Annotated in this window: 53 protein-coding genes and 4 tRNA genes (1 of these 57 running past the window's edge); 41 read left to right on the top strand and 16 right to left on the bottom strand. The window is 72.3% G+C overall.

Annotated elements, in window-relative coordinates; genetic code table 11:
* From ASD62_RS08185 to ASD62_RS08130, 12 genes are all read left to right on the top strand, one after another.
* Positions 1–316, top strand: the 3' portion of a protein-coding gene (locus ASD62_RS08185; protein ID WP_056915534.1) for an NADH-quinone oxidoreductase subunit C. 215 nt of this gene lie to the left of the window's left edge; only the last 316 of its 531 coding nucleotides appear in the window; the start codon falls outside the window, past its left edge; its stop codon occupies positions 314–316.
* Positions 313–1,278 carry an NADH-quinone oxidoreductase subunit NuoH gene (gene nuoH / locus ASD62_RS08180; RefSeq protein WP_056917250.1) on the top strand — a complete coding sequence of 322 codons (966 nt, stop codon included), beginning with the start codon at positions 313–315 and terminating at the stop codon, positions 1,276–1,278. Before ASD62_RS08185 ends, nuoH begins: the two co-directional genes overlap by 4 nt.
* Positions 1,275–1,904, top strand: coding sequence for an NADH-quinone oxidoreductase subunit I (locus tag ASD62_RS08175; protein ID WP_056915533.1), 630 nt, complete (start codon positions 1,275–1,277; stop codon positions 1,902–1,904). Before nuoH ends, ASD62_RS08175 begins: the two co-directional genes overlap by 4 nt.
* Positions 1,901–2,425, top strand: coding sequence for an NADH-quinone oxidoreductase subunit J (locus ASD62_RS08170; RefSeq protein WP_056915532.1), 525 nt, complete (start codon positions 1,901–1,903; stop codon positions 2,423–2,425). The genes ASD62_RS08175 and ASD62_RS08170 overlap by 4 nt, the downstream gene beginning before the upstream one ends.
* Positions 2,422–2,721 carry an NADH-quinone oxidoreductase subunit NuoK gene (gene nuoK / locus ASD62_RS08165; RefSeq protein ID WP_056915531.1) on the top strand — a complete coding sequence of 100 codons (300 nt, stop codon included), beginning with the start codon at positions 2,422–2,424 and terminating at the stop codon, positions 2,719–2,721. The genes ASD62_RS08170 and nuoK overlap by 4 nt, the downstream gene beginning before the upstream one ends.
* Positions 2,718–4,622 carry an NADH-quinone oxidoreductase subunit L gene (locus tag ASD62_RS08160; protein ID WP_056915530.1) on the top strand — a complete coding sequence of 635 codons (1,905 nt, stop codon included), beginning with the start codon at positions 2,718–2,720 and terminating at the stop codon, positions 4,620–4,622. The genes nuoK and ASD62_RS08160 overlap by 4 nt, the downstream gene beginning before the upstream one ends.
* Positions 4,619–6,091 (top strand): NuoM family protein, encoded by a 1,473-nt coding sequence (locus ASD62_RS08155; RefSeq protein ID WP_056915529.1) that lies wholly within the window; start codon positions 4,619–4,621, stop codon positions 6,089–6,091. Before ASD62_RS08160 ends, ASD62_RS08155 begins: the two co-directional genes overlap by 4 nt.
* Positions 6,088–7,656 (top strand): proton-conducting transporter membrane subunit, encoded by a 1,569-nt coding sequence (locus ASD62_RS08150; RefSeq protein ID WP_056915528.1) that lies wholly within the window; start codon positions 6,088–6,090, stop codon positions 7,654–7,656. The genes ASD62_RS08155 and ASD62_RS08150 overlap by 4 nt, the downstream gene beginning before the upstream one ends.
* A gap of 39 nt (positions 7,657–7,695) precedes the next feature.
* Positions 7,696–8,571 carry a zinc metalloprotease HtpX gene (gene htpX, locus ASD62_RS08145; protein ID WP_056915527.1) on the top strand — a complete coding sequence of 292 codons (876 nt, stop codon included), beginning with the start codon at positions 7,696–7,698 and terminating at the stop codon, positions 8,569–8,571.
* A 246-nt stretch (positions 8,572–8,817) separates the two neighbouring features.
* On the top strand, positions 8,818–9,021 hold the full coding sequence (locus tag ASD62_RS08140) for a cold-shock protein (protein ID WP_056915526.1): 204 nt from the start codon (positions 8,818–8,820) through the stop codon (positions 9,019–9,021).
* 94 nt (positions 9,022–9,115) lie between these two features.
* Positions 9,116–11,590: an aminopeptidase N gene (pepN, locus tag ASD62_RS08135; RefSeq protein WP_056915525.1), complete on the top strand. Its 2,475-nt coding sequence runs from the start codon at positions 9,116–9,118 to the stop codon at positions 11,588–11,590.
* Between the two features lie 184 nt (positions 11,591–11,774).
* Positions 11,775–12,725, top strand: a complete 951-nt coding sequence (locus ASD62_RS08130; RefSeq protein WP_235529343.1) for a serine/threonine-protein kinase — start codon at positions 11,775–11,777, stop codon at positions 12,723–12,725.
* Positions 12,726–12,827: 102 nt separating this feature from the next.
* Here the strand turns inward: ASD62_RS08130 and ASD62_RS08125 are convergent, their stop codons facing one another.
* Positions 12,828–13,328 (bottom strand): YajQ family cyclic di-GMP-binding protein, encoded by a 501-nt coding sequence (locus tag ASD62_RS08125; RefSeq protein WP_056915524.1) that lies wholly within the window; start codon positions 13,326–13,328, stop codon positions 12,828–12,830.
* A gap of 91 nt (positions 13,329–13,419) precedes the next feature.
* Here ASD62_RS08125 and ASD62_RS08120 point away from each other — a divergent pair.
* Positions 13,420–13,500 (top strand) — tRNA-Tyr (locus ASD62_RS08120).
* Between the two features lie 123 nt (positions 13,501–13,623).
* Here ASD62_RS08120 and ASD62_RS08115 read toward each other — a convergent pair.
* Positions 13,624–15,123, bottom strand: a complete 1,500-nt coding sequence (locus ASD62_RS08115) for an MFS transporter (protein ID WP_056915523.1) — start codon at positions 15,121–15,123, stop codon at positions 13,624–13,626.
* A 116-nt stretch (positions 15,124–15,239) separates the two neighbouring features.
* Between ASD62_RS08115 and ASD62_RS08110 the strand changes: the two genes are divergently transcribed.
* From ASD62_RS08110 to ASD62_RS08100, 3 genes are all read left to right on the top strand, one after another.
* Positions 15,240–15,824: a TetR/AcrR family transcriptional regulator gene (locus ASD62_RS08110; RefSeq protein WP_200956863.1), complete on the top strand. Its 585-nt coding sequence runs from the start codon at positions 15,240–15,242 to the stop codon at positions 15,822–15,824.
* A gap of 289 nt (positions 15,825–16,113) precedes the next feature.
* Entirely contained in the window at positions 16,114–17,202 is a 1,089-nt protein-coding gene (locus ASD62_RS08105) for a hypothetical protein (protein WP_056915522.1), read from the top strand.
* Between the two features lie 92 nt (positions 17,203–17,294).
* Positions 17,295–18,356, top strand: a complete 1,062-nt coding sequence (locus tag ASD62_RS08100) for an NAD(P)H-binding protein (RefSeq protein ID WP_162254757.1) — start codon at positions 17,295–17,297, stop codon at positions 18,354–18,356.
* A gap of 201 nt (positions 18,357–18,557) precedes the next feature.
* Here ASD62_RS08100 and ASD62_RS08095 read toward each other — a convergent pair whose 3' ends face one another.
* On the bottom strand, positions 18,558–19,022 hold the full coding sequence (locus ASD62_RS08095; protein WP_056915520.1) for an SRPBCC family protein: 465 nt from the start codon (positions 19,020–19,022) through the stop codon (positions 18,558–18,560).
* A gap of 63 nt (positions 19,023–19,085) precedes the next feature.
* Here ASD62_RS08095 and ASD62_RS08090 point away from each other — a divergent pair, with 63 nt between their 5' ends.
* Positions 19,086–20,336 (top strand): D-arabinono-1,4-lactone oxidase, encoded by a 1,251-nt coding sequence (locus ASD62_RS08090; protein WP_056915519.1) that lies wholly within the window; start codon positions 19,086–19,088, stop codon positions 20,334–20,336.
* A 52-nt stretch (positions 20,337–20,388) separates the two neighbouring features.
* The gene (locus tag ASD62_RS08085; protein WP_056915518.1) at positions 20,389–21,012 is read left to right on the top strand and encodes a TetR/AcrR family transcriptional regulator; all 624 of its coding nucleotides are present in this window, start codon (positions 20,389–20,391) and stop codon (positions 21,010–21,012) included.
* 96 nt (positions 21,013–21,108) lie between these two features.
* Here the strand turns inward: ASD62_RS08085 and ASD62_RS08080 are convergent, their stop codons facing one another.
* From ASD62_RS08080 to ASD62_RS08035, 10 genes are all read right to left on the bottom strand, one after another.
* Positions 21,109–21,963 carry a 3-hydroxyacyl-CoA dehydrogenase family protein gene (locus tag ASD62_RS08080; protein ID WP_082580628.1) on the bottom strand — a complete coding sequence of 285 codons (855 nt, stop codon included), beginning with the start codon at positions 21,961–21,963 and terminating at the stop codon, positions 21,109–21,111.
* Position 21,964: 1 nt separating this feature from the next.
* Positions 21,965–23,143 carry an acetyl-CoA C-acyltransferase gene (locus tag ASD62_RS08075; protein ID WP_056915517.1) on the bottom strand — a complete coding sequence of 393 codons (1,179 nt, stop codon included), beginning with the start codon at positions 23,141–23,143 and terminating at the stop codon, positions 21,965–21,967.
* A gap of 66 nt (positions 23,144–23,209) precedes the next feature.
* Positions 23,210–24,310 (bottom strand): 1,2-phenylacetyl-CoA epoxidase subunit PaaE, encoded by a 1,101-nt coding sequence (paaE, locus tag ASD62_RS08070; RefSeq protein WP_082580627.1) that lies wholly within the window; start codon positions 24,308–24,310, stop codon positions 23,210–23,212.
* 1 nt (position 24,311) lies between these two features.
* Positions 24,312–24,815, bottom strand: a complete 504-nt coding sequence (paaD, locus tag ASD62_RS08065) for a 1,2-phenylacetyl-CoA epoxidase subunit PaaD (protein ID WP_369796264.1) — start codon at positions 24,813–24,815, stop codon at positions 24,312–24,314.
* A complete protein-coding gene (gene paaC / locus ASD62_RS08060) occupies positions 24,812–25,795 on the bottom strand; it encodes a 1,2-phenylacetyl-CoA epoxidase subunit PaaC (RefSeq protein ID WP_082580626.1) in 984 nt (327 codons plus the stop codon). The genes paaD and paaC overlap by 4 nt, the downstream gene beginning before the upstream one ends.
* 7 nt (positions 25,796–25,802) lie before the next feature.
* Positions 25,803–26,096, bottom strand: a complete 294-nt coding sequence (gene paaB / locus ASD62_RS08055) for a 1,2-phenylacetyl-CoA epoxidase subunit PaaB (protein ID WP_056915515.1) — start codon at positions 26,094–26,096, stop codon at positions 25,803–25,805.
* Positions 26,093–27,055, bottom strand: coding sequence for a 1,2-phenylacetyl-CoA epoxidase subunit PaaA (gene paaA, locus ASD62_RS08050; RefSeq protein ID WP_056915514.1), 963 nt, complete (start codon positions 27,053–27,055; stop codon positions 26,093–26,095). The genes paaB and paaA overlap by 4 nt, the downstream gene beginning before the upstream one ends.
* Before the next feature lie 236 nt (positions 27,056–27,291).
* Positions 27,292–28,710, bottom strand: coding sequence for a tryptophan-rich sensory protein (locus ASD62_RS08045; RefSeq protein WP_056915513.1), 1,419 nt, complete (start codon positions 28,708–28,710; stop codon positions 27,292–27,294).
* Between the two features lie 3 nt (positions 28,711–28,713).
* Positions 28,714–29,436 carry a CPBP family intramembrane glutamic endopeptidase gene (locus ASD62_RS08040; protein ID WP_056915512.1) on the bottom strand — a complete coding sequence of 241 codons (723 nt, stop codon included), beginning with the start codon at positions 29,434–29,436 and terminating at the stop codon, positions 28,714–28,716.
* Positions 29,433–30,845, bottom strand: a complete 1,413-nt coding sequence (locus ASD62_RS08035; protein ID WP_056915511.1) for a deoxyribodipyrimidine photo-lyase — start codon at positions 30,843–30,845, stop codon at positions 29,433–29,435. Before ASD62_RS08035 ends, ASD62_RS08040 begins: the two co-directional genes overlap by 4 nt.
* Before the next feature lie 211 nt (positions 30,846–31,056).
* Between ASD62_RS08035 and ASD62_RS08030 the strand changes: the two genes are divergently transcribed.
* The 17 genes from ASD62_RS08030 to ASD62_RS07950 all read left to right on the top strand — a co-directional run bounded on the left by ASD62_RS08030 (position 31,057) and on the right by ASD62_RS07950 (position 49,596).
* A complete protein-coding gene (locus ASD62_RS08030; RefSeq protein ID WP_056915510.1) occupies positions 31,057–36,570 on the top strand; it encodes a carboxyl transferase domain-containing protein in 5,514 nt (1,837 codons plus the stop codon).
* Positions 36,571–36,572: 2 nt separating this feature from the next.
* A complete protein-coding gene (locus ASD62_RS08025; protein WP_235530663.1) occupies positions 36,573–37,181 on the top strand; it encodes an NTP transferase domain-containing protein in 609 nt (202 codons plus the stop codon).
* A gap of 132 nt (positions 37,182–37,313) precedes the next feature.
* Complete coding sequence (locus ASD62_RS08020; RefSeq protein ID WP_056915509.1) at positions 37,314–38,207, top strand: MoxR family ATPase; 894 nt, start codon at positions 37,314–37,316, stop codon at positions 38,205–38,207.
* The gene (locus tag ASD62_RS08015; protein ID WP_056915508.1) at positions 38,204–39,325 is read left to right on the top strand and encodes a VWA domain-containing protein; all 1,122 of its coding nucleotides are present in this window, start codon (positions 38,204–38,206) and stop codon (positions 39,323–39,325) included. Before ASD62_RS08020 ends, ASD62_RS08015 begins: the two co-directional genes overlap by 4 nt.
* Positions 39,318–40,520 (top strand): XdhC/CoxI family protein, encoded by a 1,203-nt coding sequence (locus tag ASD62_RS08010; protein WP_056915507.1) that lies wholly within the window; start codon positions 39,318–39,320, stop codon positions 40,518–40,520. The genes ASD62_RS08015 and ASD62_RS08010 overlap by 8 nt, the downstream gene beginning before the upstream one ends.
* An 88-nt stretch (positions 40,521–40,608) precedes the next feature.
* A complete protein-coding gene (locus tag ASD62_RS08005) occupies positions 40,609–41,091 on the top strand; it encodes a (2Fe-2S)-binding protein (protein WP_056915506.1) in 483 nt (160 codons plus the stop codon).
* On the top strand, positions 41,088–43,580 hold the full coding sequence (locus ASD62_RS08000; protein WP_056915505.1) for a xanthine dehydrogenase family protein molybdopterin-binding subunit: 2,493 nt from the start codon (positions 41,088–41,090) through the stop codon (positions 43,578–43,580). Before ASD62_RS08005 ends, ASD62_RS08000 begins: the two co-directional genes overlap by 4 nt.
* Positions 43,577–44,431 carry a xanthine dehydrogenase family protein subunit M gene (locus ASD62_RS07995; RefSeq protein ID WP_056915504.1) on the top strand — a complete coding sequence of 285 codons (855 nt, stop codon included), beginning with the start codon at positions 43,577–43,579 and terminating at the stop codon, positions 44,429–44,431. The genes ASD62_RS08000 and ASD62_RS07995 overlap by 4 nt, the downstream gene beginning before the upstream one ends.
* A 4-nt stretch (positions 44,432–44,435) precedes the next feature.
* Positions 44,436–45,155, top strand: a complete 720-nt coding sequence (locus tag ASD62_RS07990; RefSeq protein ID WP_056915503.1) for an SRPBCC family protein — start codon at positions 44,436–44,438, stop codon at positions 45,153–45,155.
* A gap of 108 nt (positions 45,156–45,263) precedes the next feature.
* Entirely contained in the window at positions 45,264–45,722 is a 459-nt protein-coding gene (gene aroQ / locus ASD62_RS07985; protein ID WP_056915502.1) for a type II 3-dehydroquinate dehydratase, read from the top strand.
* 24 nt (positions 45,723–45,746) lie between these two features.
* Positions 45,747–46,952 (top strand): acyl-CoA dehydrogenase family protein, encoded by a 1,206-nt coding sequence (locus tag ASD62_RS07980; RefSeq protein WP_056915501.1) that lies wholly within the window; start codon positions 45,747–45,749, stop codon positions 46,950–46,952.
* A gap of 113 nt (positions 46,953–47,065) precedes the next feature.
* Positions 47,066–47,138, top strand: a tRNA-Thr gene (locus ASD62_RS07975).
* 33 nt (positions 47,139–47,171) lie between these two features.
* A tRNA-Met gene (locus tag ASD62_RS07970) sits at positions 47,172–47,245 on the top strand.
* 121 nt (positions 47,246–47,366) lie between these two features.
* Complete coding sequence (gene rpmG, locus ASD62_RS07965) at positions 47,367–47,537, top strand: 50S ribosomal protein L33 (RefSeq protein ID WP_056915500.1); 171 nt, start codon at positions 47,367–47,369, stop codon at positions 47,535–47,537.
* Between the two features lie 100 nt (positions 47,538–47,637).
* The gene (locus tag ASD62_RS07960; RefSeq protein ID WP_056915499.1) at positions 47,638–48,084 is read left to right on the top strand and encodes a MaoC family dehydratase N-terminal domain-containing protein; all 447 of its coding nucleotides are present in this window, start codon (positions 47,638–47,640) and stop codon (positions 48,082–48,084) included.
* Positions 48,085–48,086: 2 nt separating this feature from the next.
* The gene (locus tag ASD62_RS07955; protein WP_056915498.1) at positions 48,087–48,509 is read left to right on the top strand and encodes a MaoC family dehydratase; all 423 of its coding nucleotides are present in this window, start codon (positions 48,087–48,089) and stop codon (positions 48,507–48,509) included.
* A gap of 10 nt (positions 48,510–48,519) precedes the next feature.
* Complete coding sequence (locus ASD62_RS07950) at positions 48,520–49,596, top strand: UDP-N-acetylmuramate dehydrogenase (protein WP_056915497.1); 1,077 nt, start codon at positions 48,520–48,522, stop codon at positions 49,594–49,596.
* Between the two features lie 63 nt (positions 49,597–49,659).
* Here the strand turns inward: ASD62_RS07950 and ASD62_RS07945 are convergent, their stop codons facing one another.
* From ASD62_RS07945 to ASD62_RS07935, 3 genes are all read right to left on the bottom strand, one after another.
* Positions 49,660–50,688 (bottom strand): adenosine deaminase, encoded by a 1,029-nt coding sequence (locus ASD62_RS07945; RefSeq protein WP_056915496.1) that lies wholly within the window; start codon positions 50,686–50,688, stop codon positions 49,660–49,662.
* 82 nt (positions 50,689–50,770) lie between these two features.
* On the bottom strand, positions 50,771–51,268 hold the full coding sequence (locus ASD62_RS07940) for a DUF5709 domain-containing protein (protein ID WP_056915495.1): 498 nt from the start codon (positions 51,266–51,268) through the stop codon (positions 50,771–50,773).
* 99 nt (positions 51,269–51,367) lie between these two features.
* The gene (locus tag ASD62_RS07935) at positions 51,368–52,678 is read right to left on the bottom strand and encodes an aminotransferase class I/II-fold pyridoxal phosphate-dependent enzyme (protein ID WP_056915494.1); all 1,311 of its coding nucleotides are present in this window, start codon (positions 52,676–52,678) and stop codon (positions 51,368–51,370) included.
* Between the two features lie 298 nt (positions 52,679–52,976).
* Here ASD62_RS07935 and ASD62_RS07930 point away from each other — a divergent pair.
* From ASD62_RS07930 to ASD62_RS07900, 6 genes are all read left to right on the top strand, one after another.
* Positions 52,977–53,049, top strand: a tRNA-Trp gene (locus tag ASD62_RS07930).
* Between the two features lie 67 nt (positions 53,050–53,116).
* On the top strand, positions 53,117–53,377 hold the full coding sequence (secE, locus tag ASD62_RS07925) for a preprotein translocase subunit SecE (protein WP_162246885.1): 261 nt from the start codon (positions 53,117–53,119) through the stop codon (positions 53,375–53,377).
* A gap of 66 nt (positions 53,378–53,443) precedes the next feature.
* The gene (gene nusG, locus ASD62_RS07920) at positions 53,444–54,283 is read left to right on the top strand and encodes a transcription termination/antitermination protein NusG (protein WP_082580625.1); all 840 of its coding nucleotides are present in this window, start codon (positions 53,444–53,446) and stop codon (positions 54,281–54,283) included.
* Positions 54,284–54,375: 92 nt separating this feature from the next.
* Complete coding sequence (gene rplK / locus ASD62_RS07915; protein WP_056915491.1) at positions 54,376–54,813, top strand: 50S ribosomal protein L11; 438 nt, start codon at positions 54,376–54,378, stop codon at positions 54,811–54,813.
* A 124-nt stretch (positions 54,814–54,937) separates the two neighbouring features.
* Positions 54,938–55,657: a 50S ribosomal protein L1 gene (gene rplA, locus ASD62_RS07910; protein WP_056915490.1), complete on the top strand. Its 720-nt coding sequence runs from the start codon at positions 54,938–54,940 to the stop codon at positions 55,655–55,657.
* Positions 55,658–55,798: 141 nt separating this feature from the next.
* Positions 55,799–56,563: a hypothetical protein gene (locus tag ASD62_RS07900; RefSeq protein WP_157581400.1), complete on the top strand. Its 765-nt coding sequence runs from the start codon at positions 55,799–55,801 to the stop codon at positions 56,561–56,563.
* The last annotated feature ends 4 nt before the right edge of the window (positions 56,564–56,567 follow it).

The raw sequence follows: 56,567 nt of genomic DNA, 5'->3' as shown, positions 1-56,567 counted from the left end.
CGTGCCCGATGGTGGGACGCTCGCCAGCATCACCCCGGTCTTCCGCGGCGCAGCGTGGCACGAACGCGAGACGCACGAGATGTTCGGGCTCGGGTTCGACGGGTTCGACGACGGCACCGGGCAGGACCTGCGGCCGCTGCTCCTCCCCGACGGGTTCGAGGGGACCCCGCTGCGCAAGTCGTTCGTCCTGGCCGCCCGTGCCTCGAAGGCCTGGCCCGGCGCCAAGGAGCCCGGCGAGAGCGAGCACACCAAGCCCACCGGGCGCCGCCGTGTGTCCGCCCCCGGTGTGCCCGATGCCGAGTGGGGTCCGCGGTGACCGCGCTCGAGGCCCTCGAGGTCGTGCTCCGCTCGGTCGCCGTGCTCGCGGCCTTCCTGGTGCTGCCCCTGCTCGTCGGGCAGACCGAGCACAAGGTGATGGCCCACATGCAGGGACGCCTAGGACCCATGTATGCCGGTGGGTTCCACGGGTGGGCCCAGCTCGTCGCCGACGGGGTCAAGTTCGTGCAGAAGGAGGACATCACCCCGGCCGCTGCCGACAAGGGCGTCTTCCGGTTCGCCCCGGCCGTCGCGCTCATCCCGTACCTCGTGGCCATGGCCGTCATCCCGCTGTCGCCCGACGTCGTGGCGGCTGACGCCCCCGCCTCCGCGGTGCTCGTCCTCGCGGTGACGGCCGTCGGGATCCTCGGCACCCTCATGGCGGGTTGGGCCAGCGCCAACAAGTACTCCCTGCTCGGGGCGATGCGGGCGGCCGCCCAGCTGCTGTCCTACGAGCTGCCGCTGGTGCTGTCCGTGGCGTCGGTCTGCCTCGCGGCCGGGTCGCTGTCCCTCTCCGGCATCGCCGCCGCCTGGTCCCCGTGGTGGCTGCTGTGGCAGCTCCCCGGTGCGGTCGTCTTCCTCGTCGCCGCCGTCGCAGAGCTCCAGCGGCCCCCGTTCGACATGCCGGTCGCCGACAGCGAGATCGTCTTCGGCGCCTACACCGAGTACACCGGACTGCGGTTCGCGTTCTTCCTGCTGAGCGAGTACGCCGGCATTGTCGTCATGTCGCTGCTGTTCGCCGTGCTCTTCCTCGGCGGCTGGCAGGGGCCGTTCAGCGACCAGCTCGGCTGGGTCTGGACGATGCTGAAGGGGTTCGTCATCGCGGTGGTCGTCATCTGGCTGAGGGTGTCCTGGCCGCGACTGCGCGAGGACCAGCTCCAGCGCCTCGCCTGGCTCGTCCTCGTGCCGCTCGCCCTCGCGCAGCTGGCCCTCACCGGTGTCTGGGTGGTGGCGAGCGCATGACCGAGCCGACGACACCCAGCACGACACCGAGCACGACACCGGAGCCCACGAAGCGCAGCAGTGGGGGCGCCATACCGGGGATCCTCAAGGGGCTGGCCACGACGGCACGCACCCTGGCGAAGCCGTCGCACACGGCCGAGTACCCGGACGTGTCGCCGCACCTGCCCCCGCGCAGCCGGGGCGTCATCGCCCTGCTCGAGGAGAACTGCACCTCGTGCATGCTCTGCGCCCGCGAGTGCCCGGACTGGTGCATCTACATCGACTCGCACAAGGAGACGATCCCCGCGACCACCCCGGGTGGACGCGACCGCCAGCGCAACGTCCTCGACCGGTTCGCCATCGACTTCAGCCTCTGCATGTACTGCGGCATCTGCATCGAGGTGTGCCCGTTCGACGCGCTGCACTGGAGCCCCGAGTTCGAGTACTCCGAGCTCGACATCCGCGACCTGCTGCACGAGAAGGACCGGCTCGGGCAGTGGATGCCCACGGTCCCGCCACCGCCCGCGCTCGACGAGCACTCCGCCGAACCGGCCGAGATCGCCGCGACCAACAAGCCGGCCCGCCCCGTCCGCACCCCCGCGGCCCGTCCGACGCGGGTGACTCCCCAGCCGGAGGCGGAGGCGTGACCGGCCTCGACGTGGCGTTCGCCGCGGTCGGGCTCGTCGCCGCGGCCAGCGGGCTGCTCGCCGTGACGACCCGCCACGTCGTCCACGCGGCGCTGTGGCTCGTGGTCTGCCTCGGCTCGGTCGCCGGGTGCTACCTCGTGCTGGGCGCGGAGTTCGTCGCGCTGGTGCAGGTCCTCGTCTACGTCGGAGCCGTCGTCGTGCTCGTGCTCTTCGCCCTGATGCTGACGCGCGCCCCCATCGGGCCGCACGCGCAGATCGCCACGAGCCGCCTCCACCGGGTCCTCGCGGCGGTCCTCGGCGCGGGCGTGACCGCGATGCTGGCGGCGGTCCTCCTGCCGCTCGCCGTCCCGGTGTCCCGTCGGGAGACCGACACGACCGAGCTGGCGAGCCAGCTGTTCGGCACGTGGGTGTGGCCGTTCGAGCTCTTGTCCCTGCTGCTGCTCGTGGCGCTGGTCGCAGCCCTGGCGGTCTCCCGCGTCGCCGGGCGCGGAGCCCGCGAGGCCGGGCGGAGCACCCCGTGATCCACCTCGCTGGCCCCTACCTCCTCGCCTCCGTGCTCGCCGGCCTCGGCGCGTACGGCGTGCTGGCCCGCCGCAACGCGGTGCTGGTGCTCATCGGGGTCGAGCTGATCCTCAACGCCGCCACCCTGCTGCTCGTCTCCGTCGGCGCCTCCGGCGGGGACCGCTGGGCGGCCGGCAACGTCCTCACCCTGTTCGTCATCACCATCGCCGCGGCCGAGGTGTGCGTCGCTCTCGCCGTGGTCCTGGCCGTCTACCGCCTGCGCGGCGACATCGACCTCGACCGGACCCGCTCGTGAGTGCCGCCGCGACCCGGCTGGTCGTGCTCGTGCCGGTCGTCGCCGCCGTGCTCGGGCTCTTCCTCGCCCGACGACGGGAGGGCCTGGACCCCCGGGCCGCCCGTGCGGTCGCGGTCGGTGGGTCGCTCGTCACCCTCGCTGCAGCCGTCGCCCTGCTCGTCGGGGTGCACACGACCGGGCAGGACCGCGCCGTCGGCACCCTCCCGGCCCTCGCCGCGGGCGAGCTGCGCATCCCCTTGCTGCTGCAGGCGACCACGGCGACCGCCCTGATCGCACTCGTCGTCGCCGTCGTCGGCTGGGCCGTCCAGGCGTTCGCGGGCTGGTACCTGCGCGAGGACGACCGCTACGGCGTCTTCGCGGCCACGGTCTCGTTGTTCACCGCAGGCATGCTCGTCGTGGTCACCTCCGCCGACCTCGTGCTGACCCTCGTCGGCTGGGAGGTGATGGGTTGGTGCTCCTACCTGCTCATCGGTCACTGGAGCCGCAAGGAGTCCGCGCGCCGGGCCGCCCTCAAGGCATTCCTCGTCACCCGGCTCGCCGACGTCGGGTTCGTCCTCGGGGTGGTGCTCCTCGCCGCGGGAGCCGGCTCCACGGCCTACCGGGCGGTGCTGGCGCACTGGGCGCCGGCCACCGAGTGCGCGGACTCGCTGGCGGCGGCCTGCGCGGCGCCGGACGGCACGCTGCGGACGGTGGCCATGGTGCTGCTCGTCATCGGCGTCCTCGGCAAGTCCGGCATGGTGCCGTTCCACGACTGGCTGCCCGACGCGATGGAGGGCCCGACGCCCGCGTCCGCCCTCATCCACGCGGCGACCATGGTGGCGGCCGGGACGTTCGTGCTGGCCCAGCTCTTCACCCTCCTCGCGGCCAGCGACGGGGCCCGCTGGGTGCTGGCGGTCAGCACCGCCGTGACCATGGTCTGGGCCGCCCTGCTGGCGTTCGGCCAGAGCGACCTCAAGCGGCTGCTGGCCTACTCCACCCTCAGCCAGGTCGCCCTCATGCTGTCGGCGCTCGCAGTGGCGCCGGCCGACGAGGGCCCGGGTGCCGGGGTGCTGCACCTGTACTCCCACGCGTTTTTCAAGGCGTTGCTGTTCCTCACGATCGGGTGGCTCAGCGTCACCGTCGGGGGCACCGCGGCGGCCACGCTCAAGGGGGGCCTGCGTGGCCACCTGCTGCTGCGCCCCGCCATGTTCGTCGGGCTGCTGTCGCTGGCGGGGGTGCCACCCCTCGTGGGGTTCGTCTCCAAGGAGCACGTCCTGTCCGCTGCCGAGGCGGGTGCGTCCGACGCCCCCGTCCGGGCATGGCTGGTCCTGCTCGCCGGCCTGCTGACGGTCGCGCTGACCGCGGCGTACTGCATGCGCGCCTGGCTCGTCCTCGACGACCTTGGGACCGCCGACGTCGCACGCCACGAGGCCGACACGGCCACCGGGCCGGTGCGGGCGGCGGTGGCCGTCCTGGCGGTCCTCACCGTCCTCGGCGGGATCGTGGTGTTCACGCCGCTGATCGACCTCGAGGGCCACCTCGGGTGGTTCGTCGCGCTGCTGAGCCTGCTGCTCATCGCCGGTGCCGCCCTGGGGGTGCGCCGCGTCACCGCCAGCCGGTACGGCGCGGGGGAGGACCCCGCCCGCCTCGTCGGAGCACGGCAACCTGCCTTCGACGGCGGCTTCGGGGTGGACCGCCTGTATGTCGTGCTCGTCGCCCGGCCCGTGCTCGCCACCGCCCGGCTCGTCGTCTTCCTCGACCGCGAGGTCGTCGACGCGTACGTCCGGGGCGCCGCCGTCGGCGCCCGGCTGGCGGGGCGTGGCGGCGACCGGGCCCACCGCGCCGAGCGGGCGGCGACCGGGTTGGCCTGGGTCGTCGCCGGTGCCGTCACGGTGGCCCTGGCGGGGGTGGCGCTGCGGTGATCCTCCTCGCCCTCGTCGTGCCGGCTGCGGTGGCCACGTGGCTGCTCACCGCCGGTCGGAGCCTGCCGCACCGTGCCACCAACCTCACGTCCGCCGTCACCAGCGTCCTCACGCTGGCGTTCGTCGTCGCGAGCGTCGTCCTGCGGCCCGAGGTGGACCGGGCCTGGGTGCCGTCCCTCGGGCTGCGGTGGCACCTCGCCGTCGACGGCATCAGCGCGCCCCTGCTCCTGCTCACCGCCCTCCTGGGTGTCGCCGTCGTGCTGCACACCCGGGAGCGGCCTCCGGTGGGCGGCACCAGCGCCGCGTTCCACGCCTGCCTGCTGCTCGTCGAGGTCGGTGCCCTCGCCACGTTCTTCGCCCGCGACGCCGTGCTGTTCTTCGTGGCGTTCGAGGTGGTGCTCGTGCCCATGTGGGTGCTCATCACGCGCTTCGGCGACGCCCACCACCCGGCGGCGCGGGCCGAGGCCGGGGCACGCTTCGTCCTCTACACGGCCTTCGGCTCCACCCTGATGCTCGTCGGGATCCTGGCCCTCGTGACCCGGGCCGGCACCTCCGACCTGGGGGTCCTGGCCCAGGACGCCGGGCGCGGACTCTCGCCGACCACCCAGCTCGTCGTGGCCTCGCTCCTCGTGGCCGGCCTCGCCGTCAAGGTGCCGGTCTTCCCGCTGCACACCTGGCTGCCCGCGGCCCACACCACCGCCCCCACCGCCGGCTCGGTGCTGCTCGCCGCCGTCCTGCTCAAGATGGGCACCTACGGCCTGGTCCGCCTGCCGCTGGCCACCGTGCCCGACGGGTTCGCCCGGGTCGCACCGTTCCTCGCCGTCCTCGGTGCCGTCGGCATCCTGTGGGGAGGCCTGGCCTGCCTCGTCGAGCGTGACCTCAAGCGCCTGGTCGCCTACTCCTCGGTGGCACACATGGGGTTCGTCGCCATCGGGCTCGCGAGCGGCACGCGCACCGGTCTGCAGGCGGCGCTGTTCGCCAACGTCGCCCACGGCGTCGTCTCAGCCCTGCTGTTCGTCGTCGTCGGCGGCCTCAAGGAACGCTGGGGGAGCGCGGACCTCGACACCGCTCGAGCCGCGGTGCGCGAGGTCGCGCCTCGCCTCGGTTTCGCGCTCATCCTCGGCCTGGCCGCCTCCCTCGGGCTGCCCGGCCTGGCCGGCTTCTGGGGCGAGTTCCTGTCCGTGTATGCCGCGTGGTCACCGGGCGACGACCGGTCGCTCGGGCTCTTCCGCGCCGTCGCGGTGGTCGCCGCGCTCGGCACCGTGCTCGCCGCCGCCTACGCGCTCCGGGTGGCGCGACTCGTGTGGGCCGGCGACCGGACCTCGCCGCCCATCGAGGACACCCGCGGCAGCGAGTGGGACGTCGTCGTCGTCCTCGTCCTGCTCACGGTGGTCCTCGGTGTCGTCCCCGGTCCGTTGCTGTCCCTGACGCACGACACCGTGAGCACGCTGGTCGGAGCCGGGCCGTGAGCACCGTGGCCAGCCTCGACTGGCCCGTGCTCGGTCCGGTCCTGGCGCCGGCGGCGGGTGCCGTCGTCGTGCTCGTCGCCGACGCCGTGGCCCCCAGGGTCGCGCGGCTGCACGCCGTCGTCGGGGTGCTCGCCCTGCTCGTCGGTGCGGCCCTGGCTCTCCCCGCGGCCCTCGGGTCGACCGACGTGCCACGGCGCTCGCTGTGCCTGCCCGCGCCCGACGGCTGCCTGTACGAAGCAGGACCGGTCGTCGGCGCCCTGCAGGTGGGGGCCCTGCTCGCCGCCCTCGTCGTCCTGCTCCTCGTGTGGCCGCCGCGGTCCGGGACCCGTGACCAGCTCCTGCGGGGAGGGCCAGCCGTCCTCGTGGCGCTCCTGCTCGCCGCCACTGCCGGGGCCACCGGCGTCGCCGCCGCCCACGACCTCGGCTCGTGGCTGGTCTGCCTGGAGCTGGCGACCCTGCCCGCCATCGCCCTCGTCGCGCTGCGGGCGACCCCGGACGCGGGACGGGGCGCCCTGGCCCTGCTGACGACCTCGCTGGTGTCGTTCGCCCTCGTCGTCCTGGGTGCCGCCCTGTGGCTGCTGTCGACCGGGGCCGCGGTCTTCTCCGGACCGGCAGTGGCGACCGCGCTCGCCGACCCGCAGCGGCGTGCCGTGCTGCTCCTCGGGCTGCTGCTCCTGCTGGCAGGGGTCGGCTTCAAGCTCTCGCTGGTGCCGTTCCACGTGTGGACGCCCCAGGCCTACGCCGGCGGCACCGAGCCCGTCGCTGCGTTCCTCGCGGCCACGTCCAAGGTCGCCGCGCTGGCGGCCCTGCTCGTCGTCCTGCGTCCACTGGCGGGCTCGGGCCACGGCTCCGGGGCAGCCCCGGTCCTCGTCGTCGTGGGCATCGTGGCCGCGGTGTCGATGACCGTCGGCAACCTCGTCGCCCTCGTCCAGGACGACCCGGTCCGGCTCCTCGCGTGGTCGACCGTCGCCCAGGCGGGCTGGGTGGTGCTGCCGTTGTCGGTCGCGACGACGCAGGCCGACCAGGCCTCCGGCGCCTACCTCCTCGCCTACGTCGTCGCCACGCTCGTGGCGTTCGTCGTGGTCCACCTCGTCGCCCGGTCGGCCCCGACCTCCGACGGCGGTGACGGACCGTCCCGCGGCCGGACGCTCGCGGCATACACGGGACTGCTGCGGGAACGACCCCTCCTGGGCGGTGCGCTCGGGCTGGCCCTGCTCTCCCTCGCCGGGCTGCCGCCCGGCGTCCTCGGGCTGGTGGCCAAGGTCGTCGCCCTGCGTCCCGTGGTCGGGGACGGGCAGTGGGTGCTCGCCCTCGTCGCCGTCGCCAACGCCGTCCTCGGCATCGCGGTCTACCTGCGGTGGTTCGCGGTGCTGCTGCGCGATCCCGCGCCGGTCGGGCGGGGTGCTGGGGACCTGGAGGGTGCCGGTGACGGCGACGAAGGTCCCGTCGAGGAGCTCCTCGGAGGACCAGTCCCACGGCCCGCCCTGGCCGCCCTCATCCTGTCGGGAGGGGTCCTCGTCGCCGCGAGCGTGCTGCCCCAGCTGGTGCTCGGCCTGCTGGGCTGACCAGGGAACGCCCGAACCTGAGGGAGCGTTGAGGCTGACATGCACAACCACTTCAACGGACTCAAGACCGCGGCCCTGTTCGGCGGGATCTTCGCCGTGCTGCTGGCCATGGGCTCCGTCATCGGCAGCGGCCGGTACATCTGGCTGTTCGCCCTCCTCGGTGTCGGGATGACGGCCTACGGCTACTGGAACTCCGACAAGCTCGCCATCAGGGCCATGCACGCCTACCCGGTCAGCGAGGCCCAGGCGCCCGCGATGTACCGGATCGTCCGGGAGCTGTCGACCGCCGCCGGCAAGCCGATGCCCCGCCTCTACGTCAGCCCGACCTCGGCGCCCAACGCCTTCGCCACCGGACGCAACCCCGAGAACGCCGCCGTCTGCTGCACCGAGGGCATCCTCGGCCTGCTCGACGAGCGCGAGCTGCGCGGCGTGCTCGGCCATGAGCTGATGCACGTGTACAACCGCGACATCCTCACCGGCTCGGTCGCTGCCGCGATCGCCGGTGTCATCACGTCCGTGGCCCAGATGCTCATGTTCACGAGCATGTTCGGCGGTGGCGGCAACGACGAGGACCGCCCGAACCCCTTTGCCCTTCTGGCCATGGCGCTGCTGGCACCCTTCGCCGCGATGATGATCCAGATGGCGATCAGCCGCACCCGCGAGTACGACGCGGACGAGGACGGCGCGAAGCTGACCGGCGACCCGCTCGCCCTCGCGTCGGCCCTGCGCAAGCTCGAGACCGGCGTCGCCCGCGCCCCCCTGCAGCCGACCCCGGCGATCCAGAACTCCAGCCACATGATGATCGCCAACCCGTTCCGGCCTCAGGACGTGTCGCGGTTCTTCTCGACGCACCCGCCGATGACGGAGCGGATCGCCCGCCTCGAGCAGCAGGCCTACGGCTTTCGCCAGAGCTGAGAGCGCCCGTCGGACGCACCCCGAGGGTGCGTCCGACGGGTCCTGCGACAGGCCGGCCGGGGGTGGTTTCGGCAAACGGCTCCGGCACGGTATGGTTGGCGCAGTTGCAGTTGCAGTTCCTCGTCTGAGTGGGCCCGCCAGTGTGCGGGCCTTTTTTCTTCAGCGGCTTGTTCCGTGTCGTGGTGGTGTGCGCAGCTGGTGAGTCGCGTCCGCGACCCACCTCGGCCAACAGGAACGAGAAATCCCATGGCACAGGGAACTGTCAAGTGGTTCAACGCTGAGAAGGGCTTCGGCTTCGTGGAGCAGGACGGCGGCGGCCCCGACGTCTTCGTGCACTACAGCGCGATCGAGTCCAGCGGCTACCGCTCGCTCGACGAGGCACAGCGCGTGGAGTTCGACATCACGCAGGGCCCGAAGGGCCCGCAGGCCGAGAAGGTCCGCGTCATCTGAGCCACCGCAACCGGTGAACTCCACCGAAGCCCTCGACCAGTTCTGGTCGGGGGCTTCGGTCTGTCCGGGGGCCGGTGCTGGTTGAATCGCTCCCATGCCGTCCCTCACCAGGTCCGAAGCCCGCGAACGTTCAGCCCTGCTGCAGGTGACGCGGATGGAGGTGGACCTCGACCTCGACCAAGGGGAGGAGCGGTTCGGCTCGTCGACGCGGATCACGTTCTCGTGCAACGACCCGGGCGCGTCGACCTTCGTCGACGTCAAGCCTGCCGAGCTGCGCTCGATGGTCCTCAACGGCGAGCCCGTGGACGTCACGACCCTCACTGACGGCCGCGTCACCCTGAGCGGCCTCGCCGCCGACAACGTGCTCGAGGTCGAGGCCCAGATGTCCTACAGCCGGGACGGGCAGGGACTGCACCGCGCCGTCGACCCTGCCGACGGTGAGCACTACGTCTACGGCCACCTGTTCCTCGACGCCGGCCCGCGCGTGTTCGCCTGCTTCGACCAGCCCGACCTCAAGGCCCCGTATGCCGTGACCGTCGCCGCCCCGGAGGCGTGGACCGTCCTCGGCAACGGTGCCGCCACGAAGGTGGCCCCCGGTCGGTGGGAGCTCGCCGAGACCAAGCCGCTGGCCACGTACTTCGTCACGGTCTGCGCCGGTCCCTACGCGTCCGTGCTCGACGAGCACGACGGCATACCGCTGGGCATCCACGCCCGTGCGTCCCTCAGGGAGGCCCTCGAGCGGGGGGCGCCCCAGATGCTCGAGGTCACGAGGGCGAGCTTCGACTACTACCACCAGCTCTTCGGCATCCGGTACCCGTTCGGGGAGTACCACCAGGTCTTCGTGCCCGAGTTCAACGCGGGCGCGATGGAGAACCCCGGCTGCGTGACCTTCCGCGACGTCTACGTCTTCCGTGGGGCGGCGGCCCGGGACGAGATCCTCACGCGCTCCAACACGATCGCCCACGAGATGGCGCACATGTGGTTCGGCGACCTCGTGACGATGCAGTGGTGGGACGACCTGTGGCTCAATGAGTCCTTCGCCGAGTACATGTCGCACCGCACGCTGGACGCGGCGACCGAGTTCGGGACCGAGGCGTGGGTGGACTCCACCATGGCCCGCAAGGCCTGGGGGTATGCCGCGGAGCGCACCCCCTCGACCCACCCCGTCGCCGGCTCGGCCGCGCTCGACGCGCAGTCGGCCCTGCAGGACTTCGACGGGATCTCCTACGCCAAGGGTGCCGCGACGCTGCGCCAGCTCATCGCCCACATCGGTGACGACGCGTTCATCGCCGGCGTCTCCGCCTACCTGCGCGAGCACTCGTTCGGCAACGGCACGCTGGCCGACTTCATGGGGTTCATGGAGCGCGCGAGCGGCAAGGACCTCGGCGCGTGGACGCAGGCCTGGCTGCTCACCGCGGGGGTCGACGTCATCTCGCTGGACCGCGCTGCCGGTGCCGTGGACCGCACCGTCCCGGAAGCGTTCCCGGCCGACCGGCCGCACACCTTCGACGTGGCCGGCTTCTCGGCCGGTGCCGAGACCTTCCGCGTCCCGGTGACGACCTCGGGCGACCGGACCGTCGTCCCCGAGCTGGCGGCGGCGCCTGCCGGCGACCTCGTGGTGCCGAACGCGGGAGACCTCACCTGGGCCACCGTCACCCTCGACCCCGACTCGATCGCCGCGGTGCCCGAGCAGCTCGCGCTCGTGCCCGACCCGCAGGCGCGCGCGGTCGTGTGGGTGTCCCTCATCGACGGCGTCTGCCTCGGCACCGTCGACCCCCGGGTCATGGTGCGCACGGTGGGTGCGGCGTGGCCGCACGAGGACAACGCCTCGATCCTCAACCGCTCGGCGGGCAGCCTGCTCGGCCGGATCATCCCGACGTTCCTGCCGCACGAGGAGCAGGGTGACGCCGAGCAGGTGGTCGCCGCGGCAGCAGCATCGGTCCTCGCAGCGGCGGAGCCCGGGTCGACCCGGGCCCTCGTGGCGGCCCGCGCCGTCGCGCGCACCTCCGCCGACGAGGAGCTCCTGCGGGCGTGGGCGGCCGGCGAACGCCGCCCCGTCGGGCTCGAGGGCGACTCGGACTTCGGGTGGATCGTGGTCCGCAACCTCGCCTCCCACGGACTCGCCGGTCGCGAGCTCATCGAGACCACCCGCGAGCGTGACGACACGCTGCAGGGACGGCTCAGCGCGCTCATGGCCGGTGCATCGATGCCCGACGCCGAGGCCAAGGCGTGGGCCTGGGGTCAGATCACGACGAACCGTGAGCGCTCCAACTACGAGCTCAACGCGCTCGCCCAGGGCTTCTGGTCCTCCGGGGAGCTCGACGTGCTCCGCCCGTATGCCGCGCGCTACTTCAGCGACGTCCCGGCCATGAGCGCCTGGGTCGGCGACGACGCGCTGGCACGGGTGGCCCAGCTCGGCTTCCCGTCGCGGGTCGTCGAGGAGGCGACGGATGACATGGCCAGGGCGGCACTGCAGCGCACCGACCTGACGCCGGCGGTGCGCCGGGGCATCGTCGACGCGCGGTCCGAGCTGGGGGAGGCGCTGCGCTCGCGCGCCACCTTCGGGTAGCCCGTGTGACGGGTGGGACGGACGGTGCCATGGACGGCGTCGTCGCAGGTCAGGCGGGTCGCCGGGCCCGTTCCCTTGGCGCGCGGTTTGTCCGGATGGGGCCTACCATTGACGTCGCGAGGTTCTTGAGATGTCAATCGACGTACACCTCGGTCGACGGAGGTCTCCTCGTGGAGCTCGCAGCGTGAACAGGTTGTCTGAGGGGTTCGTCCTCGGCGACCGGTACCTCCTGGGGGCCCGCATCGCCTCCGGCGGCATGGCCGATGTCTGGGCCGGCGCGGACCAGGTGCTCCAGCGGGCGGTGGCCATCAAGGTCATGCGGCCCGACACCGGTCACGAGGAGCTGTTCGCCAAGCGCTTCCGCGACGAGGCCGTCCACTCGGCGGCCCTGCTGCACACCAACATCGCGACCCTCTTCGACTACGGCGAGGACGACGGCCTGGCCTTCCTCGTGATGGAGCTGGTCAAGGGCGAGCCGCTCTCGCTCCTGCTGCGCCGCCGTGGCGCCCTGCCCCCGCCCGAGGTGCGTTCGCTGCTCGGGCAGGCAGCCCTCGCGCTGGGCGTGGCCCACGAGGCGCGCGTCGTCCACCGCGACGTCAAGCCCGCCAACATCCTCGTCCGTCCCGACGGGCTGGTGAAGCTCACCGACTTCGGGATCGCCCGGGCGCTGGACGCGGCCGGTCACACCCGCGCCGGCGAGATGCTCGGGACGCCGCACTACATCAGCCCCGAGCAGGCGCTCGGCGAGGCCGCCACCGGAGCCAGTGACCTCTACGCCCTCGGGGTCGTGGCGCACGAGATGCTCACGGGCCAGCGCCCCTTCGACCGCGGAACCCCGGTCGCGACGGCCCTCAGCCACGTCAACGAGCCGCCTCCGCCGCTGCCCGACGACGTGCCCAAGGACCTCGCCGACCTGGTCAACGACTGCCTGTCCAAGGACCCGGGCGACCGTCCGTCCAACGCCCGCGAGGTGGCCAGCCGCGTCGGCATCGGCGACCACGAGATGGCGGGCCTGGCGCTCGGTCTCGCGATCGCCCTCGACGGCTGGAACGACGACTCTCCGGACACCGACTCGGACGGCTCGGTGCTGCGGTTCCCCGACCTCGGTGGCCCGACCATGGCCCTGGAGGCCTGACTCGATCTCCGTGCACGCCCTCCGGTGCGAGGGTGTCCCCCGACAGACGTGTGCCGCCGTGCCCGACTCGGGCACGGCGGCACACCTGTCCGGCCGCGTGGGTCAGCGGTAGTTGGTGAACTGGATCGCGAAGTCCAGGTCGTCCTTGCCCTTGAGCAGCGCCTGGACGGCCTGCAGGTCGTCACGGGACTTGCTGGTGACGCGCAGCTCGTCGCCCTGGATCTGGCTCTTGACCGTCTTGGGCCCCTCGTCGCGGATGATCTTGCCGATCTTCTTGGCGTTCTCCTGGGAGATGCCCTCCTGGAGGCCGAGCTCGAGGCGGTACTCCTTGCCGGAGAGCTGCGGTCCGCGCTCGGGGACGTCGAGGTGCTTGAGCGAGACCTTGCGCTTCACCAGCCAGGTCTGGAAGACGTCGAGGACGGCGTTGGCACGCTCCTCGGTGTTGGCCTTGATGACGACCTTGTCCTCGCCGCTGGCCTCGATGGAGGCGCCGACGTTCTTGAAGTCGTAGCGCGTGGCCACCTCACGGGAGGCGCTGTTGAGGGCGTTGGCGACCTCCTGGTGGTCGATCTTGCTGACGATGTCGAACGAGCTGTCGGCCATGAGGGCGTGTCCTTCCTGGGCACCGCTGACGGGCAGCTGGTGCCGGTTTCAGCAATCGCGGTTGTCCTTGCTATTCTTCCACGCGCACCAAGGCAGGTTGCCCGAGCGGCCAATGGGAGTGGACTGTAAATCCATCGCGAAAGCTTCGAAGGTTCGAATCCTTCACCTGCCACCCAGTGCGAACGAAGGGCCTCCGACAGCAATCGCTGACGGAGGCCCTTCGTCGTCCACCTTCGCGCCGCGCGCCGATGGCTGGCGCGACGCGCGCCCGTGGTCGGCTGCGACGGTCGGGTCCTCACACGGCGGGGGCGACCTCGGCCCGGGCGGCGCGGGGGGTGCGGTGGAGCTGGGACACGACCACCACGGTCAGGAGCAGCAGCCCGGAGGCGACGGTCAGGGCGGTGGACGCCCCGGCGACGAAGACGTGCTGGGACTGCTCCACCACCGAGCGACCATGGCTCGGAGCGGCCGCGGCGTGCCGGCTGGCGGTGCCGAACACGGTCACGAGCAGGGCCAGGCCGAGCGACCCGCCGACCTGCTGGGTGACGTTGACCAGGCCCGAGGCCGCTCCGGCGTGCTGCGGCTCCACCTCGTGCAGCGAGGCGCCGGTGAGCGGCACGAACGCGGTGCCGTTGCCGAGCCCGAGCAGGACGAGGGGCACGAGGATCGACCAGTAGCTGCTGGTCTCCGACATCCGGCTGAGCAGGGCCAGCGCGGTGGTCGAGAGCAGCGTCCCCACCACCATGACGCGCCGCGGCCCGAACTGCTCGACGAACCGTCGAGCGCTCAGCTGGGAGGCGAGGAACAGGGCAGCGGTCAGCGGTAGGAACCCCAGGCCGGTCTGCAGCGGGCTGTAGTGGAGCACGTCCTGGAGGAAGAGGGTCGTGAAGAAGAACGTCCCCATGATCCCGGCGACGAGGAGCAAGCGTCCGGCGTACGAGCCGGCACGAGTGCGGTTGGCGAACAGCTCGAGCGGCACGATGGGGTGTGCTGCGCGACGTTCGACGAGGACGAACAGGACGAGCAGCGCCGCTGCCGCCACGAACGACGCGATCGTCTCGGTGTCGCTCCACCCGGCCTCGGCCGCACGGACGAACGCGTAGACCAGGGCGGTCATGCCGAGGGTCGAGCTGAGGGCACCGGCGACGTCGATCCGCCCGGTCGACCTCGGGGTCTCCGGGACGACGAGGAGGGCGGCGGCGATCACGGCCAGGCCGATCGGCACGTTGACGAACATCACCCAGCGCCACGAGAACCACTGCACGAGCAGGCCCCCTGCGATGAGCCCGATGGCGGCACCGCCGATGGAGACGCCGGTGAACAGGCCGAGGGCGCGGGTGCGCTCGCGGGCCTCGGGGAAGGTCGACATGAGCAGGGCGAGGACCGCCGGTGCGGCCAGGGCCGCCCCGACGCCCTGGGCTGCCCGGGAGGCGACGAGCCAGGTGGCGGTGGTGGCGAAGCCGCCGGCGAACGACGCGGCGGCGAACAGCGCCATACCGGTGAGGAAGACCCGGCGCCGACCGAACAGGTCGCCGGCCCGCGCACCGAAGAGCAGGAGGCCCCCGAAGGCGAGGGTGTAGGCGGACAGGACCCAGGACAGGCCGGTGGGGGTGAAGTCGAGCGCCGTCTGCATCCGGGGCAGGGCGACGTTCACGATGGTGGCGTCGAGCACGACCATGAGCTGGGCGGTGAGGATGACGCCGAGGACGACGGTCGGGGAGACGCGCCGACGGGGGCCGCGCGCCGTGGGCGACGCGGGGGTGGCCGCGGGAGCGGCAACAGTCTGGGCAGACACGGTGGTCGTGCTCCTTCAGGTACGATGGTCGGAGAAGTGGAAGGTCCCTCCGGATACGACGATACGGAGGCTGCCTCCGCTTTGCAAGTCATTCCCGTGATGGAGGTGCGTGTCAGGTGGTCCCGACCCCCGCTGCCGGTCAGCTCGCCGCGGAGCGGCCGATGCGTGCCGATGCCCAGCGCAACCTCGAGCGGCTCCTGCTGGCCGCTCGCGAGGTCCTGCGCGAGTCCGGCGCGGACGCCTCGCTCGAGGAGATCGCCCGCCGGGCCGGGGTCGGCATCGGCACGCTCTACCGGCGCTTCCCGACCCGGCTCTCCCTGCTCGAGGCGGTCTACCGCGAGGACGTCGACGCGCTCGGCGACCGCGCCGAGCTGCTCATCGAGGGTGAGGAGCCGTGGCCCGCGCTGGAGAAGTGGGTCTGGGCGCTGCTCGACTACGTGGCGACCAAGCGGGCGCTGTTCCAGGAGCTCGTCGACGCGGTCGGCCGCGACTCGGAGCTGCTCACCCACTCCCGCCAGGCCGTCAACGACGCGGCGGGGACCGTGCTCCGCAACGCCCAGGACGCCGGCGTCGCGCGCACGGACGTCGAACCGTCCGACCTGCTGCGCCTCGTGGGGGGCTGCACGATGATGGGCGAGCTCGACCCGGCGCAGCAGGAGCGCGTCGTGAGCATCGTCCTGGGCGGTATCCGCGCGGCCTGACCGGTGCGACGGGACGGGACGCGGCCTGGGGCGTGCGGCTGCGGACCTGACCGGCGCGGCGGGGGGCTGCACGCGGTTTCCCTGGGGGAGGGGCTTGCCCCGGGTGTTACCGTCAAGGTCTCGGCGTCTCCCCAGGAAACGAGACGCGTCGTGACGAAGTCGTCCGGCAGGCCCGAGCGTGTCGACTCCGCGAGGGCCACAACGCACCGTGCGTGCACGTCGCCGCCCCTCATGGGTGGTGGTGCTCCACGTCGGCTCGCGACGCGGGGGTAACCAGGAAGGTTCGCCCATGTCCGTGTCCCACCGGGTCCTCAGCCCGTCCTCCCCGGCCGACACTGCGCCGGGAGAGGTCTCCTTCCAGCACCTGGCCCACCTCACCGACGACATCGGCGTCTTCGAGGGGGCCGTCCTGACGGTCCCCGTCCGCGAGGGCGGGTACTGCGTCGACGACGTGGCACGCGCGTTCGTCGTGACGGCCAGGGAGCCGGAGGGCTCCGCCGCACTCACCGAGCTCGCGACGACCTACCTCTCCTACGTCCTCGACGCCCAGGCCGACGACGGCGCCTTCCGCAACCGCCGGGCCGTGGACGGCTCCTGGTCGGACGCCGCGGCGGTTCATGACGGCTGGGGGCGCGCCCTCTGGGCGCTCGGCACGGGGGTCGCTCGCGCGCCCGAGCTGTCCGACTGGCGGGCCCTCGAGGCGTTCACCAAGGGCGCCGCCCTGCGGTCGCCCTCGACGCGCTCGATGGCGTTCGCCGGCCTGGGTGCCGCGGAGGTTCTCGCCGTGCGGCCACGGGACGTGGTCGCGCGGGAGCTGCTGTCCGACGCCGCCACCCTGATCGCCCCGCCCGACCCGCTGCTCGGCCGTCGACCGACACCGGCCGAGGGATGGCACTGGCCCGAGCCGCGACTGAGCTACGCCAATGCCGCCCTGGCCGAGACCCTGCTGGCGGCGGGTTCGCTGCTGGGCGTCTGGAAGTGGCTCACCGAGGGGCTGGCGATGCTGAGCTGGCTGGTCGAGACCGAGACCACCGACGGCCTCGTGTCGGTCTGCCCCGCCAGCGGGTGGGGGCTCGGTGAGGCCCGGACGCCCTTCGACCAGCAGCCGGTGGACGTGGCGGCCCTGGCCGACGCGTGTGCGCGGGCCTTCGACGTCACGGCCGACCCCCGGTGGAGTGCCGCGGTCGGCCGCTGCTCGGCATGGTTCGAGGGCGCGAACGATGCCGGGACCGTCCTGCACGACCGCGACAGCGGCGGTGGGTGCGGTGCGCTCGCCGGACGCGTCGGCCACGCGGACCAGGGTGCAGAGTCGACCATCGCGATGATCTCGACGTTCCAGCAGGCGAAGCGGCTCGGCGTGGACGGCGGCACGGCCTGAGACGGTCGCTGCCCGCGTGGGCGCCGTCCGGCGGCCGCGGGTAGGTTCGCAGCAGTACGGCGCGGTCGGCGCCGACCGGTCGGGAGGTGTTCGTGCGCGTCGTCGTCACGGGTGCGGGCGGGTACATCGGCAGCCGCCTCGTCCCGGCCCTCCTCGAGGCGGGCCACGAGGTCACGGCGACGTTCACCCGGATCGCGTCCGCCGAGCGCTTCTGGTGGGCCGACCGGGTCACCGTCGTGCAGATGGACGTGCTCGACCGGGCCTCTGCCCGAGCGGCGGTGGCCGGGGCGGACGCGCTGTTCTACCTGATCCACGGCCTCGGCGGCGACGACTTCGCGACCACCGACCGCGAGGGTGCCTACAACGCCGCCCACGCCGCGGTCCGCGCCGGGGTCGGTCGAATCGTCTACCTCGGTGGCCTCGTGCCCGACCTCCCGGACGATGACCTGTCGCCGCACCTCCGCTCGCGCCTCGAGGTCGAGGAGGTCCTCACCGACTCGGGGGTGCCGACGCTGGCGCTGCGGGCGGCCATGGTCGTCGGGAGCGGGTCCACCTCCTTCGAGGTGATGCGCCAGATCAGCGAACGGCTTCCCCTCCAGGTGCTCCCGACGTGGATGCGCAGCAGCCGGGTCGAGCCCGTGGCCGTGACCGACGTGGTGGCCGCCCTCGTGGGCGCCCTCGGTGCCCCCGCCACCAGTCGCGCCTACGACGTGGGCAGCGGTGAGCCCCTGGCGTATGCCGGGTTGCTGCGGCGCTACGCCCGGCTCGCCGGACTCACGCGGGTCCAGGTGACCGTGCCGATGCTGCCGACGGCCCTGGTGTCACGCCTGGCGCCGGTGCTCACGGCGGCGCCGGCCTCGACGGTGCAGACCCTCGTTGAGAGCCTGCACCACGACATGGTCTGCCGGGAGGACGACTTCCGCCGCGAGCTGCTGCCGCCCGGCCACCGGCTCACCGGGGTCGACACGGCCCTCGAACGGGCCCTGCTCGTCCCCGCGGACGGGGTGCCCGACGTCGACCGCGACGTCCTCGGCCCCCTGCACTCCGACGCCGAGTGGGCCGGCGGACAGGTGTCGCGCCGCGACGGCCGACCGGTGCACCATCCCCGCGGCGGGTGGCGCGGGCTGCTGCTCGGTCCGCCCCCCTCGCGCTGACCGGCCACACCGCCATACCGCCTCTTGCACTCGCCGCACCCTCGCGCCCTCGCCAGCGACACGGCAAACCGCTGGTGGCGAGGCAAGACGGCAGTTATTTCCCTGAGTCTTGCCTCGCAACCGCCGTTGTGCCCGGCGGGTCGGGCCGGGGCGTCAGGTCGGGCGTCAGGTCGGGTCGGTCGTGCGGGCCCCGTCGACGCGTCAGCGGCGGGACTTGAGGTGGCGGTCGAGGTTGTGGGCGAACCCGGCCCCCATCGCCGCGATGACCCCCTGCATGGTGGCCTGCACCGCGGGCTTGGCGATCCTCGGGAACGGCAGGTCGACGTGCACCCCGAGGTCGATCGCCAGCAGGGTGCCCTCACCCTTCTCGGTCAACGTGTAGGTGCCCTCGACCCCGGCGCGCTCCTCGCCTCGCGGGGTGTGGGTGAACTCGATCCGCTCGGTGGGCTGCAGGTCCATCCGCTCGGTGAAGGCCAGGCCGATGTTCTTGCCGAGGACCTCGATGGGGGCCAGCTTCCACAGCCAGGTGCCGCCGTGGTCCTCGATGGAACGCACCATCGGAGTGAGCTTCGCGACCTGTCCCGCGTCGCTGAGCACCGACCACACGGCCTCCCGGGAGAACGGCACCACGGCCGTGGAGCGCTTGGAAGCCGAGAAGACCGTCATGGTCCCGAGTCTGGTGCATGGGCGCCCCCGCCGCGTCCGGGGCCCGAACGGCAGACTGGGGCCATGGTCGAGCGCAACTGGTCCGGCAACGTCACCTACCGCGCGGAGCGCGTCGAGCGCCCGCGCTCGGTGCCCGAGCTCCAGGAGCTCGTGGCCGGAGCCGGTCGGGTGCGCGCGCTGGGGTCGCGGCACTCGTTCACGGCCCTCGCCGACACCGAGGGAGTGCTCGTCTGCACGTCCGAGCTCGTGGACCCGGCGGCCCCCGGGGCCGTGGTGGTCGACGCGGAGGCGGGGACGGCCACGGTCCCCGGCGGCGCGTCGTACGGGGTGGTCGCGGCCGAGCTCGAGCGGCAGGGGTGGGCGCTCGCCTCCCTCGCGTCGCTGCCGCACATCAGCGTCGCCGGCGCGGTCGCGACGGGCACGCACGGGTCGGGGGACCGGACGGGTTCGTTGTCCGCGGCCGTGGCCGGGCTGGAGCTGGTGACCGCCGACGGTGCGCTGCTGCGCGTGTCCCGCGGGGACGAGGGGTTCGACGGGAGCGTCGTCGCGCTCGGTGCCCTCGGCGTCGTCACCCGCGTCACGCTCGACGTCGAGCCGACCTACCTGGTCCGGCAGGACGTCTTCACCGGGGTGCCGTGGTCGGTGGTGGAGGCGGACCTCGATGCGATCACCGGCGCGGCCGACAGCGTCAGCCTGTTCACCCGGTTCGACGACACGGCGGTGCGCCAGGTCTGGTGCAAGAGCCGCGGCGCCGACTCGCCCACCGACTTCTTCGGGTCGCCTCGCGCGACGCGGGTCATGCACATGCTCGACGGCGCGCCGACCGAGTCGGTGACCGACCAGACCGGGACGCCCGGCCCGTGGCTCGAGCGGCTGCCGCACTTCCGGCTCGAGTTCACGCCGAGCCGCGGAGCCGAGCTGCAGAGCGAGTACCTCGTGCCGCGCCGCAACGCCCTCACCGCGATGGAGGGCCTGCGGCGGCTCCAGCCGGTTTTCGGCCCGGTCCTGCAGAACGCCGAGATCCGCACGGTGGCGTCAGATCCGTTGTGGCTCAGCGGTTCCCACGACGAGGACGTGGTCGGGTTCCACTTCACCTGGGAGCTCGACGAGCCCGGTGTGTATGGCGTCCTGCCGGACATCGAGGCCGTCCTCCTGCCGCTCGGGGGACGGCCGCACTGGGGCAAGTGCTTCGTGGCCGCCGCGGCCGACCTCGCACCGATGTACCCGCGGTGGGACGACTTCCAGCGGTTGCGGGACTCGCTCGACCCGGAGCGCAAGTTCGGTGGGGCGTTCGTCGACCGCGTGCTGGGGTGAGTCCTGCCTCCGCCTGACCGTGGACCGCCGGGCCCTGTGAGAGTGTGGCCGCGTGAGTGACGCGGCGGCTGGAGCACCCCGGCGTGGACGACCCGGGTACGACCAGGAGACCGTCCTGCGCCGGGCGATCGAGCTGTTCAACGAGCAGGGCTACGACGGCACGAGCATGGGTGACCTCGCCCGCGAGCTCGGGTTCAGCAAGTCCGCGATCTACCACCACGTGCCGAGCAAGACGCACCTGCTCGCGCAGGCGCTCGACGAGGCGCTGGACGGCCTCACCGAGGTCCTCGACGAGGCGAGTCGCGAGGTCGCCGGTGCCACGGCATACGACCGGTTGCGTCGGGCCGTGCGGCTCAGCGTCGCGGTCCTCGTGGACCACCAGCCTGCGGTGACCCTGCTGCTGCGGGTGCGGGGCAACAGCGAGGTGGAGCTGGCGGCGCTGCGCCGCCGGCGGGACCTCGATGCACGGTTCGCCGGGCTGGTGCGCGAGGCCGTCGAGGAGGGCTCTCTGCGCTCGGACGTCCCGCCGGCGCTGGTGAGCCGGCTGCTGTTCGGCATGGTGAACTCGCTCGTGGAGTGGCACCGCCCCGGCGGAGCCGTCGACGCCGAGCAGCTGTCCGACGCCATCACGACGCTGGCGTTCGACGGCCTCGTCCTGCGCCCGCCGAGCACGTAGGTAGCCGGGGCAGCGGGGCGGCCACATCCCCGCCCACGGTGGGTGATCTGCCGCCTCAGGCGTCCCGGAAGGGGCAGGTCGCCACCCCTCGGCGGGTCACCAGTCGTAGAAGCCGCGCCCGGTCTTGCGGCCGAGCTCGCCGGCCGCGACCTTGTCGCGCAGCACCTGCGGCGGCTCGAACCTCGGGCCCAGCTCTCGAGTGAGGTGCTCGGCGATCGCGAGCCGTACGTCGAGGCCGACGATGTCCGTCGTCCGCAACGGGCCGACCGGGTGGCGGTAGCCCAGGGTCATGGCCGTGTCGATGTCCTGCGCGGACGCGACGCCCTCCTGCACCATCCGCATCGCCTCGAGCGCGATGGCGACCCCGAGGCGGCTGCTGGCGAACCCGGGGGAGTCCTGCACGGTGATGCCGGTCTTGCCCAGCGCAGTCACCCAGCCCCGGGCCCGGTCGACCAGGGTCGGGGCCGTCTGCTCGCCCACGACGACCTCGACGAGGTCGCTCGCCGGGACGGGGTTGAAGAAGTGCAGTCCGATGAAGCGTTCGGGCGCGCGGAGTCCGGCGGCGAGGGCGCTGACCGACAGCGAGCTGGTGTTGGTGGCCAGGACGGCGTCGGGTGCCGAGTCCCCGGCCCGCCGCAGGACCTCGAGCTTGAGGGCCGTGTCCTCGGGGACGGCTTCGACGACCAAGGAGCAGCCGGCCAGGTCGGACGGGGTCGTGGTGACGGTGAGGCCGGCCAGGGCCTCGTCGACCGGGCCGGTCAGCAGACCGCGCTCGGCGGCCTTGCCGATGCTCGTGGCGACCCGCCCCCGTGCAGCGTCGGCGAGGGATTCGTCGCCCTCGACGACGACGACCTGCGCACCGGACACGAGGAACGCATGGGCGATCCCCGCTCCCATCCGCCCGCCGCCGTAGACACCGACGACCGCGGGCAGCATCGACTCCGAGCTCATGTCAGACCCTCTCCACCAACAGGGCGGCACCTTGGCCGACCCCGACGCACAGCGTGGCGAGCCCGCGACGGGCCTGCGCCCGCTCCAGCCGGCCGACGAGGGTCAGCAGGATCCTCGTCCCGGAGGCCCCGAGCGGGTGGCCGAGCGCGATCGCGCCGCCGTCCGCGTTGACGATGTCCTCGTCGAGGCCCAGGTCGCGGATGCAGGCCAGGGACTGCGAGGCGAAGGCCTCGTTGAGCTCGACGGCGTCGAGGTCCCCGATGGCCCAGCCGGCGCGGTCGAGGGCCTTCTGGGTGGCCGGCACCGGGCCGATGCCCATGACCTCCGGCGCGACCCCGGCGCTGGCCGAGGCCACCAGCCGGGCGCGCGGCTCGAGTCCGTGGCGGGTGATGAACGCCTCGCTGGCCACGACGACCGCGGCCGCCCCGTCGTTGAGGGAGCTGGAGTTGCCGGCGGTCACGAGGCCGTCGGGGTGGTTGACCGGGCGGAGCCTCGCGAGCCGTTCGAGCGAGGTGTCGGCCCGCGGTCCCTCGTCGACGGAGAACTCGCCGTCGCCCACGGGCACCGCCATGATCTCGTCGGCGAACCTCCCCGCCTCGATCGCCGCGACCGCCCGCTGGTGCGACCGCAGCGCGAACTCGTCGAGCTCCTCCCGCGTCAGCCCCCAGCGCTCGGCCACCCGCTCGGCGGTCTGCGGCATCGACAGCGTCGTGTCCGCGTCGAACCTCGGGTTGGTGAACCGCCACCCGATCGAGGTGTCGAAGGTCGCCCCCGGTCGAGCGAACGCCTTGGCCGGCTTCTCCATCACCCACGGCGCGCGCGTCATCGACTCGACCCCACCGGCCACGACGAGGTCGGCGTCGCCGGACGCCACCATCTGCCGCGCGGTGGCGACCGCGGTCAGCCCCGAGGCGCAGAGCCTGTTGACCGTGAACCCCGGCACCGACTGTGGCAGCCCGGCGAGCAGGGTGGCCATGCGCGCGACGTTGCGGTTGTCCTCGCCGGCCTGGTTCGCCGCACCGAGGACGACCTCGTCGACCAGCTCGGGGTCGACGCCCGCACGCTCGACCGCCTCACGGACGACGAGCGCCGCGAGGTCGTCGGGGCGCACGGTGGCGAGCCCGCCGGCATACCGGCCGATCGGGGTCCGGGCTCCGTCGAGGAGGAAGGCCTCGGTCACGGTGGTGCTCCTTCAGGGTGTTCGTCGGTATGGCGCGGGGCCGGGAGGTGCCCGGGCCGGTCCGGGTCAGGCGTCGAAGTCGACGGTGACGGTGTCGCTGACGGGGTGGCTCTGGCAGGTGAGCACGAAGCCCTGCTCGACCTCGCGCTGCTCGAGGGCGTAGTTGCGGCGCATGTCGACCTCGCCGTCCCGGACCAGGGCGCGGCAGGTGCCGCAGACGCCGCCCTTGCAGGCGAACGGCAGGTCGGTGCGGGTGGCCTGGGCGGAGTCGAGGATCGACTGCCCCCGCGGCATCGGTGTGGTCGAGCTCAACCCGTCGAGGACGACGGTGACGTCGCTGGTCTCGCCCTCGACGACGGCGTCGGCCCGGTGCAGCTCGGGCGGCGGCTCGTCGACGTAGAACAGCTCGAAGTGCACCTTGTCGGCGGGGACGTCGAGCTCGGCGAGCACCTCGCGGGCCGACTCGATCATCGCGAGCGGGCCGCAGAGCCAGACGTGGTCGACGTCGTGGACCGGCACGAGGACGTCGAAGAGCCGACGCAGCCGGTCGGCGTCGAGGCGGCCCGAGAAGAGCGCGACGTCGCGTGGCTCGCGGGACAGCACGTGCACGAGCTGGAAGCGCGAGCCGTGGCGGTTCTTGAGGTCGGCGAGCTCCTCGGCGAACATCACCGACCCGGTGGTGCGGTTGCCGTAGAGGAGGGTGACGTCGGCCTCGGGGTTGGCCAGGACCGTGCTCGCGATGGACAGCATCGGCGTGATGCCCGACCCCGCCGCGATGCACAGGTGGCGGCCGCCCTCGGCAGGGTCGGCGCGGAAGGTGCCGTGGGGCGTCTGCACCTCGACCTCGTCGCCGGGCCGCAGCTCGTGCAGGAGCCACTGGGAGAACAGGCCGTCAGGGATCTCGCGGACCCCGATGCGCGGCCGGTCGCCCACGGTGGCGCAGATGGAGTAGGTGCGGCGGTGCTCGACCCCGTCGACGTACCTGCGCAGCGTCAGCGACTGGCCGGCGTCGAAGGCGTACGACTCGGTGAGCTCGTCCGGCACCTCGAAGCTCACGGCGGCGGCGTCGTCGGTCAACGGCTCGACGGCGTGCACGGTGAGGGTGTGGAACGTGGGGGCGGGGCGTCGGGGCTTCTTCAGCAGCAACGAGGGGGCGGCCGAGGTCAACTCAGATCTCCTTGACGTGCTCGAACGGCTCGAGGCAGCCGGTGCAGCGGTAGAGCGCCTTGCAGGCGGTGGGTCCGAACTCCGACGTGAGCTCGGTCTGCGCGGATCCACAACGGGGACAAGCGATCTCACGTCGCGTCGGCATGAGGGACAAGGTCACGGGGCCGCCACGGGCCGGGGCCCGTCCGGGTGCGGACAGGCCGTGGTCACGCAGCGCCTGGCGACCGCGCTCAGTGATCCAGTCGCTCGACCACGCCGGGGTGAGGGACACGCGGACCCGCGCGCCCGGCATACCGGCGTCCTGCAGCGACCGGACGAGGTCGTCACGCATGGCGGCCATGGCAGGGCACCCGGTGTAGGTCGGGGTGATCGCCACGACGACGTGGCCGTCCTCGTCGACCTCGACCTCGCGCAGGACGCCGAGGTCCTCCAGCGTGAGCATCGGCATCTCGGGGTCGGTGACGGTGCGGGCGACGGCGACCGCCCTCTCCTTGAGGGTGGTCACCACTGGCCCATCGGGTGGGCGCGGGCGACCACCTGCATCTCGGCGAGCAGGAGGCTGAGCGCCTCGGTGTGGAGTCCGTCGCGGCCCTGCCTGCCCTGGACTGCGGCCAGCGCTCCCTGGGTCGGCTGGTCGACACCGCTGACGGCGAAGACCTGGGCCAGCACCACGGCCACGTCGTCGGCGGTCGTCGCCGGGTCGACCCCGACGCCGGCAGCCGCGACGCGGGCCTCGACCTCGTGGGTCGCGAACAGCTCGGCCTGGAACGGCCACACGGCCGCCAGGGCCGCGTCGAGGCGGCGGCGCGACTCGTCGGTGCCCTGGGCCAGCGTGAGGAACCAGCGCCCCGCGTAGTCGCGGGTGTAGGTGAGCTCCTTGACCCCCTTGGCCGCCACGGCGGCCAGCACGTGGTCGCGGCTCGCGGACAGCCGCTCGAGCAGCGCCAGCCGGGCCGTCGCGAAGACGAGCAGCTTGACGACGGTCACCGCGAAGTCGCCGTTGTCGGTCTCGACGAGCCGCACGTTCCGGAACTGACCCGCCTCGCGGAAGAACGCCAGGGCGTCCTCGGGCGGCACCGGCGAACCCGACGGCAGCGCGGGCACGAGCGACGGGTCGGCGGCGGCAGCGCGGGCCAGCAGCAGCCGCGCCTGGCCGAGGAGGTCGAGCGCGATGTTGGCCAGCGCGATGTCCTCCTCGAGGTCGGGCGCACGGCTGGTCCACTGCGAGAGCCGTTGCGACGCGACGAGGGCGTCGTCGGCGAGCATCAGGCAGTAGGTGCCGAGGTCACCGGCGTCGACGCCGTCCGGCACGGTCGTGTCGACTCCCGCGAGCGGGTCCTCGAAGTCGGTGCCGAAGGCCCAGTGCGAGGGGTCGCCACCGAGCAGGCCGTCGTAGACGGACCCGTGGGCGTCGGAGGGGTCCGGTGCCGGGTGCGAGGCGGAGTCAGCGGCGGGGTGCGAGGCGGGCTCGACGTGGTCGGTCATGACTGCCTCACATGTGGGGGACGTTGTCGGGGATCTCGTAGAACGTCGGGTGCCGGTAGACCTTGTCGTTGCTCGGGGCGAACATCGGGTCCTTCTCGTCCGGGCTCGACGCGGCGATGTCCTTGGACTGCACCACCCAGATGCTCACGCCCTCGTTGCGTCGCGTGTAGACGTCGCGTGCGTGCCGCAGCGCCATGTCGTCGTCGGCCGCGTGCAGCGAGCCCACGTGGACGTGGTTGAGCCCGCGCTTGCCGCGCACGAACACCTCGTAGAGCGGCCACTCCGCCCTGACCTCGCTCATGCCGCACCCTCCTGGCCGTGCGCCGCGGCAGCCTGCTTGGCGGCATACGCCGTCGCAGCCTCGCGCACCCACGCACCCTCCTCGTGGGCCTTGCGGCGGTGGGCGATCCGCTGGGTGTTGCACGGGCCGTTGCCCTTGACCACCTGCATGAACTCGTCCCAGTCGGGCTGGCCGAAGTCGTGGTGCCCGCGCTCGGCGTTCCAGCGCAGCTCCGGGTCGGGGAAGGTCACCCCGAGCGCCTGGGCCTGCGGCACCGACATGTCGACGAACCGCTGGCGCAGGTCGTCGTTGCTGTTGCGCTTGATGCCCCACGCCATCGACTGCGCCGAGTTCGGCGACTCGTCGTCGGGCGGCCCGAACATCATCAGTGCCGGCCACCAGAACCGGTTGACCGACTCCTGAACCATGGCCCGCTGCTCCTCGGTACCCCGCATCATCGTCATGAGCAGCTCGTAGCCCTGCCGCTGGTGGAAGGACTCCTCCTTGCAGATGCGGATCATCGCGCGGCCGTAGGGACCGAACGAGGTCCGGCAGAGCGGCACCTGGTTGCAGATCGCGGCCCCGTCGACGAGCCAGCCGATGGTGCCCACGTCGGCGTAGGACAGCGTCGGGTAGTTGAAGATCGAGGAGTACTTCTGCGCCCCCGAGATGAGCTTCTCGGTGAGCTCGCCGCGGCTGACCCCGAGGGTCTCGCACGCGGAGTAGAGGTAGAGCCCGTGACCGGCCTCGTCCTGCACCTTGGCGAGCAGGATCGCCTTGCGCCGCAACGACGGGGCGCGGCCGATCCAGGCACCCTCGGGCTGCATGCCGATGATCTCGGAGTGCGCGTGCTGGGCGATCTGGCGCACCAGCGTCCTGCGGTACCCGTCCGGCATCCAGTCGCGCGGCTCGATCCGGTCGCCGTGCCCGATGGTCGTGTCGAAACCGGCCTGGAGCGGGTCGGTGGCGGTGTCGGTCATGGGTCCTCCACGAGGTCGGGGGCGCCGGGGCAGTCAATTACTGACCGAACGGTCGGTAACAGTTTCGCAGATGCCCACCGCCCGGGCAACCACCGTATGCCGCCGCGCAGCCAGCTCCCAGCCCTGCACCAGCCCCGCACCAGCCCTGCACCGGCTCGCTCCGTGAGCGCGAACGGTCGTCGTGTCCGCGCGATACCGACAGTTCCTGCTCACTCAGCTCACGCGGCTCGCTCGACTCAGCGGCGGCGGTTGCGGTGGGCGATGGTGCCGGACAGCACGGTCGCGAAGCCGCACCACGCCGCATACGCCCCGATGGCCACGGCCTTGCCACGACCCGCGGCACCGGCCCGCCGGGCGAGGTCGGCGGAGGAGAGGGTGAGCACCGCGCACTCGGCGGTCGCGAGCCAGGGGCGCTTCGCGCGGAAGAACAGTCCGGTCCAGGCGGTGTTGAGGGCCATGTTGAGCGCGAGGGCCTGCTCGAGCTCCTGCGCCTCCTTCTCCCGGCCCGCCTCGGCGAGCCAGGAGGAGGAGACCGCGCTGACGAGGGCGACGTCGGCGTACAGGCCGGTCCAGACGACCGGGAAGGCCGCGGGCGGGGGCTCCCACGAGGGCTTGTCGAGCCTGCGGTACCAGCGCGACGTGGGGTCGGTGAGCAGGGAGCCGGTGACGGCTGCCGCTCCGACCATCGCGCTGGTGCGCGCCAGGGTGCGGCGCCAGCGGAACGGGTCGATGCCGCGGTTGGCCGCCCGGATCGCGTCGTCGAACCCGGTGCGACCCCCGGGCGGCGGGCCGGTGACGTCGAGGATGTCCTGCTCGTCGCAGACCGCCTCGTGGACGAGGCTGCCGATGAGGGGGCGGCCGATGCCGCGGGAGATCGGGGTGACGATGTCGATCCACAGTCCCGCGAGCTTGGGCGTGAGGACCGGGACCGTCGTGATGAAGCGGCGACCCAGCCCGACGATCTCGGCGTAGCGCTGCATCATCTCGGCGTAGGTGAGGACCTCGGGGCCACCGATGTCGAACGTCCGGTTGACCTCCGGACCCATGTCCGCGGAGCCGGCGAGGTAGTGCATGACGTCGTCGACGGCCACCGGCTGGATCCGGTTGCGCAGCCACCGCGGCGCGACGACCGCCGGGAGGCGCTCGGTGAGGTGGCGCAGCATGTCGAACGACGCCGAGCCGTCGCCGAGGACGATCCCGGCCTGGAGCACGGTCGCGGGCACCGGCCCCTCCAGGAAGATGTCGCCGACCTCGACCCGCGACGCGAGGTGGTCCGAGAGCCGCCCCTCGGGGTGCAGGCCGCTGAGGTAGACGATCCGGCCCACGCCACGGTCCTTCGCGGCGCTGGAGAAGGTGTGGGCCATCTCCCGGTCGCGCTGCATGAAGTCGCCCTTGCCGTCCATCGAGTGCAGCAGGTAGTAGGCGACCTCGACGTCGTCGAGCGCGCGGCGGCAGTCCTCGGGGGAGCTGGCGTTCCCCTCGACGACCTCCACGCGTTCGGCCCAGTCGTGGCCCTCGAGGCCGCGGCGGCTGCGGGTGAGGACACGCACCGTCCAGCCGCGGTCGAGCAGGACCGGGACGAGTGCGCCACCGACGTAGCCGGTGGCACCGGTGACCAGCACCCGGCGGGTGGAGGACGAGGACGTGGGGGACATGGGTCAGCTTCCGGACGAGAGGACGGTGGGCAGGAGGAAGAGCATCCCGAGCGACCACGTGAGGTGCGTGATGACCGGGCCGAGGATGCCGCCGGTGACGCGGCGCTGCAGGCCGGTCAGCAGTCCGAGCAGGGCGGCAGCGAGGACGAGCAGCGGGATGCCGGATCCCACGGTGGTCAGGGCGTAGACCACGGTGGTGACGAGCACCGCGTGGCGGCGGCCGATGGCCGAGTAGAGGGCGCCGCGGAAGTAGAGCTCCTCGGAGACGCCGTTGACGGCGGTGATGAGCGCGACGACGGGCAGCGAGCCGAGGCGGGCGTGGTCGAGCAGGTTGGTCACCGGGTCGCGCAGCAGCGGGATGCGCGCGATGACGAGCCCACCGAGCAGGAAGACCGCCAGGAGCAGGGCGCCGAGGGCGAGCGACTGGACGATCGGCCGGGCGTCACCACCGGAGCGCGTGCGTGCCCGCCCCAGGTGCAGGGGCCCGGACGCGAACGCCCCGACGGTCCAGACCAGCGCGAGCCCGACGGTGGCCGCGTAGAACGCCGGGTCGCCGGGCGCGATCCGCAGGGCGAGGGTGAGGACCGCCGTGCCGACGAGCAGCGTGACCACGGCCACGACGCGTCGGCGGCGGAAGGCTGCGTCGGACTCGGTGTGGTCGCGGGGCACCGGGGTGACCAGGGCCGCCCTGACGAACGAGCGCACCTCGCTCGCGGGGTTGATCACGCCGAGCCCCGCCCGCCGGACCCCGAGGACTGCGCACCCCGCGCCGCCTCGTACCGCCGCAGCGCCTCACGTCGCTCCTCGGCGTGGTCGACGACCGGCTCCGGGTACCCGTGGGCGTATCCCTCGTCGTGCTTCCACGGCTCGTGCACCGCCTTGCCGGGGACGTGCGCGAGCTCGGGGACGTACCGGCGGACGTAGTCACCCTGCGGGTCGAACCGCTGCCCCTGGGTGATCGGGTTGAAGACGCGGAAGTACGGGGACGCGTCGGTGCCGGTGCCCGCGACCCACTGCCAGCCGTGGTTGTTCGAGGCGATGTCGCCGTCGAGCAGGTGGTCGAGGAAGTGCCGTGCGCCGACCGGCCACCAGACGTGCAGGTCCTTGGTGAGGAAGCTCGCCGTGACCATCCGCATCCGGTTGTGCATCCAGCCCTCGGTGAGCAGCTGGCGCATCGCGGCGTCGACGACGGGGTAGCCGGTGCGGCCCTCCTTCCACGCCGCGACCAGGTCCTCGTTGTCCTCGTAGGTCATCCCGGACAGCGCCGGTCGCAGGTCGTGCCACGCCGACCGCGGGTGGTGCCAGAGGACGTCGGCGTAGAACTCGCGCCAGCACAGCTCGGTCGCGAACGTCTGCGCCCCCTGCCCGGTCCGGCCCTCGAGCTCGGCGAGCAGGGTGCGCGGGTGCACGGCCCCGATCTTGAGGTAGGGGGACAGCCGCGAGGTCCCGGGCCGGTCGGCCCGGTCGCGGTCGTCCTTGTAGGCCGTGAGCGCGTCGTCGAGGAACTCGCGCCACCGCGCGAGGGCGGCTTCCTCGCCGGCGGCCGGCAGGTCGGGCAGCCCGTCTGCCGACGCAGCGGAGCGGACGGTCCTCCAGCCGTCGTCGTCGGAGGCGACCCGGGCGAGGGTGAGCCCGGTCGGCTCGGTCGCCGGCGCGGGCCAGCCCTTGTCGCGCCAGGCGCGGCTGAACGGGGTGAAGACCTTGTACGGGTCGCCGCTGCCGTTGACGATCGAACCCGGCCCCACGGCATACGGGGTGCCGGTCTCGACCCAGTCGACGCCTGAGGCGGCGAGGGACGCGGAGACCGCCCGGTCGCGACGGACGCCGGCGGGGGTCGTCTCGCGGGAGACGTGGACCGACCGGGCGCCCACCTCCTCGACGATAGCCGGCACGACCTCCGCGGGGTCGCCGACCCGCAGGCACAGGCGGCCGTCGTAGGCCTCACGGGCTGCCTCGAGCGTCGCGGCGAGCCAGGCCCGACGCACCGGTCCGGCGCCCTCCCAGAGCTTGGGGTCCAGGACGAACAGCACGAGCACGGAGGCACCGTCGGCGGCAGCGGCCGCGGCTCCCAGGGCAGGGAGGTCGCCCCGGCGCAGGTCGCGGCGGAGCCAGAGGACAGCGGCTGCGCGGGACATGTCCTCAACCCTAGGTCGGGTCGCACGGGCATGCCGCGGCGAGGGGCCGTCACCGGTCGGACCCCCGTCGACCGGACCCGCGCAGGTCGACTCGCGCAGGTCGGACCGGGCATTACTCGCGAGTCACCGACGATCGGTGGCAGGCTCGGGGCTCGGCGGCGTGCGGTCTGCGCCGCCAGCCGTCGTCCGTCCGTGCTGGGAGGCCCACTCGATGTTCTCGCGCATCGCCATCGTCAACCGGGGAGAGGCCGCGATGCGGCTCATCCACGCCGTGCGCGACCTCAACGCGCAGGCGGGGGCCGACGGGCACCGCATCGAGACCGTCGCCCTCCACACCGAGGGGGAGAAGCGCGCGATGTTCGTGCGCGAGTCCGACGTCGCCTACAACCTCGGCCCGGCGGCCAACCGGCCCTACCTCGACTACGCGGTGCTGGAGAAGGCGCTGCGCGAGACCGGCGCCGACGCCGCCTGGGTCGGCTGGGGCTTCGTGGCCGAGGACCCGAACTTCGCCGAGCTGTGCGCCCGCATCGGCGTGACCTTCATCGGACCGAGCCCGGAGGCGATGCGCAAGCTCGGCGACAAGATCGGCTCCAAGCTCATCGCCGAGGAGGTCGGTGTGCCCGTCGCCCCCTGGAGCGGCGGCGGCGTCGACACCCTCGAGGACGCCAAGGCGGCGGCGGCGAGGATCGGCTACCCCCTCATGCTCAAGGCCACCGCGGGTGGTGGTGGCCGGGGCATCCGCATGGTCGCCTCCGACGCCGACCTCACCGACGCCTACGAGCGGACCCGGGACGAGGCGCAGCGTGCGTTCGGCTCCGGTGTCGTCTTCCTGGAGCGCCTGGTCACCGGTGCCCGGCACGTCGAGGTCCAGGTCATCGCCGACGGCCAGGGCACGGCGTGGGCCATCGGCGTCCGCGACTGCTCGGTCCAGCGCCGCAACCAGAAGGTCATCGAGGAGTCCGCCTCGCCCGTGCTCGGCCCCGACCAGGTCGCCGAGGTCAAGGCCAGTGCCGAGCGGCTCGCGATCGCCGTCGGGTATGCCGGCGCCGGCACCGTCGAGTTCCTCTACCACCCGGGCGACAAGTTCTTCGCCTTCCTCGAGGTGAACACCCGGCTCCAGGTCGAGCACCCCATCACCGAGTCGACGACCGGCACCGACCTCGTCAAGCTGCAGATCCACGTCGCCGGCGGTGGCCGGCTCGAGGGGGAGCGCCCGGTCGAGGACGGCCACGCCGTCGAGGCCAGGCTCAACGCCGAGGACCCCGACCGTGACTTCGCGCCCTCCCCGGGCCGCATCGCGCTGCTGAACCTGCCGTCGGGCCCCGGCATCCGGGTCGACACCGGTGTCGGCGAGGGCGACTCGATCCCGGCCGACTTCGACTCGATGATCGCCAAGATCATCGCCGTCGGCAGCGACCGGGACGAGGCGCTCGCGCGGCTGCGTCGCGCCATGTCGGAGACCACCGTGGTCATCGAGGGCGGCTCCACCAACAAGAGCTTCATCCTCGACCTGCTCGACCAGCCCGAGGTCATCGACGGCAGCGCCGACACCGGCTGGATCGACCGCGTCCGCGGCGAGGGCCGCCTCGTCTCGCACCGGCACTCCGGCATCGCCCTGGTGGCGGCCGGCATCGAGGCCTACGAGGACGAGGAGGGTGTCGAGCGCACCCGCCTGCTGGAGACCTCGCGAGGGGGACGCCCCCAGGTCCAGCACCGCACCGGCCGGGCCATCGACCTGAAGCTGCGCGGCACGGCATACAAGGTCACGGTCTGGCGCATCGGGCCGCACCTGTTCCGTGCCACGGTGGCCAACGGTGTCACCGAGCAGACCGTGGACGCCGAGCTCGACCGCCTCGACGAGTACACCAGCCGGCTCACCACCGGCGGTCGGACCCACCGCCTCATCACGGCCACGCACGGACCGGTCCAGCTCGTCGAGGTCGACGGCGTGACCCACCGCGTGAGCCGTGACGAGGGCGGCGTCCTGCGTTCGCCGGCACCCGCGCTCGTGGTCGCGACCCCGGCCCCCGTCGGCAGCGAGGTCGCGGCGGGAGCCCCGGTCCTCGTGCTCGAGTCGATGAAGATGGAGACCGTGCTCCCGGCGCCGTTCGCGGCCCGCGTCAAGGAGCTGCTCGTCTCCACCGGCAGCCAGGTCGAGACGGGCGCGCCGATGGTGCGCCTGGAGCCGCTCGGTGACCCGGACGACGTCGCCGAGGCGGCCCCCGAGAACGTCGTCGACCTCGACCTGCCCGAGATCGACCACAGCGGTGCGGGGGCGCAGGAGGTCATCGAGCGTTCGCGGGCCTCGCTGTGCGCCATGCTGCTCGGCTACGACGTCGACCCGCGTGACGGCGGGAGCACCCTGCGGTCCTACCTCGAGGCCCGCGACGAGCTCGTGGCGTCGGGGCACCCCCAGATCGGCGACGAGGTCGCCGTGCTCGAGGTGTTCGCCGACTTCGCCGAGCTGAGCCGCAACCGGCCGGCGGGCGAGGAGGACCACGTCGAGAACCGCGTGCACAGCCCGCGGGAGCACTTCCACACCTACCTGCAGAGCCTCGACGTCGAGCGTGGAGCGCTGCCCGAGCAGTTCCGCAGCAAGCTCTCGCAGGTGCTGCGGCACTACGGGCTCGACAGCCTGGACCGCACGCCCCAGCTCGAGGAGGCGGTGTTCCGGGTGTTCCTGGCCCAGCAGCGCTCGGCCCCCGAGGTGGCGCTGGCGACCGCGCTGCTCCAGCACTGGATCGTCGAGCCACGACCCGAGCCGCCGCTGGACGCCAGCGCCCGCGACGTCCTCGACCGGCTCGTCGTCGCCACCCAGCTGCGCTACCCGGTGATCGGTGACCTCGCCCGGAGCGTGCGGTTCCGGTGGTTCGACCAGCCCCTGGTCGACGCCGACCGCGCCACCGTCCTCGGCGGCGTCCGCGACGAGCTCGCCGCCCTCGAGGGCGTCCCCGGTGGGGACGAGCGGGCGGCTCGCATCGACGCGCTCGCGGCGATCCCGGAGCAGATCGTGCAGTTCCTCGCCGAGCGCCTCGAGGACGGGGTCCCCACCCGTGAGCCGATGCTCGCCGTCCTCATCAAGCGCCACTACCGCGAGCACGACCTCACCGGGCTGCGTGAGCTGCAGGTCGACTCGCGGCCGTTCGCCGTCGCCGACTACTCCCTCGACGGCCGCCCCACGCACCTCGTGACGTCGGTGGGCCGGGTCGACGAGCTCGTGCCGGACTCCACCCTCGTCGCCGGTGTCGTCGAGCAGCTGGCCCAGCGCGGGGACGGTGACGAGGCCGTGGTCGACCTCTACCTGTCGTGGCCCGACGAGCCGTCCTCCCCGGAGGAGTCCTCCGCCCGGCTCGGTGCCGCGCTGGCCGCCATGCCGTTCGCCCAGCAGGTGCGCCGGGTCGCGGTCGCCGTCTGCCCCGGCTCCGGTCGTCCCGTCAGCTACTTCACGTTCCGGCCCGAGGCCGACGCGATGATCGAGGACCGCCTCGTCCGCGGGGTGCACCCGATGGTGGGTCGCCGCCTCAACCTGTGGCGGCTGCGCGACTTCGACATCACCCGGCTCGACGCCCCGGACGACGTCCTGCTCTACCGGTGCGTCGCGCCGGGCAACGAGTCCGACCAGCGCCTCGTCGCGCTGGCCCAGGTCCGCCAGCTCGCCGTCGTCCGCGACGAGCGCGGCCGGGTCACCGCCCTGCCGCACGCCGAGCGGGCCATCGCCAACTGCCTCGAGGCGATCCGCCGGGCGCGCGCCGCGAGCGGCTCAGCCGGGGCCCGCCTCGACATGAACCACGTCTGGGTGCACATCTGGCCGCCCATCGAGGCCGACCTCGACCAGCTCACCGCGCTCCAGGCCAAGATCTCGCCGCTGACCGCCGGCGCCGGGATCGAGGAGGTCCTCGTCCAGGGCCGCATCGCCACCCCGGACGGTGCCAGCGCCCCGCTCGCCGCGCGGTTCCACTACCAGCCGGGGTCCGGGGTCGTCACCTCCGTCGAGGAGCCGCCGACCGAACGGCTCAAGCCGCTCGACGACTACGCGCAGAAGGTGGTCCGCGCCCGCCGCCGTGGGGTCGTCTACCCCTACGAGCTGCAGGCGATGATCGCCGGACACGGTGGGACCGCCACGGAGTACGACCTCGACGACCGCGGCAGCCTCGTCCCGGTCGACCGCCCCTACGGCCTCAACAAGGCCGGCATCATCGCCGGCGTCATCACCACGCCCACGGAGCGCTACCCCGAGGGCATCACTCGCGTGCTGCTCTGCGGAGACCCGCTCAAGGCGCTCGGTGCCGTGGCCGAGGCCGAGTGCATGCGGGTCATCGCGGCCCTCGACCTCGCGCAGGAGATGGGGGTGCCGGTCGAGTGGTTCGCCCTGTCCGCCGGTGCCCGCATCTCGATGGACTCCGGCACCGAGAACATGGACTGGGTGGCCCGCGCCCTCAAGCGGATCGTCGAGTTCACCCAGGACGGTGGCGAGATCAACATCGTCGTGGCCGGGATCAACGTCGGCGCCCAGCCCTACTGGAACGCCGAGGCGACGATGCTCATGCACACCAAGGGCATCCTCGTCATGACGCCGGACAGCGCGATGGTCCTCACCGGCAAGCAGTCGCTGGACTTCTCCGGCGGCGTCTCGGCCGAAGACAACTTCGGCATCGGCGGCTACGACCGCGTCATGGGCCCCAACGGCCAGGCGCAGTACTGGGCCCCCGACCTCGCGGGTGCCCGTGACGTCCTCATGGCGCACTACGACCACACCTACGTCCACCCGGGCGAGGACGGTCCGCGCCGGGCAAAGACCACGGACCCCGTCGACCGCGACGTCACGACGTTCCCGCACACCCTCGCGGACTCGGGCTTCACGACGGTCGGCGACATCTTCTCCTCGGCGACGAACCCGGACCGCAAGAAGCCGTTCGACATCCGGACCCTCATGGCCGCCGTCGCCGACCAGGACCACGAGACGCTCGAGCGCTGGGCCGGCATGGCCGACGCCGAGACCGCGGTGGTGCAGGACGCCCACCTCGGTGGGATCCCCGTGTGCCTGCTGGGGATCGAGTCCAAGACCGTGGCCCGCCGCGGGTTCCCGCCCACCGACGGTCCCGACACCTACACCGCCGGCACGCTCTTCCCCCGTTCGTCCAAGAAGGTCGCGAGGGCGATCAACGCCGCCAGCGGCAACCGCCCGGTGGTCGTCCTGGCCAACCTGTCCGGCTTCGACGGGTCACCCGAGTCGATGCGCAGCCTGCAGCTGGAGTATGGCGCCGAGATCGGCCGCGCCATCGTCAACTTCGACGGCCCGATCGTCTTCACCGTGGTCTCGCGCTACCACGGTGGTGCGTTCGTCGTGTTCTCCAAGGTGCTCAACCCCCGGATGACGGTGCTCGCCGTCGAGGGGTCGTTCGCCTCCGTCCTGGGTGGTGCGCCGGCGGCAGCCGTCGTGTTCTCCCGTGACGTCGACGCCCGTACGGCATCGGACCCGCGGGTGCGCGACCTCGAGGCCGCGATGGGCGAGGCCGACCAGGCCCGCCGGGCCGAGCTGGCGACCGAGCTCGCCGAGGTCCGCAGCGCGGTCCGCTCGGAGAAGCTGGGCGAGGTGGCCTCGGAGTTCGACAAGGTGCACAGCATCCACCGCGCCGTGAGCGTCGGCTCTGTCGACGCCGTCATCTCGGCCCAGGAGCTGCGGCCGCGGATCATCGCCGCGATCGAGGCCGGGCTCAAGGGCTGACGGTGACCGTCCCCCGGGAGCAGCCGCGCCAGGTGGCGGGGCTGCTCCTCGCGGCCGGGGGAGGGCGGCGGATGGGCCGACCCAAGGCGCTGGTCGCCGATCCCGGGGGTGGCACCTTCCTCGAGCGTGGGCTGCGGGTGCTCAGGGAGTCCGGGTGCGGACCGGTGGTCGTCGTCCTCGGCGCGGGTGTGGAGGAGGCTCGGCCGCTCGCGACGGCCGGGACCGCACCGGCGGACGTCGTCGTCGAGGCCACCGACTGGGCCGACGGCCAGAGCGCCTCGCTGCGCGCCGGCCTCCGGGCCTGCCTGGACACCGACGCCGAGGCAGCGCTCGTCCTGCTCGTCGACCTCCCCGACGTCGGCCCGCCCGTGGTGGTGCGGCTCCTGGCCGAGACGGCGGGTGAGGGGCCCGCGGTCCTGGCGCGGGCGGCATACGCGGGGGTGCCCGGGCACCCGGTCCTCCTGGGGAGGGACCACTGGGACGAGGTCCTCACTTCGGCCACCGGCGACAAGGGGGCGCGCGACCACCTCGCCCGCCACCCGCACCTCGTCGTCGAGTGCGGCGACCTCGCCACGGGTCTCGACGCGGACACCCCGGCCGACCTCGTCTGAGACCGCGCCGACGTCCAGCCCGCGGATGGTGCGTCCGGCTCGCACACCGCTGACCGCGGCGAATGCCCCTCTCGTCGTTCACACATCTGCGTTCCCCTTTCGGATCGGGCCCACGTGGGTGATGATCGGCACATGGAGCCACGGGAGGCCTTTGCGTCGGCCGGGGAGCTGACAGGTGGCCTCGGTGGGACCGGGTACCTCGCTGACGCCTCTCTCGCCACGGTTGCGTGGCTCGCCCTGCGCCTGCAGCGGCCACTGCTGCTCGAGGGGGAGCCCGGCACCGGCAAGACCGCGCTCGCGGAGGCCCTCGCCGAGACGCTCGACCTGCCGCTCATCCGGCTGCAGTGCTACGAGGGGATCGACGCGACCCAGGCCCTGTACGACTGGGACTTCCCGCGCCAGATCCTGCACCTGCGGGCCGTCGAGGCCGTCGCCGCCGACCAGGCGCGCGACGTCGCGCAGATCGAGGACCAGCTGTTCGACCAGCGGTTCCTGCTCGCGCGGCCGGTGCTCCGGGCCCTGCGTGAGTCGCCGGCCGTGCTCCTCGTGGACGAGATCGACCGGGCCGACGACGAGTTCGAGGCGTTCCTGCTCGAGGTGCTCTCGACCTGGCAGGTGACGATCCCCGAGCTCGGGACGGTGACCGCCGCCACGCCCCCGGTCGTCATCCTGACGTCCAACCGGACCCGCGAGCTGCACGACGCCCTCAAGCGTCGGTGCCTCTACCACTGGATCGACCACCCCGGTCTGGCCCGGGAGCTCGAGATCGTCCGGAGCCGGGCACCCGAGGTCTCCGAAACCCTTGCGGCACAAGTGGTCTCAGCGGTCCAGACGCTGCGCCAGGACCACGACCTGATCAAGCCGCCAGGGGTCGCCGAGACGCTCGACTGGGCCCGGGCCCTGCACGAGCTCGGCAGCACCAGCCTCGACCTCGAGACGGCCTCGGCCACGCTGGGCGTCGCCGTGAAGTACCGCGAGGACTCCGAGCGGGTCCGTGCCGCCCTCGACCGGATCCTCACGTCATGAGCGTTCCCGAGGCCGCCACGCTGCACGCCCCCGATGCCGTCCTGCTCGGGTTCGCGCGCGCCCTGCGGGCCTCGGGCGTGGCCGTGACCGCCGACCGCGAACGCACCTACCTCGAGGCGGTGGCCGCGGTCGGGCTCATGGACCCCTCGGGGGTCTACTGGGCCGGGCAGGCGACGCTCTGCTCGTCACCGGCCGACCTCGAGCGCTACGACCAGGTGTATGCCGCGTGGTTCGGTCTCGAACGAGCCGGCACCCGGCCCCGGCAGGAGACCTCGCCGACCCTCACCATGGCGCCGCTCGAGGGAGACCAGGGCTCGGGGGAGACCCAGGAGCAGGAGGAGGACGCCGTCCACGCGCAGGCGAGCGCGACCGAGGTGCTGCGGCACCGCGACATCGCGACGCTCGGCAGCGCCGAACGCGCCCGCCTCGCGGCCCTGTTCGCCGCGCTGCGGCCGCGCGCCCCGCGCCGCCGGGCGCACCGGCCGACGCCCGCGGCCCGAGGAGTGGTCGATGCCCGGCGCACCCTGCGCGACCAGCTGCGACGGATGGGCGAGCCCGGGCCGATCGCCTGGCGACGGCGCGGCACCCGGCCGCGACGGGTCGTGCTGCTCGTCGACGTCTCCGGCTCGATGAGCCCCTACGCCGACGCGCTTCTGCGCCTGTCCCACACCTACGCCGCCACGGGTCTGCCCGTCGAGGTGTTCACGCTCGGCACCCGGCTGACCCACGTCACCCGGCCGCTGCGCCAGCGCGACCCCGAACGCGCCCTCGTGGCCTGTGGGAACTCGGTCCCCGACTGGTCCGGCGGAACCCGGCTGGCCCAGGGCATCAAGGTCTTCCTCGACCGATGGGGCCGTCGGGGCATGGCCCGTGGCGCGGTCGTCGTGGTCTTCAGCGACGGCTGGGAGCGTGAGGCGCCCGAGGCGCTCGGCGAGCAGATGCGCCGGCTGCGGGCGCTCGCGCACCGCGTCGTCTGGGTGAACCCGCACCGGGGCAAGACGGGGTACGAGCCGGTGCAGCAGGGCATCGTCGCGGCCCTGCCCCACATCGACGACTTCGTCGCCGGGCACTCCATGGCGGCGTTCGAGGAGCTGGTGGAGGTGGTGGCCCGTGCGTGAGGTGATGCCCGAGCTGCTCCGGTGGTGGCGTGCGGGTGCGACGATCGGTGTCTCCACGGTCGTGGCGACCTGGCGGTCGGCCCCCCGTCCTGCGGGGGCGTCGATGCTCGTCGGACCCGGCGGTGAAGCGGTGGGGTCGGTCTCCGGCGGCTGCGTCGAGGGCGCGGTCTACGAGCTCGCCTCGACCGTCGTCGCCGACGGGACGCCGGTGCTGCAGCGCTACGGCGTCAGCGACGACGACGCCTACTCCGTCGGGCTGACGTGCGGCGGGATCCTCGACGTCTTCGTCGAGCCGGTGAGCCGCGAGTCCTTCCCCGAGCTCGGCGAGGTCGCCGACGACGTGGAGGCGGGGCGCCCGGTCGCGGTCGCCACGGTCATCGAGCACCCCGACCCGGCCTGGCTGGGTCGTCGCCTCGTCGTCCGCCCGGAGGGGTCCGCCGCCGGTGACTCCGGCTCGCTGGGCTCGGCCCGTGCGGACGACGCCGTCACCGACGACGTCCGCGGACTGCTCGCCGCGGGCCGTACCGAGACGCTGACGTACGGGCCCGACGGCGAGCGCCGCGGTGAGGGGCTGCGCGTCTTCGTGTCGTCCTTCGCGCCGCGCCCGCGCATGCTCGTCTTCGGTGCCATCGACTTCGCCGCGGCCGTCGCCCACGTCGGCCACTTCCTCGGCTACGAGGTGACGGTCGTCGACGCCCGACCGGTCTTCGCCACGAACAGCCGCTTCCCCTCTGCCGACGAGGTCGTCGTCCAGTGGCCGCACCGCTACCTCGAGGCGGAGCGCGATGCCGGCCGCCTCGACGCGCGGACCGTCATCTGCGTGCTGACCCACGACCCGAAGTTCGACGTCCCCGTCCTCGAGATCGCGCTGCGCCTCCCGGAGGCGGCGTTCATCGGGGCCATGGGCTCGCGCCGCACGCACGAGGACCGGATGGCGCGGCTGCGCGAGGCCGGACTCAGCGAGGCCGAGCTGGAGCGCCTCTCCAGCCCCATCGGGCTGGACCTCGGCGCTCGCACGCCGGAGGAGACGGCGGTGAGCATCGCGGCCGAGATCGTCGCCCTCCAGTGGGGTGGCCGCGGCGACCGCCTGGCCCACCGGGACGGCCCGATCCACCACCACGGAGCGGGCCCGCACGAGCCGCACGAGGCCGCTGGGGCCACCCCCACCCACGCAGGGGGTGGGGCCGGGACGTAGCCGGGTTGGACGGTTGTCAGAGCAGGGCAATGCAGCAAGGATCCGAAGAGGCACCGGCAGGTGCAGCTCGAACACAAAGGAGTGTTGGATGACCCGCATCAACGTCACGGTCGACGGAGTCGGCTACGAGGACGAGGTGGAGCCGCGCACGTTGCTGGTCCACTACCTGAGGGAGAGCCTGGGCAAGACCGGCACCGTCATCGGCTGCGACACGAGCAACTGCGGGGCGTGCACCGTGCACCTCGACGGGCGCAGTGTGAAGTCCTGCAACGTGCTGGCGGTCCAGGCCGACGGGCACGAGGTCACGACCATCGAGGGGCTGGCGCAGGACGGCGAGCTGCACCCGATGCAGAAGGCGTTCCACAACTGCCACGCCCTCCAGTGCGGCTACTGCACCCCCGGCATGATCATGCAGGCCATCGACGTCCTCAACGAGAACCCCGACCCCTCCGAGGAGCAGATCCGCGTCGGGCTCGAGGGCAACCTCTGTCGCTGCACCGGCTACCACAACATCGTCAAGGCGGTGCAGGAGGCCGCGGGCTCCGGCGCCAAGGAAGGTGCCCAGTCATGACCGCTGTCGACGACCGCCCGAAGACCGAGATCGGGTCCGCGCGCAAGCGCAAGGAGGACCAGCGCCTCATCACGGGACGCACCAAGTGGACCGACAACATCCAGCTCCCCGGGATGCAGCACCTCGCCATGGTGCGCAGCCCGTTCGCGCACGCGAAGATCACCGCGATCGACACCTCCGCCGCGAAGGCGGCACCGGGCGTCTCGCTCGTGCTCACGGGTGAGGACGTCAAGGACATCCAGGGCTCGCTGCCCAACGCCTGGCCGATCACGGCCGACCAGAAGGCGCCGCCGCACCCGTCCATCGCCGTCGACCGGGTGGCGTTCGCCGGCGAGATCGTCGCCGTCATCGTGGCGCGCTCGGCCCGGGCAGCCCGCGACGCCGCCGAGCTCGTCGACGTCGACTACGACGAGCTGCCGGCTGCGCTCGACCTCAAGGAGTCGGCCGAGGACGCGGTCCTCGCGCACCCCGACCTGGGCACCAACAAGAGCGCGTTCTGGCAGTTCGACTCGGCCGACGCCGGCACGGGCACGGCTGTGGACGACGCGATCGCCACGGCCCGCGACGGTGGAATCCTCATCGAGCGCGAGTACCGCCAGCAGCGCCTCATCCCGGCGTTCATGGAGCCGCGGTCGTTCGTCTGCGACCCCACGGGTGAGCAGCTGACGATCTGGTCCTCGACGCAGGTGCCGCACTTCGTCCGCATCTTCACGGCCGCGACGCTCGGCATCCCCGAGAGCAAGGTCCGGGTCATCGCGCCCGACGTGGGTGGGGGCTTCGGCGGCAAGCTGCAGTACACGCCGGAGGAGGTCATCGTGACCCTCGCGGCGCGCAAGACCGGCAAGCCGTGCAAGTACACCGAGACCCGCAGCGAGTCGCTCCTGTCGGCCCACCACGGCCGCGACCAGTGGCAGCGCCTCACCCTGGCGGCCACCAAGGACGGCACGGTCACCGGACTCAAGGTCGACCTGCTCGCCGACATGGGTGCCTACCTCGGCCTCGTCACCAGCGGTGTGCCGATCCTGGGTGCGTTCATGTTCAACGCGATCTACAAGTTCCCCGCCTACCAGTTCAACTGCACCAACGTCTTCACCAACAAGACGTGGACCGACGCCTACCGCGGCGCAGGCCGGCCCGAGGCGACGTTCGCCATCGAGCGGCTGATGGACGAGCTGGCGGCCGAGGTCGGGGTCGACCCGATGGAGATCCGCGAGAAGAACTGGATCAAGCACGAGGAGTTCCCGTTCACCTCGGTGTGCGGCCTCGAGTACGACTCCGGCAACTACGAGGCGGCCACGGCCCGCGCGAAGGAGCTGTTCGACTACGACGGCCTGCGGCGCGAGCAGCAGCAGCGTCGTGACAGCAAGGACCGGGTGCAGCTCGGCATCGGCATCTCGACCTTCACCGAGATGTGCGGCCTCGCCCCCTCCCGCGTGCTCGGCAGCCTCTCCTACGCCGCAGGTGGCTGGGAGCACGCCGAGGTCAGGATGCTGCCCACCGGCAAGGTCGAGGTCGTCACCGGGTCCAGCGCCCACGGCCAGGGCCACGAGACGGCGTGGAGCCAGATCGTCGCCGACCGGCTCGGGATCCCGTTCGACGACATCGAGGTGCTGCACGGTGACACCCAGGTGGCGCCGCGTGGCCTGGACACGTACGGCTCCCGCTCGCTCGTCGTCGGAGGCCAGGCGCTCGTCATGGCGGCCGACCGGGTGATCGAGAAGGCCAAGCCGATCGCCGCGCACATGCTCGAGGCCTCGGTCGACGACATCGAGTTCAGCGCCGGCACCTTCAAGGTCAAGGGCACCGACAACGGCAAGGCCATGGCCGAGGTGGTGTGGGCCGCGTTCACCGGCCACGACCTCCCCGAGGGCACCGAGCCCACGCTCGACGCCGAGGCGACGTTCGACCCGTCGAACTTCTCCTTCCCCCACGGCACGCACCTGTGCGCCACCGAGGTCGACACGGAGACGGGCGCGGTGAAGATCCGCAGCTACGTCTGCGTGGACGACATCGGCAACATCATCAACCCCCTCATCGTCGAGGGGCAGATGCACGGTGGCATCGTCCAGGGCATCGCCCAGGCGCTGTGGGAGGAGGCGGTCTACGACGACCAGGGCACGCTCGTGTCCGGCTCGTTCGTCGACTACACGCTGCCCACGTCGGCCGACACGATCTCGTTCGTCACCGACAACACGGTCTCGCCGTCCACGTCGAACGACCTCGGCGCCAAGGGCGTCGGCGAGGCGGGGTGCATCGCGTCCACGCCGGCGGTCGTCAACTCCATCGTCGACGCCGTCCGCCCGTTGGGGATCAACGACATCCAGATGCCGTGCACCCCCGAGCGGGTCTGGCGGGCGATCCAGTCCGCCGGCAGCACCCAGGCCGACCCGACGACGGGGAGTGCCCAGCCGCACTTCGACGAGGGTGCTCCCAACCAGGCCCCGCCGGACCCCAGTAGCAGCGCCTCCGCGGAAGGAGCGGGCCAGTGATCCCCGCACAGTTCGACTACCTCGCGCCCACGTCCGTGGCGGACGCGCTCAGCGCGCTCGCCGAGGCGGGTGACGACGCCAAGGTGATGGGCGGTGGGCAGAGCCTGCTCCCCATCCTGCGGATGCGGCTCAACGCCCCCGAGAAGATCATCGACCTCGGTCGGATCGAGGAGCTGCGAGGCATCCGCGACGAGGGCGACCACGTCGTGATCGGTGCGATGACCACGTATGCCGACGTGCTGGCGAGCGCCCTCGTCCGCCAGCACGCGGGGGTGCTCACCGATGCCATCACCGAGGTGGCCGATCCCCAGATCCGGCACCGCGGCACGGTGGGCGGGGCCCTGGTCCACGCCGACCCGGCGGGCGACGTGGGCGCACCCGCGCTCGCGCTCGACACCGAGTTCGTCATCACCGGACCCGGTGGTGACCGCACGGTCGCGGCCGCCGACTTCTTCGTCGACCTCTTCGAGACGGCCGTCGGCGAGGGCGAGCTGCTCACCTCGATCCGCATCCCGAAGCACACGGGCTGGGGGAGCCGGTACGAGAAGTTCGTCCGGGTCGCCCACCAGTGGTCGATCGTCGCCGTCGCGGCGACCGTCCGCGTCGAGGGCGGCACCATCGCCGAGGCCAGGATCGGGCTGACGAACATGGGCTCGACCCCGCTGCGGGCGACCGCGGTGGAGCAGGCCCTGGTCGGCAGGGCGGCGACCGACGACGCGGTCCGGGAGGCCTGCGCGGCAGCCGCCGACGGCACCAACCCGCCGTCGGACCTCAACGGCGACGCGGACTACCGCAAGCACCTGGCCACCGTCCTCACCCGGCGCGCGGTCCTCGCCGCGGCAGGCGGGTGAGCCCGTGGAGCTGAGCCACACCTTCACGGTGCCCGCGTCGGTCGACGAGACGTGGTCCACGTTCATGGACCTGCAGGAGGTCGGGAGCTGCTTCCCGGGCGCCACCGTCACCGAGGTGACCGACGCCGGGTTCTCCGGCACGGTCAAGGTCAAGCTCGGACCGATCGCACTGGTCTACTCCGGTTCCGGCTCGTTCATCGAGCGTGACGACGCGGCCCACCGCGCCGTCATCGAGGCCAAGGGCAAGGACAAGCGGGGCAACGGCACCGCCGGTGCGACCGTGACGATCCAGCTGACCGACGCAGGCGACGGCAACACCAGGGCCGACGTCCAGACCGACCTCAACGTCACCGGGAAGCCGGCGCAGTTCGGCCGTGGGGTCATGCAGGACGTGTCCGACAAGCTGCTCGGCCAGTTCGTCGCGTGCATCGAGGGCAAGGTCGGCGCGCCGGCCGAGCCCGGGGTGGCCCCGTCCGCGGGTGCTGCGGCGCCGGCCGACGGTGCGGTGGCGACCGCGGCTCCCGGCGCCGGGAGCCCGACGCCGGTGCCGACGGCCGCAGCAGCCGCCCGGACCCCCACGCCGGCGCGGGAGGCGGAGGCGCTCGACCTGGGCACGGCCGTGCTCCCCGTGGTGCTCAAGTCCTACGCGAAGCAGATCGCAGCCGGACTCGTCGCCCTGCTTGCCGGGATCGGGCTGGTCCTGCGGCGGCGCCGCAAGGGCTGACCGCGCCATACGCACGATCGCAGGGGCTCCACCCGCTCGGGTGGGGCCCCTGCGCGTGGCCCCCGTGGGTATGGCGCCTGCTCACCTACGCTGGGCCGCATGAGCGGTATGACCGGCACGAACGAGCCCACCGTCGTCGTCCTCAACGGACCGAACCTCAACCTGCTCGGCGAACGTGAGCCCGAGGTCTACGGCCACGACACCCTGGCCGACATCGAGGCCCTGTGCCGTGAGGTCGCGGGGGCGGCTGGTCTCGCCGTGGACTTCCGACAGAGCAACCACGAGGGCGTGCTCGTCGACGCGATCCAGGAGACGCGGGCGAGCGCCGCCGGGTTCGTCGTCAACGCCGGCGCGCTGACGCACACCTCCATCGCGCTGCGCGACGCGCTCGCGACGGTGAGCGGACCGGTCATCGAGGTGCACCTGTCGAACGTGCACGCGCGCGAGGAGTTCAGGCACCACTCGTACCTGTCGGCCATCGCGTCCGGCGTCATCGTGGGGTGCGGCCCGAGCGGCTACGCGTTCGCCGTCACGCGGATCGCCGAGCTGGTGCAGGCGCGCGACTGAGGCTCGGAGGGGCAGGATGGGGCCATGGCCTCCTCGACCCGCCGCCCGCTCGACCCGATGGACCTCGCCGGGATCGACGACCTGCTCAGCGACGAGGAGAAGGCCGTGCGCAGCACGGTCCGCACCTTCCTCGACCAGCGCGTCGAGCCGTACGTCGCGGACTGGTTCGAGCGGGGTGAGGTCGACGACCTCCGCGGCCTGACCAAGGAGCTCGGGGCCCTCGGGCTGCTGGGCATGCACCTCGAGGGGTACGGCTGCGCCGGCATGAGCGCCGTCGACTACGGGCTGGCCTGCCTCGAGCTCGAGGCGACCGACTCCGGTGTCCGCAGCCTGGTCTCCGTGCAGGGTTCCCTGGCGATGTTCGCCATCCATCGGTGGGGGAGCGAGGAGCAGAAGCAGCAGTGGCTGCCCGCCATGGCGACGGGCGAGGCGATCGGCTGCTTCGGCCTCACCGAACCCGACCACGGCAGCGACCCCGCGTCGATGCGCACGCGCGCCCGCCGCGACGGCGACGACTGGGTGCTCGACGGCTCCAAGATGTGGATCACCAACGGCTCGGTCGCCGACGTCGCCGTCGTGTGGGCGCAGGTCGACGAGCAGGGCGACGGCGCCAGCACCATCCGGGGCTTCGTCGTCCCCACCGACAGCCCCGGCTTCTCGGCGCCGCAGATCAAGCACAAGATGAGCCTGCGGGCGTCGGTCACCAGCGAGCTGGTCCTCGACGGGGTCCGGCTCCCCGCGGACGCGGTCTTCCCCGAGGCCCGTGGGCTCAAGGGCCCGCTGTCGTGCCTCTCCGAGGCGCGCTACGGCATCGTGTGGGGCTCCCTCGGGGCGGCCAGGTCCAGCCTCGACACCGCCCGGCGCTACTCGATGGAGCGCGAGCAGTTCGGGCGGCCCCTCGCCGCGTTCCAGCTCACCCAGCAGAAGCTGGCCGACATGGCGCTCGAGCTCGTCAAGGGCCAGCTCCTCGCGCTGCACCTCGGTCGGCGCAAGGACGCGGGCACCCTGCGTCCGGAGCAGGTCAGCCTCGGCAAGCTCAACAACATCCGCGAGGCGCTCGACATCTGCCGCACCTCGCGAACCATCCTCGGGGCCAACGGGATCAGCCTCGAGTACCCCGTGATCCGGCACATGAACAACCTCGAGTCGGTGCTCACCTACGAGGGCACGGTGGAGATGCACACCCTCGTGGTGGGGCAGGCGATGACGGGCGAACAGGCCTTCCGGTAGGGGCCCGAACCACGCGCCATACGCCCTCCGGACCCTCGATTTTCGGTCCGGGCACCGGAGCGTGTAGTCTCACCGTCGCACTTCCGCGCGGCTCCCAGAGCCCCGGTGTGCAGGCCCCCTTAGCTCAGTCGGCAGAGCGTTTCCATGGTAAGGAAAAGGTCGTCGGTTCGATTCCGACAGGGGGCTCTGGGAGAGGCATCGCGAGGTGCTGCACCCCATGGCGGGGTAGCTCAGCTGGTTAGAGCGCACGACTCATAATCGTGAGGTCGCGGGATCGAGCCCCGCTCCCGCTACAACCGCGATTTCAGGATCAGCCTGAATTCGCGTAGCCTGATGTGTCGCTGCCCGATGTCGTTGGATGTCGCGCGCGGCGTCCAGACTTCACCACCGTCAGTTCCGAGAGCAGGTTGCCCCGTGGCTAGCAAGAGCGCAGACGTCCGCCCCAAGATCACCTTGGCGTGCGTGGATTGCAAGGAGCGCAACTACATCACCAAGAAGAACCGTCGGAACAACCCCGACCGTCTCGAGATGAAGAAGTTCTGCCCCCGCGACAAGAAGCACACGGTCCACCGCGAGACCCGTTGACCTGACGCGTTTCGACAGCCGCCCCGGACGAGAGTCCCCGGGCGGCTTTGTCGTGTCCCCGTCCGACCGGCACCCCGCGCCGCACCATAGGGTGGGTGCCATGGCCGTGAACGCAGACTTCGTGGGGCGCACCTACCCGCCCAGTGGCCCGTATGCCGTGACAGCGGAGGGCCTCGCGGCCTTCGCCTCCGCGGTGGGTTCTACCGACCCCGTGCACACCTCGAGCGAGGCCGCGCGGGCCGCCGGGTACGCCGACGTCATCGCCCCGCCGACCTTCGCCGTGACCATCGCGCAGCAGTGCGACGCCGTGTTCGTCCAGGACCCGGAGGCCGGGATCGACTACAGCCGTGTCGTCCACGGCGAGCAGCGGTTCGTGCACCACCGCCCCATCACCGCCGGTGACGAGGTGCTCGGCACCCTCACCGTCGACTCGGTCCGCGCGGCTGGCGGCCACTCGATGGTCACCACCCGCACCGAGCTCACGACCACCGACGGTGCGGCACTGTGCACGTCGACGTCCACCATCGTCATCCGGGGAGGGGAGTGAGCATGAGCGTGCGCACCCTGGCCGACACCTCTGTCGGCGACACCATCGAGGCCCGCACCATCCCCGTGGGTCGCGACAGCCTCGTGGCCTACGCGAACGCCTCCGGCGACCAGAACCCCATCCACCAGGACGAGGAGTTCGCCACCTCCGTCGGCCTGCCCGACGTCATCGCCCACGGCATGTGGACGATGGGTGCCGCGGGCTCGGTCGTCGAGGAGTGGGCCGGCGACGGCGGACGCGTCGTCGAGTTCGGCACCCGCTTCACCAAGCCGGTCGTCGTGCCCCAGGGCGGCGGCGCCGTCGAGGTCGCGGGCGTGGTCAAGTCCGTCGACGAGGCCACCCGCCGCGCGACCGTCGAGCTGACCGTGACGAGCGGTGGCGACAAGGTCCTCGGGCGCTGCCTGGCCGTCGTCCTGCTCGACTGATCGCCCCGGCATGAGCGAAGAGCACGACGTCCCCCTGGCCGACCTGACGACGATGCGCGTCGGGGGCCCGGCGGCTCGCCTGGTGACGGCGACGACCACCGACGAGGTGGTCGACGCCGTCCGGGAGGTCGACGACGCCGACGAGCCCCTGCTGGTCATCTCCGGGGGCAGCAACGTCGTCGTCACCGACGCGGGTTTCCCCGGCACCGTCGTCAAGGTCGCCTCCGACGGCATCGACGTCGAGTCGGCGGACCTGTGCGGCGGGGTGATGGTGCGGGTCGCGGCCGGTGTGCCGTGGGACGACCTCGTCGCCCGTGCGGTCGTCGAGGGGTGGTCCGGCATCGAGGCGCTCTCGGGCATCCCCGGTGGCACGGGGGCGACGCCGGTGCAGAACGTGGGCGCCTACGGCCAGGAGGTCGCCCAGACGATCGCCTCGGTGCGCGTCTGGGACCGGCACGAGCAGCGGGTCCGTACCTTCGCCTCGCTCGACTGCGCCTTCACCTACCGGCACTCGATCTTCAAGGCCACGAGCCGCTTCGTCGTCCTCGACGTGCTCTTCCAGCTCGTCCCGAGCGAGCTGAGCCAGCCCGTCGGGTACGCCGACCTGGCCCGCCAGCTCGAGGTCGCCGTCGGCGACCGGGTGCCGCTCGCCGACGCCCGCGAGGCGGTGCTGCACCAGCGTCGCCGACGCGGCATGGTGCTGGACCCCGACGACCACGACACCTGGTCCTGCGGGTCCTTCTTCACGAACCCGATCCTGTCAGGTCCCCACTTCGCCGACCTCGAGTCCCGCGCCGCCGCCCGCCTCGGCGTCGACGGCCCGACACCGCCGCGGTTCGCCGACCCCGACGGCAACATCAAGACCAGCGCAGCGTGGCTGATCGAGCAGGCCGGGTTCGGCAAGGGGTTCAGCCTGCCGGGCAGCTCGGCAGCGATCTCCGGCAAGCACACGCTGGCGCTGACCAACCGCGGCGGCGCCACGGCCGCACAGGTCGCCGCCCTCGCCCGCGCGGTGCGCGACGGCGTCCACGAGGCCTTCGGCGTGGTGCTGGTCAACGAGCCCGTCCTCGTCGGACACGGCCTCTAGGCCGACCTCGGCCGACCTCGGCCGCCCCTGGCAGCCGCCCCTGAAGCCCGACCCGGTCCGGTGTCAGGCCGGAGCGGCCAGCCAGGCGTCGACGTCGGCCAGGGCCGCGTCCCTCACCGCGGCGGGCGCACGGCTGGCCCGCAGCGAGCCCCGGGCCAGCTCGGCCAGCTCCTCGTCGGAGAACCCCAGCACCTCCCGGGCCGTCTGGTACTGCGCCGCCAGCCGCGACCCGAACAGCAGCGGGTCGTCGGCCCCGAGTGCGACCGGTATGCCGTGCTCGACGATCGCGCGCAGCGGCACCTCCTCCGGGGAGGAGTAGACGCCCAGCGCCACGTTGCTGCGGGGGCACACCTCGAGGGCGACCCCCGACTCGGCGACGCGCTCGAGCACCCGGGGCTCCTCGACGCAGCGCACGCCGTGGCCCAGCCGGTCCGGCTCGATCGCGTCGAGGGTGGCCTCGACGGCCGCCGGTCCGAGGAGCTCGCCGGCGTGCGGCACGAGCGCCAGGCCGGCACGGCGCGCGAGGGCGAAGGCCGGGGCGAACTCGGCCGTGAGCCCGCGGCGCTCGTCGTTGCTCAACCCGAACCCCACCACGGTGCCCGGGCCGTCACCGGCGTACTGCGTCGCCAGCCGGGCGAGCGTGCGGGCGTCGAGCGGGTGCCGGATCCGGCTGGCCGCGACGACGACCGCGACCCCGGTGTCCTCCTCGCGCGACGCCGCTGCGGCCTCGTCGAGGACGATCTCCAGGGCCGGGGTGATCCCCCCGACGAAGGGTGCGTAGGACGTCGGGTCCACCTGGATCTCCAGCCAGCGCGAACCCTCCGCCGCGTCGTCCCGGGCCGCTTCGCGGACGATCCGCCGCAGGTCGGACTCGTCGCGCACGCAGGCGCGCGCCGCGTCGTACAGGCGCTGGAACCGGAACCAGCCACGCTCGTCGCGCGCGCTCAGCTGTGGCGGCCACCCGCTCGTCAGGGCGTCGGGGAGGTGCAGCCGGTGCTTGACGGCGAGGTCGCGGACCGTCTCGACGCGCATCGAACCGGTGAAGTGCAGGTGCAGGTGCGCCTTCGGGAGGGACTCGACCGGGCGGGGCATGGCGTGCAGTCTGGCACCGCCCGGGACGACGAGAGGCGCCGACCCACGCGGGTCGACGCCTCTCGTCGGTGACTGGGCCTGGTCAGTCGCCGTCGACGACGTGCATGGCCTGCTCCTCGGGGCTCAGGTCGCCCGAGCCGCCGCTCTCGTCCCCGAGCAGCTCGGCGTCGACGTCCTCGCGGGCGCCCTCGTCGGGGTCGGTCAGCGTCCCCACCGGGCCGTCGCCCACCTCGGCGTCCCCCAGGAAGTCCTGGTCGGCGTCGATGCTGTCGGGGTCGTCACCGCCGACGCGCGGCTCCTCGTCGAGCCCGGACTCGTTGTCGGGGGCGCCGTAGGCCGAGTCGGGGTCGGGCACCTCCTGCATGATCCGCTGGTCGATGCTCTCCTCGAGGCCCTGCTCGGTGGCCGTCGTGCCCCACTCGGTGTTGCGGGGCTGCTGGTCGGGCGGGGACCAGGGTTCGTTGTCGCCCTCGCTGGAGTCCAGGAGGCCCTCCTGGCCGCTGCCTGCGTCGACGGAGTCGTCCACGCTGTAGCTGCCGAGGTCGTCCTCGATGCTTTCGGTGCCGGGCTGATCGCTCATGTCACCACCCTGCGGCAGCGGAGGGGGTGCCGCAAGGCCAAGGGTCCCGTTCGGCGTCCTGCGGCCCGAGCCGGCCCGCCGGCGTGGCGGTGCGCCGACTCAGGCGGGGTGCGCCGCGGTCGCCTGCTCGGCGGCCGCGAGCAGGACGCACGTGGCGACGGCCTCCATCGCCTCGGTGACCTGGCCCAGCGGCGGGAAGGTCGGGGCGAGGCGGATGTTGCGGTCGCGGGGGTCGTCACCGAGGGGGAAGGAGGAACCCGCGGGCGTCAGGGCGATGCCGGCCTCCTTGGCCAGCTGGACCACGCGTGAGGCGGTGCCGTCGAGCACGTCGAGGCTGACGAAGTACCCACCGGTCGGGCGCGTCCACGTCGCGACCTGCAGGCCGTCGAGGCGCTCGGTGAGGATGCGCTCCACCTCGGCGAACTTCGGCGCGATGATCTCCCGGTGCTTGACCATGTGGTCGCGCACGCCCTGGGCCGAGCCGAAGAACTGCGCGTGGCGGAGCTGGTTGACCTTGTCGGGGCCGATCGACCCCTTGCCGAGGTGGCCCAGGTACCACTTCACGTTCTCGACGGACGCCGCCAGGAACGCGACCCCGGCACCGGCCCAGGTGATCTTGGACGTCGAGGCGAACATGATCGGCCGGTGCGGGTGACCGGCTGCGGCGGCGAGGCTGAGGACGTCGGCGCTCTTGGCCTCGTCGGCGGTGAGGTGGTGCAGCGCATAGGCGTTGTCCCAGAAGATCTTGAAGTCCGGCGCAGCGGTCTGCATCGAGGCGAGCCGCGCGGCCACCTCCTGGGTGACGACCGAGCCCGACGGGTTCGCGTAGGTCGGCACGATCCACATGCCCTTGATGCTCGGGTCGTCCGCCACCAGGGCTGCGACCGCCTCGGCGTCCGGGCCGTCGTCATGCATCGGGACGGTCACCATCTCGATGCCGAACGACTGGAGGAGGGTGAAGTGCCGGTCGTACCCGGGGACGGGGCAGATGAAGGTGACCTTCTCCTCCTGGCCCCACGGCCGCGGCGAGTCCACGCCACCGTGCAGCAGCAGGTCGACGAGGGTGTCCTTCATCATCGTCAGGCTGGAGTTGCCGCCCGCCACGACCTGCTCGGGCAGGACCCACAGCAGCTCGGCGAACATCTCGCGCAGCTCCTTGATCCCGTCGAGGCCGCCGTAGTTGCGGGTGTCGGTGCCGCTCGCGTCGGTGAACCCCTCGGGCAGGGTGAGGAGGGCGTTGGAGAGGTCGAGCTGCTCGCTGGCCGGCTTGCCGCGCGTGAGGTCGAGCTTGAGGCCTCGCTCCTTGAGCGCGGCATACGCCTCCTGCTGCTCCCGCGCGAACGACGCGAGGTCGGCGGCGGAGCGCTCGGCGAGGGGGGTGGGGCGGCTGGTGGCGGTCTGCTCGGTCACGCTGCCATGCTCCCAGAGGTGCGTGATGCCGCGCAGGCGGCGTCCGTATGGCGCACAGCCGCCACCCGGGCCGCGTCACCGCCGGGGACCCACCCGTCGGGGACGTGGTCGAGCGTGGTCGGGCGAGGTCGGCGGGGTGATCGGGCTGGTGGTCGGGAGCGAGTTCGCATTCCGGGTCACGGCTCACGTATGCTTGCTCCTCGGTTGACTTCGACCATGCTTCCGACGTGCCCTCGGGCAGGTTCGGCGTGGGCGGTGACGACCACCGGAACCTCCCGCTCCCCGTGGGTCGTTCCGTAGGGCAGTGGCTCAATTGGTAGAGCACCGGTCTCCAAAACCGGCGGTTGGGGGTTCGAGTCCCTCCTGCCCTGCGTTGCAGGACCTGCGGCCGACCCGGCAGCACGGCAGACATCAGCGAGAAGAGGCATCGTGACGGACGTGAGCGCGGAGACCCGCGGCTCTGGTCGCACCAGCCGCAAGGGCGGAAAGGGCGGCAACCCGGTTTCCCGGCTCTTCCGCTCCATCTCGCTCTTCGTCAGCCAGATCCTCGACGAGCTGCGCAAGGTCGTCCGGCCGACGCGCAGCGAGCTGGTCAACTACACGATCGTCGTGATCGTGTTCGTCGTGTTCGTGATGGCGCTCGTCTCCTCCGTGGACTTCGGCTTCACCAAGCTCGTCCTGTGGGTCTTCGGCGGCTAGTCGCCGCAGTGCCGCACTGACCCGGGGTTCCTCCCGGTGAACACCAGAAGGAAGTAGGTCATCAGCGTGTCCGACCAGTGGACCACCGACAACGCGGAGCCGCAGACCGACGAGGTCACCGCGAGCACCGACGCCGCCGAGCTCGAGCAGCCCGGGACGGACCCTGTCGACGACTCCGTGGACACCGACGCCACCCCCGAGGCCGCCTTCAGCGACAGCGACGACAGCACCGACACCGAGGTGTCCGACGAGGTGGGCGACGAGGCGACCGACGAGCTCGACGTCGACGCGCCGCCGGCCGACCCGGTCAAGGAGTTCAAGGACACCCTCGCCAGCAAGTTCGGCGACTGGTACGTCGTGCACTCCTACGCGGGCTACGAGAACCGCGTCAAGGCGAACCTCGAGAACCGCACGACCTCCCTCAACATGGAGGACTTCATCTTCGAGGCCCAGGTCCCGATGGAAGAGGTCACCGAGATCAAGAACGGCCAGAAGAAGCTGGTCAAGCGCGTCCGGATGCCCGGGTACGTGCTGGTCCGCATGGACCTCACCGACGAGTCGTGGGGCGCCGTGCGCCACACGCCCGGTGTGACCGGCTTCGTCGGCAACGCCCACCAGCCGGTGCCGCTCAGCCTCGACGAGGTCTACACGATGCTCGCCCCGGCCGACCTCGAGCAGCAGGCCGCGGCCGCTGCCGGCGGTGCGGGTGGGGGCAAGCCCCGCGAGGTCGCTGTCGTCGACTTCGAGGTCGGCGAGTCCGTCACCGTCATGGAGGGGCCCTTCGAGACCCTTCCCGCCACGATCTCCGAGATCAACGCCGACACCCAGAAGCTCAAGGTGCTGGTCTCGATCTTCGGCCGGGAGACCCCGGTCGAGCTGTCGTTCAACCAGGTCGCCAAGATCTGAGGGTTCGGCTCCTGCCCCCGGTCCTCGGGGGTACTGCAACCGGGTCATCGCCCACGGCGTAGGCCCAACCACCACAGAAGGAACATCAGCACATGCCTCCCAAGAAGAAGAAGATCTCCGGCTTCATCAAGCTGCAGATCCAGGCCGGCGCCGCGACGCCCGCACCCCCCGTCGGCCCGGCCCTCGGTCAGCACGGCGTCAACATCATGGAGTTCGTCAAGGCGTACAACGCTGCGACGGAGTCCCAGCGCGGCAACGTCATCCCCGTGGAGATCACGGTCTACGAAGACCGTTCCTTCACCTTCATCACCAAGACCCCTCCGGCCGCCGAGCTGATCAAGAAGGCTGCCGGCGTCCCCAAGGGCTCGGGTGAGCCGCACAAGACCAAGGTCGCCAAGCTGTCGGCCGACCAGGTCCGCGAGATCGCCACGATGAAGATGGAAGACCTCAACGCCAACGACGTGGAGCAGGCCATGAAGATCATCGCCGGCACCGCGCGCTCGATGGGCGTCGAGACCAGCCTCTCGTAACACCCCCGTTCTCCTTCGGTGTGCCGCTGCAGGCGGCACACCGAAGACCCGTGGCAGGACCGCGCTGGTCCGTACCGACCACAACTCCACCGCACCACCTGAACCGTTCGACACAGGAGCAGAAATGAAGCGCAGCAAGGCTTACCGCGAGGCCGCGGAGAAGATCGACGTCACCAAGGTCTACGCCCCCCTCGAGGCCGTCCGCCTCGCCAAGACCGCCGCCAAGGCCAAGTACGACGAGACCGTCGAGGTCGCCATGCGCCTCGGCGTCGACCCGCGCAAGGCCGACCAGATGGTCCGCGGCACCGTGAACCTCCCCCACGGCACGGGCAAGACCGCCCGCGTCCTGGTGTTCGCCAACGGCGACAAGGCCGAGGCCGCCCGTGAGGCCGGCGCCGACTTCGTCGGTTCCGACGAGCTCCTCGAGAAGGTGGCCGGCGGCTGGCTCGACTTCGACTCCGTCGTCGCCACCCCGGACATGATGGGCAAGGTCGGTCGCCTCGGAAAGGTCCTGGGCCCGCGTGGTCTCATGCCCAACCCGAAGACCGGCACCGTCACCATGGACACCGCCAAGGCCGTCACCGACATCAAGGGCGGCAAGATCGAGTTCCGCGTCGACAAGCACGCGAACCTCCACTTCATCATCGGCAAGGCCTCCTTCGACGAGACGTCGCTCGTGGAGAACTACGGTGCCGCGCTGGAGGAGATCCTGCGTCTGAAGCCGTCGGCGTCCAAGGGCCGCTACATCCTCAAGGCGACCATGACCACGACGATGGGCCCCGGCATCCCGCTGGACTACAACCGCACGCGCAACCTGCTGGTCGAGGACGAGGCCAACGCCTGAGTCCCGCCGCACCGTGCAGAGCCCGTCACCCCGCGAGGGGTGGCGGGCTCTGCCCATGAGGGCGGCACGCAGCAGGGCGGTTATGGTGGACAGGTCAGTGCGCGCGTCGCACATCCGCACCACATCTTCTGGGGGACCCGCATGAAGACCACCTCGATCGCCGCCGTCGCCCTGACGGCGGCACTGGGCCTGAGCGCCTGCGGCAGCTCCGACTCCAAATCGCCCGGCTCGTCCAGCACGTCGTCGTCGAGCAGCGCCAGCTCCTCCGCCTCTGCCGCCAAGGCGGGCGAGTCCGTGGACGGTGCAGCCCTGGCGACGCGCATGACCGACGCGATGCTCAAGGCCGGCTCCGGCACGGTGACCATGGACCTCGGCACGCAGGGGAGCGCCAAGGGTTCGTTCACCATGAAGGACGGAAAGATGGAGCAGTCGATGGAGATGGGGATCCAGGGCCAGACCCTGCAGATCGTCTCCACCGGCGGCATCATCTACATGAAGGGCCTGCCCGGCTCGTCGAAGCCGTGGGTGAAGATCGACCCCAAGGGCACCGACCCGATGAGCAAGATGTTCGCCGGCCTCACCGGTGACATGGGTGACCCGCGCCAGCTGGCGACGGCCCTCAAGGGCAGCAAGGCCACGGTCGTGAGCAGCTCGGCCGACGAGAAGGTCTACGACGTCACCATCGACCCGACGGCCCTCCTGGGCGGGAGCACCGCCACGGCCTCGCCCTCGGTGGCACCGGTCAAGGCGCGCTACACCCTCGACAGCCAGGACCGCCCGACCAAGATGACCGTCGACTCCCAGGGTCAGACCATCAACATCGTCTTCTCGGACTGGGGCAAGCCGGTCACGATCACGGTGCCCCCGGCCGACCAGGTGGGCACCTTCCAGCTGCCGACCAGCTGACACC

Origin of the sequence: Phycicoccus sp. Root563 (assembly GCF_001427915.1) — a bacterium.
Taxonomy (GTDB): Bacteria; Actinomycetota; Actinomycetes; order Actinomycetales; family Dermatophilaceae; genus Pedococcus.
This window is presented reverse-complemented; position numbering and strand designations above follow the sequence as displayed.

What these genes read in the sequence shown, in the direction of transcription:
- ASD62_RS08175 (WP_056915533.1), top strand. Translation starts at nt 1,275, where the DNA reads ATGACCGAGCCGACGACACCCAGCACGACACCGAGCACGACACCGGAG.
- ASD62_RS07955 (WP_056915498.1), top strand. Translation starts at nt 48,087, where the DNA reads ATGAGCGTGCGCACCCTGGCCGACACCTCTGTCGGCGACACCATCGAG.
- ASD62_RS08030 (WP_056915510.1), top strand. Translation starts at nt 31,057, where the DNA reads ATGTTCTCGCGCATCGCCATCGTCAACCGGGGAGAGGCCGCGATGCGG.
- paaA (WP_056915514.1), bottom strand. Translation starts at nt 27,055, where the DNA reads ATGACCGACACCGCCACCGACCCGCTCCAGGCCGGTTTCGACACGACC.
- aroQ (WP_056915502.1), top strand. Translation starts at nt 45,264, where the DNA reads ATGACCGGCACGAACGAGCCCACCGTCGTCGTCCTCAACGGACCGAAC.
- ASD62_RS08105 (WP_056915522.1), top strand. Translation starts at nt 16,114, where the DNA reads ATGTCCGTGTCCCACCGGGTCCTCAGCCCGTCCTCCCCGGCCGACACT.
- ASD62_RS07945 (WP_056915496.1), bottom strand. Translation starts at nt 50,688, where the DNA reads ATGCCCCGCCCGGTCGAGTCCCTCCCGAAGGCGCACCTGCACCTGCAC.
- ASD62_RS08015 (WP_056915508.1), top strand. Translation starts at nt 38,204, where the DNA reads ATGAGCGTTCCCGAGGCCGCCACGCTGCACGCCCCCGATGCCGTCCTG.
- paaC (WP_082580626.1), bottom strand. Translation starts at nt 25,795, where the DNA reads ATGACCGACCACGTCGAGCCCGCCTCGCACCCCGCCGCTGACTCCGCC.
- ASD62_RS08035 (WP_056915511.1), bottom strand. Translation starts at nt 30,845, where the DNA reads ATGTCCCGCGCAGCCGCTGTCCTCTGGCTCCGCCGCGACCTGCGCCGG.
- paaB (WP_056915515.1), bottom strand. Translation starts at nt 26,096, where the DNA reads ATGAGCGAGGTCAGGGCGGAGTGGCCGCTCTACGAGGTGTTCGTGCGC.
- ASD62_RS07950 (WP_056915497.1), top strand. Translation starts at nt 48,520, where the DNA reads ATGAGCGAAGAGCACGACGTCCCCCTGGCCGACCTGACGACGATGCGC.
- ASD62_RS08080 (WP_082580628.1), bottom strand. Translation starts at nt 21,963, where the DNA reads ATGAGCTCGGAGTCGATGCTGCCCGCGGTCGTCGGTGTCTACGGCGGC.
- ASD62_RS08045 (WP_056915513.1), bottom strand. Translation starts at nt 28,710, where the DNA reads ATGTCCCCCACGTCCTCGTCCTCCACCCGCCGGGTGCTGGTCACCGGT.
- pepN (WP_056915525.1), top strand. Translation starts at nt 9,116, where the DNA reads ATGCCGTCCCTCACCAGGTCCGAAGCCCGCGAACGTTCAGCCCTGCTG.
- ASD62_RS08020 (WP_056915509.1), top strand. Translation starts at nt 37,314, where the DNA reads ATGGAGCCACGGGAGGCCTTTGCGTCGGCCGGGGAGCTGACAGGTGGC.
- ASD62_RS08140 (WP_056915526.1), top strand. Translation starts at nt 8,818, where the DNA reads ATGGCACAGGGAACTGTCAAGTGGTTCAACGCTGAGAAGGGCTTCGGC.
- ASD62_RS08095 (WP_056915520.1), bottom strand. Translation starts at nt 19,022, where the DNA reads ATGACGGTCTTCTCGGCTTCCAAGCGCTCCACGGCCGTGGTGCCGTTC.
- ASD62_RS08090 (WP_056915519.1), top strand. Translation starts at nt 19,086, where the DNA reads ATGGTCGAGCGCAACTGGTCCGGCAACGTCACCTACCGCGCGGAGCGC.
- ASD62_RS08000 (WP_056915505.1), top strand. Translation starts at nt 41,088, where the DNA reads ATGACCGCTGTCGACGACCGCCCGAAGACCGAGATCGGGTCCGCGCGC.
- ASD62_RS07900 (WP_157581400.1), top strand. Translation starts at nt 55,799, where the DNA reads ATGAAGACCACCTCGATCGCCGCCGTCGCCCTGACGGCGGCACTGGGC.
- ASD62_RS08125 (WP_056915524.1), bottom strand. Translation starts at nt 13,328, where the DNA reads ATGGCCGACAGCTCGTTCGACATCGTCAGCAAGATCGACCACCAGGAG.
- ASD62_RS07980 (WP_056915501.1), top strand. Translation starts at nt 45,747, where the DNA reads ATGGCCTCCTCGACCCGCCGCCCGCTCGACCCGATGGACCTCGCCGGG.
- rplA (WP_056915490.1), top strand. Translation starts at nt 54,938, where the DNA reads ATGAAGCGCAGCAAGGCTTACCGCGAGGCCGCGGAGAAGATCGACGTC.
- ASD62_RS07940 (WP_056915495.1), bottom strand. Translation starts at nt 51,268, where the DNA reads ATGAGCGATCAGCCCGGCACCGAAAGCATCGAGGACGACCTCGGCAGC.
- ASD62_RS07960 (WP_056915499.1), top strand. Translation starts at nt 47,638, where the DNA reads ATGGCCGTGAACGCAGACTTCGTGGGGCGCACCTACCCGCCCAGTGGC.
- ASD62_RS08005 (WP_056915506.1), top strand. Translation starts at nt 40,609, where the DNA reads ATGACCCGCATCAACGTCACGGTCGACGGAGTCGGCTACGAGGACGAG.
- htpX (WP_056915527.1), top strand. Translation starts at nt 7,696, where the DNA reads ATGCACAACCACTTCAACGGACTCAAGACCGCGGCCCTGTTCGGCGGG.
- rplK (WP_056915491.1), top strand. Translation starts at nt 54,376, where the DNA reads ATGCCTCCCAAGAAGAAGAAGATCTCCGGCTTCATCAAGCTGCAGATC.